Source organism: Streptomyces sp. NBC_00239 (assembly GCF_036194065.1).
Lineage (GTDB): Bacteria > Actinomycetota > Actinomycetes > Streptomycetales > Streptomycetaceae > Streptomyces.
Genome location: NZ_CP108095.1, coordinates 4,173,221 through 4,230,891, shown reverse-complemented (window position 1 = coordinate 4,230,891; position 57,671 = coordinate 4,173,221). Strand labels below are relative to the sequence as shown.

Sequence of the window (57,671 nt, the reverse complement as noted above, 5' to 3'; positions counted from 1 at the left end):
TAACGGCACACCGGCCCGAGCAGCGGACTGATCGTCCACTGGTACAGCTTGATCAAAGCGAGCAGCGGGTACTTCATCGAGCCGCGCCTCCCACCAGCAGCCGCTGCAGAGCGGCATCCAGGTCCCGGGCCAGCTGTTCATGGTCCGCGTCACCCGATCCGGGCAACGCGCGAACCACCACCAGGCTACCGGGGGGCAGAACGGAGAGCCGCTCGCGCATCAGGTGCCGCAGTCTGCGCTTCACCTGGTTGCGGACGACGGCTCCGCCCACTGCCTTGTTGACGACGAAACCCGCACGCGTCGGGGAAGCAGAGTCCCCCGGCTCGTGCGGGTCCGTTGCACCGCTGGTACGTAGGTGGACGACGAGGAGCGGGCGTCCAGCCCGACGCCCTCGTCGTACCGCGGTCGCGAAGTCCTCGCGCCGCCTCAGCCGATGTTCGGTAGGCAGCACGACGTCATGACCTGTGCGCGATTACGCGGACAGGGCGCTGCGACCCTTGGCACGACGGTTCGCGAGGATCGCGCGGCCGGCACGGGTACGCATACGCAGACGGAAACCGTGGGTCTTGGCGCGACGACGGTTGTTCGGCTGGAAGGTGCGCTTGCTCACTCGGGGGCTCCAGAGAATGAATCGTTGTGGCGGGACATCGCCTGGCTGTCACCGTGCGCCCACGAGAAACTCGCGTATCGCCCGAGTGGCACCGCTAAACGATCACTAATAGTGACCTTCGCCCATCGGTAGGCAGGCGGCAGCAGCCATCGACAACTCGACCTCGTTACGGTACGCGCGGCTACGCCATCCGGTCAAACCGAGCCGGATGCGCCCCACACTGTGCACAGCCTGTGGACAACAACTTGAACCGTAGCCGTCACGCTGACTACCTTGGCTTGACCCCGCATTTTTTTGTCCCGACCGTCCCAAAGAACCACACATTCGTGGGACCTGTGAGAGAGCGTGCCCTGTGGCTGACGTACCTGCCGATCTTGCCGCAGTGTGGCCACGGGTCCTCGACCAGCTGCTCGGAGACGGCACGCAAGGGATCGAACCCAAAGACCAGCAGTGGGTCGAGCGCTGCCAGCCGCTCGCCCTCGTCGCCGACACCGCCCTCCTCGCGGTTCCCAACGAATACGGCAAGCAGGTCCTCGAAGGCCGCCTCGCCCCACTGATCAGCGAAACCCTCAGCCGGGAATGCGGCCGGCCGATCCGGATCGCGATCACCGTCGACGACTCCGTCGGCGAACCCGCCCCGGCCCCGCCCACGCCCCAGCCCCGCTACGAAGAGCAGGACCGGCGCGAACAGGACCGGCAGCAGGACCGACGGGACCAAGACCGGCAGCAGGACCGCCGCGACCAGGACGGCCGCGAGCACGACCGGCGCGACCAGGACCGGCGCGACCAGGACCGCCGCGACGGCTACGAGAACTACGGGCAACGCCACGGCGACGACCAGCTCCCCACCGTCCGCCCCGCCTACCCCGACTACCAGCAGCAGCGCCCCGGCGCCTGGCCCCGGCCGCAGCAGCAGGACGAATACGGCTGGCAGCAGCCCCGCCTCGGCGGCTTCCCCGAACGCGACCCGTACTCCACGCCCCCGCAGCCCCAGCACGGCTACGACCAGCAGCCCCCGTACGAGCCGTACCCGTACGAACCCAAGCCGTACGAACAGCAGCGCCCCGACCGCTCCGAACAGCAGCCCGGCCGCCCCGGCGGCGGCGTCGGCCCCGCCGCGCCCCCGCCGGCCCCGTCCGGCTCCTCGTCCGGACCCGTCGAACCCACCGCCCGGCTCAACCCCAAATACCTCTTCGACACCTTCGTCATCGGCGCCTCCAACCGCTTCGCGCACGCCGCCGCGGTCGCCGTCGCCGAAGCACCCGCCAAGGCGTACAACCCGCTCTTCGTCTACGGAGAATCCGGACTCGGCAAGACCCACCTGCTGCACGCCATCGGGCACTACGCGCGGAGCCTCTACCCCGGCACCCGCGTCCGGTACGTGAGCTCCGAGGAGTTCACCAACGAGTTCATCAACTCCATCCGCGACGGCAAGGGCGACGCGTTCCGCAAGCGCTACCGCGAGATGGACATCCTGCTCGTCGACGACATCCAGTTCCTCGCGAGCAAGGAGTCGACGCAGGAGGAGTTCTTCCACACCTTCAACACGCTCCACAACGCGAACAAGCAGATCGTCCTCTCCTCCGACCGGCCGCCCAAGCAGCTCGTCACCCTCGAAGACCGCCTGCGCAACCGCTTCGAGTGGGGCCTCATCACCGACGTCCAGCCGCCCGAGCTGGAGACGCGCATCGCGATCCTGCGCAAGAAAGCCGTCCAGGAACAGCTCAACGCCCCGCCGGAGGTCCTCGAGTTCATCGCCTCCCGGATCTCGCGCAACATCCGCGAACTGGAAGGCGCGCTCATCCGCGTCACGGCCTTCGCCAGCCTCAACCGGCAGCCCGTGGACCTCGGACTCGCCGAAGACGTACTGAAGAACCTCATCCCCGGCGGCGAGGACGCCGCACCCGAGATCACCGCCGGCGCGATCATGGCCGCCACCGCCGACTACTTCGGGCTGACCGTCGACGACCTCTGCGGATCCTCCCGCAGCCGGGTCCTGGTGACGGCCCGGCAGATCGCCATGTACCTGTGCCGCGAACTCACCGACCTCTCACTCCCCAAGATCGGCGCCCAGTTCGGCGGCCGCGACCACACCACCGTGATGCACGCCGACCGCAAGATCCGTGCCCTCATGGCCGAACGACGCTCCATCTACAACCAGGTCACCGAGCTCACCAACCGCATCAAGAACGGCTGACACGGGCCCACCACGGGCCCCGCACGCGAACCGAAGGGGCGCTCCGGGAGACCTCCCGAGCGCCCCTTCGGCATAGCCCGGAGAGGGGACTTGGAAGCGCGATCGGAAGCCGCTCGGAGGCGACGGGGGACGGGGGCGCGGACGCATCCGAGGGGCATCCGGGGGCTTCTGCAGGGCTTCCGGAGGGCGTCCGGAGGGCTTCTGCCAGGCGTCCGGGGCGCGTCGGGAGGCCGACAAGCCGGTGGACATACGAGCAGTCCGTTCGATTAGTGAGGTGGTTACGCAAGTTACCCACAGATGTGGTGAGTTTTTGTCGTCCACACCCTGTGGGGTCAGCTCACTACCCACAATCCATCCACAGGCAAGCAGGGTGAGGGACCATCAGCGCAGGTCAGGAGGCTGTGAAAATGTGGGCGAAAGTAATCCACAGCCTGTGGACAAAAAATCTGTCCACAGGTCCGCCCACAATGTTGTCCACCGGTGGCCCACAGGGCAGGGCGGCTTGTGCACAGCTCGGGGTTCCTTCTCCACACCGTTGTCCACTGTTCGGCAACGAAACGGCCCCCGTCACCGCCCGGAGTGAAAGGCGTCACACCAACGTGGACGGTTGGGCTGTGGGCAAGCCGGGTAAAGCTGGGGACGGATCTGTGGAGTAAACGGCCCGTCCTGGGGACGGACTGTGCAGAACTTTTTGTTCTCCACAAGCAGGGCATGTTGTCCACCGGTGTCACCCACAGGGTCTGGGGACAAAAAAGCGGGGGTGACCTGCGGAAACCGGGTTATCCACCGTTTCCACAGGGCCTACTACTACCCCCATAGAGAGTTAGCTCGGAATCGGTTTTCAAGCAGGGCCTGTGCACAACTCGCTCCTCGGCCTCCCCGGCGACTCGGGCCCGACTTGACGGGCAGCAGCACCGACTGTCGGCGCCGTACGTCAGACTGGTCTCCGGCATCCAGCCGACGACGAAGGCCAGCAGGGCGAGCCAGCAACAGCAGGAGGCGGTTCCGGTGAAGATCCGGGTGGAACGCGACGTACTCGCGGAGGCGGTGGCGTGGGCGGCCCGTAGCCTTCCGGCCCGACCGCCGGTGCCCGTTCTCGCGGGCCTCCTCCTCAAGGCCGAGGAAGGCTCCCTGAGCCTGTCCGGCTTCGACTACGAGGTCTCGGCCCGGGTCTCCGTCGACGCGGACGTCGAGGAGGACGGCACCGTCCTGGTCTCCGGCCGCCTGCTCGCCGACATCTGCCGCGCCCTGCCCAACCGGCCGGTCGAGATTTCCACAGACGGTGTACGAGCGACCGTCGTCTGCGGCTCCTCCCGCTTCACCCTCCACACCCTGCCCGTGGAGGAGTACCCGGCACTGCCCCAGATGCCCACCGCCACCGGCACCGTCCCCGGTGAGGTCTTCGCCTCCGCCGCCGCCCAGGTGGCCATCGCCGCCGGCCGCGACGACACGCTGCCCGTGCTGACCGGTGTGCGCATCGAGATCGAAGGCGACCGCGTCACCCTGGCCTCCACCGACCGCTACCGCTTCGCGGTCCGCGAGTTCCTGTGGAAGCCGGAGAACCCCGAGGCCTCCGCCGTCGCCCTGGTGCCCGCCAAGACCCTGCTGGACACCGCCAAGTCCCTGACCAGCGGTGACACGGTCACCCTGGCGCTGTCCGGCTCCGGTGCCGGCGAAGGCCTCATCGGCTTCGAGGGCGCCGGCCGCCGCACCACCACCCGGCTGCTGGAGGGCGACCTCCCCAAGTACCGGACGCTGTTCCCCACGGAGTTCAACTCCATCGCCGTGATCGAGACCGCGCCGTTCGTCGAGGCCGTCAAGCGCGTCGCCCTCGTCGCCGAGCGGAACACCCCGGTGCGCCTCAGCTTCGAGCAGGGCGTGCTGATCCTGGAGGCCGGCTCCTCCGACGATGCACAGGCTGTGGAACGTGTGGACGCCAAGCTGGAGGGCGACGACATCTCGATCGCCTTCAACCCGACCTTCCTGCTCGACGGCCTGAGCGCCATCGACTCCCCGGTCGCCCAGCTCTCCTTCACCACCTCGACCAAGCCGGCGCTGCTCAGCGGCCGCCCCGCCGTCGACGCCGAAGCGGACGAGGCGTACAAGTACCTGATCATGCCGGTGCGGCTGTCCGGCTGACCGACGGTCCTCCGGCCCAGGTCCTCGCAGCTCAGGCCCGGTTCCGCGACGCGCGGGGCCGGGCCTTGCGACTCCTGTGGGGCCGGGCCCGCGCGCCCGGCGTAGGCTCGGAGCCGGGAGAAAGCCCGGGAATCCCCGGGAAAGTCGGCCTCAACGCTTAAGGAACCACCTGATGGAGCTCGGTCTCGTCGGTCTCGGCAAGATGGGCGGCAACATGCGCGAGCGCATCCGCCGCGCAGGCCACACCGTCATCGGATACGACCGCAACCCGGACCTCGCAGATGTCCACAGCCTGCGCGAACTTGTGGACGGTCTGCAGGGCCCGCGCGTCGTGTGGGTCATGGTGCCCGCCGGTGCGGCGACCCAGTCCACGATCGACGAGCTCGCCGAGCTGCTCTCCCCGGGCGACATCGTCGTCGACGGCGGAAACTCCCGCTGGACCGACGACGAGAAGCACGCCGCGGAGCTCGCCGCCAAGGGCATCGGCTTCGTCGACTGCGGCGTCTCCGGCGGCGTGTGGGGCCTCGAGAACGGCTACGCGCTCATGTACGGCGGCGAGAAGGACCACGTCGCGGCCGTCCAGCCGATCTTCGACGCGCTCAAGCCGGCCGGTGAGTTCGGTGCCGTGCACGCCGGCAAGGTCGGCGCCGGCCACTTCGCCAAGATGGTTCACAACGGCATCGAGTACGCCATGATGCAGGCCTACGCCGAGGGCTGGGAGCTGCTGGAGAAGGTGGACTCGGTCACCGACGTCCGCGAGGTGTTCCGGTCCTGGCAGGAGGGCACGGTCATCCGTTCCTGGCTGCTCGACCTGGCGGTCAACGCGCTGGACGAGGACGAGCACCTGGAGCAGCTCAAGGGCTTCGCGCAGGACTCGGGCGAGGGCCGCTGGACGGTCGAGGCGGCGATCGACAACGCGGTGCCGCTGCCCGCGATCACCGCGTCCCTGTTCGCGCGTTTCGCCTCGCGTCAGGACGACTCCCCGCAGATGAAGATGATCGCCGCGCTGCGCAACCAGTTCGGCGGCCACGCGGTCGAGAAGAAGTAACGACAGAGCAGCAGCCGGGGGAGGTCGGCGCACCATGCACGTTTCGCATTTGTCGCTGGCCGACTTCCGCTCGTACGCCCGGGCCGAGGTTCCGCTCGACCCGGGCGTCACGGCTTTCGTGGGGCCCAACGGGCAGGGCAAGACCAATCTCGTCGAGGCCATCGGCTATCTGGCCACCCTCGGCAGCCACCGGGTGTCCTCGGACGCGCCGCTCGTGCGGATGGGCGCCGAGCGGGCCGTGATCCGGGCCGCCGTCACCCAGGGCGAGCGGCAGCAGCTGGTGGAGCTGGAGCTGAATCCGGGGCGTGCGAACCGGGCCCGGATCAACCGGTCCTCGCAGGTCAGGCCGCGTGACGTGCTGGGGATCGTACGGACGGTGCTGTTCGCGCCCGAAGACCTGTCGCTGGTCAAGGGTGATCCCGGGGAGCGGCGGAGGTTCCTCGATGAGCTGATCACGGCGCGGTCGCCGCGGATGGCGGCGGTCCGGTCCGATTACGAGCGGGTCCTCAAGCAGCGCAACACGTTGCTGAAGTCCGCGGCGATGGCGCGGCGGCACGGCGGGCGGTCGATGGACCTGTCGACGCTGGACGTGTGGGACCAGCATCTGGCGCGGGCCGGGGCGGAGCTGCTGGCGCAGCGGCTGGATCTGATCGCGACGCTGCAGCCGCTGGCGGACAAGGCGTACGAGCAGCTGGCGCCCGGCGGTGGTCCGCTGGGGCTGGCGTACCGCAGTTCGGTGGGCGAGGCGGTCGACTCGGCTGTCCACAGCACGCGTGAGGAGCTGTGTACGGCGCTGACCCAGGCGCTGGGCGAGGCCCGGAAGCAGGAGATCGAGCGGGGTGTGACGCTGGTCGGTCCGCACCGTGACGAGCTGGTGCTGAGCCTGGGCGCGATGCCGGCGAAGGGGTACGCGAGTCACGGGGAGTCCTGGTCGTACGCGCTGGCGCTGCGGCTGGCGTCGTACGACCTGCTGCGGGCGGAGGGCAGCGAGCCGGTGCTGGTGCTGGACGACGTGTTCGCGGAGCTGGACGCGCGGCGTCGGGAGCGGCTGGCGGAGCTGGTGGCGCCGGGTGAGCAGGTGCTGGTGACGGCGGCGGTGGACGATGACGTTCCGGGTGTGCTGGTGGGTGCTCGGTACGCGGTTGCGGGCGGTGAGGTGACCCGGCTGTGAACGACAAGGACGCGCAGGGCGAGCCGCGGAAGGTTCCGGAGCCGTCGGGTGTGGATCTGGCCCGGCAGGCGCTCGCGGCGGCGAAGGAGGCGGCGCGGGCGCGGGGCGCGGCGGTGAACGACCGGAAGCGGGCGCGGCAGGGCGGGCTGCGGTCGGGTGCGCGGGCGGACGGCCGGGATCCGATGCGGCTGGGGGCGGCGCTGGAGCGGATGCGGACCGAGCACGGCTGGGAGCAGCCGATGGCGGTGGCCGGTGTGATGCAGCGGTGGGACGAGATCGTGGGTCCGGATGTGGCGGCGCATTGCCGGCCGGAGGCGTACGACGCGGATCCGGAGAAGCGGGAGCTGACGGTCCGGTGTGATTCGTCGGCGTGGATGGTGCAGCTCAGGCACCTGACTCCGCAGCTTGTGGCGCGGTTGAACGGGCAGCTGGGGCAGGGAACGGTGCGGTTCATCAAGGTGCTGCCGCCGGGTGGTGGGGGGCGTCGGTGGGGGCCGTTGAGGGCGCCGGGGAGTACGGGACCTGGGGATACGTACGGGTGATGGGTGCCGGCTGTGGGGTGTGGGAGGTGTGGTGTCCCGCACGGTCGCCGGAGGTTGACAGCTCGAAGGGCTGGATGCCCGTGTGAGCCTCTTTGGGCCCCTTCCCGGATATGGGGAGTCGGGCGACATGGGTTCAGGGCGGCACATGCGGACTCAGGTACCGGCAAACCCCCATTCATGTCCGTGGTACCGGTAGACTGGGGGAGAATCCCGTTCTTCTGCGGGATCCCGCTGAGAACGCTGACAACGCAGAACGACGCAGCCGCTCCTGCTTGCATGCCTGCTGGCCCGGAGTACGGCCTGTGCTGTGCCAGAAAGGGCGCTTCGTGGCCGATTCCGGCAACCCCAACGAGAACAAGTCCACAGCCGACGCGAGCGGCGAGGCCGCGGGGGCCTCGTACACGGGAAGCAACATCCAGGTCCTGGAGGGTCTGGACGCGGTCCGCAAGCGGCCCGGTATGTACATCGGCTCGACCGGTGAGCGTGGGCTCCACCACCTGGTCCAGGAGGTCGTCGACAACTCGGTCGACGAGGCGATGGCCGGGCACGCGGACACCATCGACGTGACGATCCTGGCGGACGGCGGCGTGCGCGTCGTCGACAACGGCCGCGGTATCCCCGTCGACATCGTGCCGTCCGAGGGGAAGCCGGCCGTGGAGGTCGTCCTCACGGTGCTGCACGCGGGCGGCAAGTTCGGCGGTGGCGGTTACGCCGTCTCCGGTGGTCTGCACGGTGTCGGTGTGTCCGTCGTGAACGCGCTGTCGACGCGGGTCGCGGTCGAGGTCAAGCGTGACGGCTACCGCTGGACGCAGGACTACAAGCTGGGTGTCCCGACGGCGGCTCTCGCGAAGAACGAGGAGACCGCTGATTCCGGTACGTCGGTGACGTTCTGGGCCGATCCCGATGTCTTCGAGACGACCGAGTACTCCTTCGAGACGCTGTCGCGGCGTTTCCAGGAGATGGCGTTCCTGAACAAGGGCCTGACGCTGTCGCTGACCGACGAGCGCGAGTCGGCGAAGGCGACGGTGGGTGCGGACTCCCCCGAGGAGGCCGAGGAGAACCAGGCGCGGACGGTGAAGTACCACTACGAGGGCGGCATCGTCGACTTCGTGACGTACTTGAACTCGCGCAAGGGTGAGCTGATCCACCCGACCGTCATCGACGTGGAGGCCGAGGACAAGGAGCGGATGCTCTCGGTCGAGATCGCGATGCAGTGGAATTCGCAGTACACGGAGGGTGTGTACTCCTTCGCGAACACGATCCACACGCATGAGGGCGGTACGCACGAGGAGGGCTTCCGTGCGGCGCTGACGGGTCTGGTGAACCGCTACGCGCGCGAGAAGAAGCTGCTGCGCGAGAAGGACGACAACCTTGCGGGCGAGGACATCCGCGAGGGTCTGACGGCGATCATCTCGATCAAGCTGGGTGAGCCGCAGTTCGAGGGTCAGACGAAGACCAAGCTGGGCAACACGGAGGCGAAGACCTTCGTGCAGAAGGTCGTGCACGAGCACCTGAACGACTGGTTCGACCGGAATCCGGTGGAGGCTTCGGACATCATCCGCAAGTCGATCCAGGCGGCGACGGCGCGTGTGGCGGCCCGCAAGGCGCGTGACCTGACGCGTCGCAAGGGTCTGCTGGAGTCGGCTTCGCTGCCGGGCAAGCTGTCGGACTGTCAGTCGAACGATCCGACGAAGTGCGAGATCTTCATCGTCGAGGGTGACTCGGCCGGTGGCAGTGCGAAGTCGGGCCGCAATCCGATGTACCAGGCGATCCTGCCGATCCGCGGCAAGATCCTGAACGTCGAGAAGGCGCGGATCGACAAGATCCTCCAGAACACCGAGGTCCAGGCGCTGATCAGTGCGTTCGGTACGGGTGTGCACGAGGACTTCGACATCGAGAAGCTCCGCTATCACAAGATCATTCTGATGGCGGACGCCGACGTCGACGGTCAGCACATCAACACGCTGCTGCTGACGTTCCTGTTCCGCTTCATGCGGCCGCTGGTCGAGGCGGGGCACGTGTACCTGTCGCGTCCGCCGCTGTACAAGATCAAGTGGGGTCGTGACGACTTCGAGTACGCGTACTCGGACCGGGAGCGCGACGCCCTGGTGGAGCTCGGCAAGCAGAACGGCAAGCGGATCAGGGAAGACTCGATCCAGCGCTTCAAGGGTCTGGGCGAGATGAACGCGGAGGAGCTGCGCGTCACGACGATGGACGTGGACCACCGCGTCCTCGGCCAGGTCACGCTGGACGACGCGGCGCAGGCCGACGACCTGTTCTCGGTGCTGATGGGTGAGGACGTCGAGGCCCGGCGCTCCTTCATCCAGCGCAACGCCAAGGACGTTCGCTTCCTCGACATCTGAGTCGGTCTCTGCTGACCGCCTGAAAGGATTTTTGACCAGCGATGGCCGACGAAACCACTCCCACCTCCGAGAACACCGAAGAGGACCAGCCTGTGCTGCGGATCGAGCCCGTCGGGCTCGAGACGGAGATGCAGCGCTCCTACCTCGACTACGCGATGTCCGTCATCGTGTCCCGCGCGCTGCCCGACGTACGGGACGGCCTCAAGCCGGTGCACCGTCGTGTGCTGTACGCGATGTACGACGGCGGCTACCGGCCCGAGAAGGGCTTCTACAAGTGTGCGCGCGTCGTCGGTGACGTCATGGGCACGTACCACCCGCACGGTGACACCTCGATCTACGACGCCCTGGTCCGCCTGGCGCAGCCGTGGTCGATGCGCATGCCGCTGGTGGACTCGAACGGCAACTTCGGCTCTCCGGGCAACGACCCGGCGGCCGCGATGCGCTACACCGAGTGCAAGCTGATGCCGCTGGCCATGGAGATGCTCCGGGACATCGACGAGGAGACCGTCGACTTCCAGGACAACTACGACGGCCGCAACCAGGAGCCGACGGTCCTGCCGGCGCGTTTCCCGAACCTGCTGGTCAACGGCAGTGCAGGTATCGCGGTCGGTATGGCCACCAACATTCCGCCGCACAACCTGCGCGAGGTCGCGGCCGGCGCGCAGTGGGCGCTGGAGCACCCGGAGGCCTCGCACGAGGAGCTCCAGGACGCGCTGATCGAGCGGATCAAGGGTCCTGACTTCCCGTCGGGTGCGCTGGTGGTGGGCCGCAAGGGCATCGAGGAGGCGTACCGGACCGGGCGCGGCTCCATCACGATGCGTGCGGTGGTGGAGGTCGAGGAGATCCAGAACCGCCAGTGCCTGGTGGTGACGGAGCTTCCGTACCAGACCAACCCGGACAACCTGGCGCAGAAGATCGCCGACCTGGTGAAGGACGGGAAGATCGGCGGGATCGCCGACGTCCGCGACGAGACCTCGTCGCGGACGGGTCAGCGTCTGGTGATCGTGCTGAAGCGCGATGCCGTCGCCAAGGTCGTGCTGAACAACCTGTACAAACACACGGATCTGCAGACGAACTTCGGCGCGAACATGCTGGCGCTGGTGGACGGTGTGCCGCGGACGCTGTCGATCGACGCGTTCATCCGGCACTGGGTGCAGCACCAGATCGAGGTCATCGTCCGGCGTACGAAGTTCCGCCTGCGCAAGGCGGAGGAGCGTGCGCACATCCTGCGCGGCCTGCTGAAGGCGCTGGATGCGATCGACGAGGTCATCGCGCTGATCCGGCGCAGCAACACGGTCGAGATCGCGCGTGAGGGCCTGATGGGCCTGCTGGAGATCGACGAGATCCAGGCGAACGCGATCCTGGAGATGCAGCTGCGGCGGCTGGCGGCGCTGGAGCGTCAGAAGATCGTCGCGGAGCACGACGAGCTCCAGGCGAAGATCAACGAGTACAACGCGATCCTGGCCTCGCCGGAGAAGCAGCGTTCGATCGTCAGCGAGGAGCTGGCGGCGATCGTCGAGAAGTTCGGCGACGACCGGCGTTCGAAGCTGGTGCCGTTCGACGGTGACATGTCCATCGAGGACCTGATCGCCGAAGAGGACATCGTCGTCACGATCACGCACGGCGGGTACGTCAAGCGGACCAAGACCGAGGACTACCGGTCGCAGAAGCGCGGCGGCAAGGGTGTGCGCGGCACGAAGCTGAAGCAGGACGACCTGGTCGACCACTTCTTCGTGTCGACCACCCACCACTGGCTGCTGTTCTTCACGAACAAGGGCCGGGTCTACCGGTCGAAGGCGTACGAGCTGCCGGATGCCGGCCGTGACGCGCGCGGGCAGCACGTGGCGAACCTGCTGGCGTTCCAGCCGGACGAGAAGATCGCCCAGATCCTCGCGATCCGCGACTACGACGCGGCGCCGTACCTGATCCTGGCCACGAAGGCCGGCCTGGTGAAGAAGACGGCGCTGAAGGACTACGATTCGCCGCGTTCGGGCGGTGTCATCGCGATCAACCTGCGGGAGACCGCGGACGGCGGTGACGACGAGCTGATCGGTGCGGAGCTGGTGTCCGCCGAGGACGACCTGCTGCTCATCAGCAAGAAGGCCCAGTCGATCCGCTTCACCGCGACGGACGACGCGCTGCGCCCGATGGGCCGTGCGACGTCCGGTGTGAAGGGCATGAGTTTCCGCGAGGGTGACGAACTGCTCTCCATGAGCGTCGTGCGCCCGGGTACGTTCGTCTTCACCGCGACCGACGGCGGCTACGCCAAGCGGACGCCGGTCGACGAGTACCGCATCCAGGGTCGTGGTGGCCTGGGCATCAAGGCCGCCAAGATCGTGGAGGACCGGGGTTCGCTCGTCGGCGCGCTGGTGGTCGACGAGAGCGACGAGATTCTCGCCATCACGCTCAGCGGTGGTGTGATTCGTACGCGAGTCAACGAAGTCAGGGAGACCGGCCGTGACACCATGGGCGTCCAGCTGATCAACCTGGGGAAGCGCGATGCCGTGGTAGGCATCGCTCGTAACGCCGAGGCCGGTCAGGACGCTGAAGAGGTCGACGAGACCGACGCAGTCGAAGGACTGGCCGCCGAGGCCGCCGAGGGCACCGAAGCCCCGGCCGGGGAGCACGAGGAGTAAAGCGTGACTGGAGCCACGGGCGCCGGGTCGGCCACCACCGGAGCGAACGGTGCCCGTGGCCCCGCCGCGGAGTCTCAGGGTGGGGCTGCCCCCGCCGAAGGCAGGGGGAGGACCGTGACGGACCCGCGAGGGCCGCAGGCGCAGCCGCAGGCCGCGCAGCCGTACCACCCGCCGCAGGCGTACGCGGCCTCGGGCACCGGCCCGGGGGCGTCGCCCGGCGGTGAGCGGGTGGCGCGTGCCGGGACGGCCCGTACGCAGCCGCGTACCCGCAAGGCGCGGCTGCGGGTGGCCAAGGCCGACCCGTGGTCGGTGATGAAGGTCAGCTTCCTGCTGTCGATCGCGTTGGGCGTGTGCACCATCGTGGCCTCGGTGGTGCTGTGGATGGTCATGGACGCGATGGGCGTGTTCTCGACGGTCGGCGGCACGATCAGCGAGGCCACGGGGTCGAACGAGAGCAATGGTTTTGATCTGCAGTCGTTCCTTTCGCTGCCGCGGGTCATCATCTTCACCTCGGTGATCGCAGTGATCGACGTGGTGCTGGCGACGGCTCTGGCCACGCTGGGCGCGTTCATCTACAACCTGTCCGCGGGCTTCGTGGGCGGTGTGGAGCTGACGCTGGCCGAGGACGAGTAGTCCTCGGACGGCCCGCTCGACCCCCTGTGACCTGCGATTTGGGAACTCCCGGGTGTGTGCGCTAATCTTCAGAGGTCAGCGCGCGAGCGCGGCGGGGCTATAGCTCAGTTGGTTAGAGCGCATCCCTGATAAGGATGAGGCCACAGGTTCAAATCCTGTTAGCCCCACAAGACGGCAACGGCCCGGCGGAGATTCTCCGCCGGGCCGTTGCCGTTGTGCGTCGGGGTCGTTCCCAGGTAACCAATCGATATCGGTCGGTGTGTATAGTCGGGCGCCAGAAGTCCCCTACGTCAACGAAAGACGAGGTCGCGCGGTGAAGAAGCTGCTCCTGGTCGCACTGGCCGCCATCGGCGGTCTCCTCGTGTACCGCCAGATCCAGGCGGACCGCGCCGAGCAGGACCTGTGGACGGAGGCAACCGACTCCGTGCCTTCTGGTTCCGGTGTGTGAGACCCCCGGCTGAGTTCATGAAGCCCCGGCTGCCGCTGCGGCCGGGGCTTTGTGCTGTTCTGGGGCAGTAAGTTCCGTTTTGCAAAGTTTAGGTTGCGCTGGCAAATTCGGGGTGGTGTGGGATGAGTCGGATCCGCGTGGTGGCGGTGGCGGGCGCGGCCCTGGGACTGCTCGGCGGGCTGCCGGCGCCGGCTTTCGCGGCGGACGCGTACCCGTACGTGACAGCGCCGGGCGCGCGGCAGGTCAGGGGCGCGGACAGCACGGCCACGGCGCCCGCGCTGGAGACCGGCGGGAGCTACGAGGACTCCGTCGCGCCCGGTGAGCGGTTCTACCGGATCAGCCTCGACGCCCGGTCGAGCGTGTACGCGGCCGCGGTGGCACGCCCCGGGCCGGGGACGGCCGTTGCGTACGGGGACGGCATCGACGTGGTGCTGATGACCGCCGGCGGCCGAGAGTGCGGGAGCGGCGACCGCGGGATCTTCGCCTCGGAACAGCCCCGCCCGATCACCGACGTTGCGGTGCGCCGCCTCCGGGAGGACGCCGACTGCCAGGATGCCGGGCTCTATTACGTGAAACTGGTCCGCACCTCCGGCAAGGATTCGGACCGGGAGCCGTGGCCGGTCGAGCTGACCGTGATGCGCGAGCCCGCACTCACCACCGGCACCGCGCCCGGACCGGCACCCAGCGGGTGGCCCTCCGCGGTCCCGGTGCTGCCGCCGGAGGCGGGGACGGTCCGCGCGGGCGGCACCGGCTTCAACGACGCGCGCGCCCTGCACACGGGCGCCTGGCGGGACGGCCTGCATCCGGGACAGACCCGCTTCTACCGCGTCCCGGTCGAATGGGGGCGGCAGTTGAGCGTGAGCGCGGAGCTGGCAAAGGCGCCCAGGACGACCAAGGAGCACGGGTACGCGGGCAGCGGGCTGTCCGTGAGCCTCTACAACCCGGCCCGGGCCCTGGTGGCCTCCGAGAGCGCCCCGTACGACGGGAAGCAGGCGATGGCGGCCCTCGGCCGGACCGCGCCGGTCGCGTACGACAACCGCTTCTCGACCGACGGGCGGGTGCGCGGGACGGGGTTCGCCGGCTGGTACTACCTGGCCGTCACGGTCGGTGCGAAGGTCGGTGAGTTCGTGGCCGACGCGGAGGCGCTGCCGCTCACCCTGCGGGTGCGGACCGAAGGCGGCCCGGCCACGGCTCCGCCGTACGCGGAGGACGCCGTCGCGGCGGGCTTCGGGGTGTCCGGCGCGGACCGTGCGGCGGCGGACGAGGGCCTCACGGCGGTGGAGGCCCGGGAGTCCGCCGACCGGCGCTCGGTGATGAGGACCGTGGCGGCGGGCGGCATCGGCACCGGCGCGGCGCTGCTGCTGGGACTGGGTGGATGGGCGCTGCTGGCGCGGCGCAGGGGCCCCGGGCCCGGCTGAGTGCAGCAACGGACTGTCGGGGGCGGGGGTCGAGCGCCCAAGGGGGACTCAGGGCCTTCTGAGCGGCCCAATGGGGGCCTGGGGGTCGGCTGAGCGCCCTGACAGGGGTCTGCGGGTCGCCTGAGCCCCCCACGGGCGTCTGCGGGTCGCTGAGCGCCCCGACGGGGGTGTCGGGGTCGCCGGCTGAGCGCCGGGCAGCGGCGTGTCAGGACTGGCTGAGTGCCCAGAACCCCACGGCGAAGCACACCAGGGCCAGCAGCAGAACCGGTACGGCCACCTTGGCCGGCGGGCCGGGCCGGGGAGCGGGCACGGCCTGCGGGAGCCGCTGAGGGGCCGTGTAGGGCCTTGTGGGCTCGGGCGGGGCGAGACGGAAGCTGCCGGTCTCCGCAACGGGCGCGTCCGGGGAGGGTGTCTGCGGGGGCAGCCCGTACTCGGGTGGCCCGTACGCCTTTGGCCCGTATGCCGTCGGGCCGTGGGTTGTGGGGCCGTGCGTCGTCGGGCCGTACAGGGGTGGCCCGTACAAGGGTGGCCCGTTCGAGGGTGACGGCGATGGTGACGGTGATGCGTATGGGGCCGGGACGGGCGGCGTGGCGGGGGCGGCCTCGGGCGGGGGTGATGTTTCACGTGAAACAGCGCCGAAGGCCGTCTGCGTGGGCACACCCGGTGCGTCCGCGGTCGGCGTGGCGGCGCCTGCGTACGGCCCGGAAGGCGGTTTCGCGGGCGCGGCGGGGTGCGGGAACTCAGGAGCGGCCGGAGCGGCCGGTGGCGGGGCGCCAAAGGCCGTGGGGGCGGCGGGGGCCGGGGCCGGGGCGGCGGGGGGTGTGGTGGCCGCCGGAGGGGGGCGCAGGGGGCCGTCGGGGCCGAAGCCGGGGGGTAGCGGACCCAGTTGGTCGAAGACCTCGACGGGTTCCTCGTCGGGTCCGGTGGGCGGCAGCAGTTCTACGGCCTCGGCGAGGGCCTTGCGGGCGCCGGTGGCCGTACGGAAGCGCTGTAGCGGGTCTGGCTGCAGGAGGCTCGCTATGACCTGCCAGAGCGGTTCGGGGACGCCCTGCGGGGCCGCCGGGGTGCCGTGGGCCAGGAAGTGTTCCACCAGGGCCTGGGAGTCGGGTTTCTGACCCTTCAGCAGGTACAGGGCGACCAGTCCGGCGGCGAACAGGTCGGCCGGGAAGTCGGGTTCTTCGCCGAGGAGTTGTTCGGGGGCGAAGTAGCCGGGGGTGCCGACGACGTAGTGGGTCTCGGTGAGCCGGGGCTCGCCCTTCCGCATGGAGATCCCGAAGTCGGACAGCCGCAGGTGCGGCCGCCCGGTTCCGGTGGCCTCCATGAGGATGTTGGCGGGCTTGATGTCCCGGTGGATCACGCCCTCCGCGTGCACCGCCGCCAGTCCGGACAGGAGCTGGTCCAGCAGCGAGCACACGAACCGTGGCGGCAGCGGCCCGTAGTCGCCGATGACATGGGCGAGGGAGCCGCCGCGCACCAGGTCCATGGTGAACAGGACCTTGTCGTCGTCCGCCGCCCAGCTGGCCGGGGCCAGCACGTGGGGGTGGTCGATGCGCAGCGCCTGTTCCCGCACGAACCGCAGCAGGGTGTGGGCGTCGCTCTGCTGGAGCACCTTGGCGGCGACGTAACGCCGGCGCCGGTGGTCCCAGGCCCGCCAGACTGCGCCGACGCCGCCCCGCCCGATCGGATCGGCCAGTTCGTACCGGCCCGCGAAGACCTCACCCATCGCGCTGCGCCCGCTCCCCGTCCGGTGTCAGCCCTGGTGCGCCTCGTAGTGCGACACCGCGTCGGCGGTGCGGCCGGCGCCGTACACCCGGAGGAACTCTGCCAGTTCCGGGTGGGTCGGGGCGAGGGTGTCGGCCGCATCGATGATGTCTCCGGCGGCCGAGACCGAGCGGAGCAGCGACTGGATCTCGCGGACCACGCGCTTGACGGTGGGTGCGCCGGAACTCGTGGTGGTCTGACCGGTGTTGCTGAGCACCGAGCCGCCCTGGGTCTTCTTGATCTCGTCCATGCGGTCGGTGGCCTCCGCTGCGCTCACGCTGCCGTCGGCGACCTGGCTCGCCAGTTCCTGGAGGGCCTGGACGCGCTGGACGACGGCCGGGTTGCCGATCTTGGCCCGCTGTCCGCTCATGAGTTGGGACAGCATGGGCGCCGACAGGCCGAGCACGGCAGCGAGGCGAGCCTGGTTCAAGCCGAGGTCATCTATGAGTCGGCGGAAGAGCGCGCCGAGCGGCTCCCCGTACCAACTCCGCTGAAGCTCTCTGGCTCTCGCCGTGGCCTCTTGCTGCACTGCGTCCACTACTACTCCCCTTCGCTGGTGCGAACCTCGCGAGCATCTTACGGAGCGTGGTCGCCCACCGGGAGTCCCTATCCTTTTGCGGTATCGGGGGGGTAACCCGGTACTCTGTTCTGCGGAAGTGGCCGCGCGGTTGTCCGTGCCGGTCGCCTTCGCTGCTCGGGGCCTTAGCTCAGCTGGTAGAGCGCTGCCTTTGCAAGGCAGATGTCAGGGGTTCGACTCCCCTAGGCTCCACCCTCGAAGACCCCTTCGACCTGCGGAAACGCGGTCGGAGGGGTCTTTTTTCACGCCTGCTCGGCGGGGATTCTCATGGGGTTCTCATGAAGGGTCCGGGCCGGGGGCGGGTGCGGCGGTGGTGAGGGCCGCGGTGAGGTCGCTGCCGCGGGCGACGAAGCCGAAGCAGTGCTGGACGTTGTAGAGGGTGGCTTGGAGGCAGAAGTCGGGCGAGGTGGTGCCGACGCCGTCTTCGAGGAGGACCGCGTCGTAGCCGAGGCAGGCGGCGTCGGTGAGGGTGGCCATGACGCACTGGTCGGCGTTGACCCCGGTGAACAGGAGGGTGTCGACGCGGAGGTTGCGCAGCACGGAGTCGAGCGGGGTGTCGAAGAAGCCGCTCATCCGGTGTTTGGCGATGTGCAGGTCGCCTTCGGCGGGGATGAGGCCGTCGACGACGGCGGCGCCCCAGCTGCCTTCTTCGAGGACGGGGGTGCGGGCGCCGGGCAGGTACGAGCCGATGCCCTGGCCGGTGCCGGCGAGGTCGTAGGCGTGGAGCACGTTGGGCGGGATGTTGGCCCGGTCGGGGCGGGCGCCCCAGTTCAGCCAGATGACGGGGACGCCGGCGGCGCGCAGCGGGGGCAGCAGGGCGGCGATGGACCGGGTGAGGCCGGCGGCGCCGGAGACGTCGAGGCCGATGGAGGCGAGCCAGCCGTCGGGGGAGCAGAAGTCGTTCTGCATGTCGATGACGAGGAGCGCGGTGCGGGCGAGGTCCAGGGTGAGGCGCTGGGGTGCGGCGGGGACGGTGACCGGGTGGCCGGGTGCGGCCGGGCGGCGCAGGTCGGCGTCGGTGGCGGAGGCGTGCCAGGTGTTGCGCGGGGTCGGGCCGAGGGGGGCGAGGCCGTGTGGGGTGGGGCCGAGGGGGGTGGGGGCGAGGTCACGCACCGGCTGCTCCGGGGCCGGGGGCGTCGGTGGAGGTGTCGTGGCCCGTGGGGGTGGTCGGCGCGTGGTTGTGGGTGTGAGGCTCGTCGAAGGCGGCGGCGTTGTCGGGTGAGTGGGTGACGGCGCACAGCAGGCGGACCTCGCCGCGCTGCCAGAGGGTGCCGACCTCGGCGAAGCCGGCCTTCTGGAGGGCTTCGAGGTGGACGGCGAAGGCGGCGGAGAGGTCGCTGTGGTTCTCGCCGTCGTAGCCGCGGCGGGTGCGTTCGGCGACGGCGGCGGCGAAGGCGGGTTCGGCCTGGACCTCCTGCCACCAGCCGTACCAGCTGTCGGCGGCGTCCGGGCGGGCGCGGCGGGCCCGTTCGCGGGTGAGGAGGGCGCGGTCGAGGCGGGAGAGGACGGGGGAGGCGGTGCGGTCGCGTTCGAGTTCGTCGCAGTTGACGAGGATGCCGCCGGGCCGGAGCAGGGTGGTGAGGCCGCCGTAGAGGGAGGCGAGGACGTCGGGGGCGAGCCAGTGCAGGGCGGTGGTGCTGAGGACGGCGTCGGGCTGCCGGTCGAGGCCGAGCGCGGCCGCCCAGTCGGGGTCGCGGAGGTCGACGTCGGCGAAGCGCAGGCCTTCGGTGCCGGCGTACGCGGCGCGGCCCAGTTCGATGAGGAGCGGGTCGGCGTCCACGGAGACGACGGTGGCGGCGGGGATGCGCCGCAGCAGGCGGACGCCGATGGAGCCGGGGCCGCAGCCGAGGTCGACGACCAGGGGGTCGGGGCGGCCGGCGGTCTCCTCGACGACGTCGACGAGGGCGGTGAACTGGGCCTCGCGTTCGGGCAGGAAGGTCTCCTGCTGGCGGTCCCAGCGGTCCACCCAGGCGCGGGCGGTGGCGGCGTAGCCGGATGCGGAAGTCATCGGTGGTTCCTCGTGTCCTCGGGTCGGGCGGGGCGATGTTTCACGTGAAACAGCGTTGAAAAGCAGCGTCGAGGTCCGTCTGGACGGTCGGGTCAGGCGGGTTCGACGTCGTAGAAGGAGGGGCCGTCGAGGTAGCGGATGGTGTTGGCGTCGCGCAGGACGGTCTCCTCGCTGTCGTGCATCAGGACCACGACCGCCGGGTAGCTGAGGTCGTCGACGGTGCGGGCGAGGGTGGCGCCGGGCCGGACGTACACCTTCAGTTCGGCGAAGCTCTCCAGGTGGCGGATCTCGTCGAGGCCGCGGTAGCCGCGCAGGGTCCCGGACAGCGGGGAGACCAGGCCGACGAACGCGCAGAAGCGGCCCGGGGGGACGGGGTCGGCGTGGCGGGCGAGGAAGCGCTCGGGCCGCAGGTAGGCCTCGGCGGTCCAGTCGAGCTGGGAGCTGCCGTGTGCCTGCTGGGCGTGCAGGGGCAGGTTGGCGCCGCAGATCCGGGCGCCGGCCTCGATGAGGCGGGGGCCGTCGGCGGTCAGTTTGATCTCGACGTGGGCGGGTCCGTGGGCGATGCCCAGGGCGTCGAGGACGCGGCCGGCGTAGGCGGTGAGTTCGTCTTGGACCGGGCCGGTGCGCTGCATCAGGTAGACGGTGTCGGAGAGGTCCTGGACGCCGTTGGCGGTGATGCGGGTGGTGCGCCAGATCTCGCAGACGCGGTGGACGCCGTCCCGGCTGACGGTGTTGACCATGTATTCGGTGCCGCGGAGGTATTCCTGGGCGACGGCGCCGTCGTTGAGCTGGGAGAAGACGTTCTCCCGGCCGGAGATGCGGTCGAAGGCGGCGGTGGATTCGTCGGGGGTGGCGCAGAAGTGGATGCCGTTGCCGGCGGCGCTGCGCAGGGGTTTGACGACGATGCGCCCGCCGTGTTCGCGGTGCCAGGCATCGAGTTCGGCGGCGGAGCGGGCGAGGAGCTGGCGGGCGGCGGGCACGCCGGCGGCTTTGACGGTTTCCACCATGACGTATTTGTCGCGGCGGGCGGAGCTCAGCGCGGTGCCGTTGGTGGGAAGGCCGAGGGATTCGCTGAGGGCGTCGGCGAGTTCGACGCCGATCTCGCCGCCGGCGACGACGGCGACGGGCCGGTGGGCGGCGACGGCGCGGGCGGTGGCGGCCAGGTCGCCGCGGTGGACGATGTTCTCGGCGTACGGGGAGAGGTCGAAGGCGCCGCGGTAGGCGGTGGGTACGTCTTCGGTGCTCTGCACCCGTACCAGGGTGGCGCCCTGCTTCTGGAATTCGTCGGCGAGGGTCTTCGACAGGCCGTACGTGTCGACGAGGGCGACGACCGGGGCGGCGGGGGTGGGTGTCGGGTGCGCTGCGGTCATGTCGGGTCGGCCTTTCCGGCGGGGTCGGGGAGCGGGGCGGTGGCGGCCGGGCGGGGCGGGGCCGGCCGGGGCAGGGCGAGGCGGGCGGTGAGGCCCACCAGGGCGGTGAAGGCGCCGATGGCCGCGAATCCGGCGGAGGGTCCGGCCCAGCCGGCGGCGAGGCCGGCCAGGGGGGCTCCCAGGGCGTTGCCGCCGGCGAGCGCGGAGCCGTAGAGGCCCATGGTCCGGCCGCGGGATTCCTCCGGTCCGGCCGTGCTGACGGCGGTGGCGGTCGCGGCGAAGGAGGAGGCGGAGAGGACGGCGGCGGGCAGGACGACGACGAGCAGCACCCGCCAGTCGGAGGTCAGTGCGAGGGGGGCGGTGACGAGGCCGAGGAGGCAGACCGGGGCCCAGGCGGGCACGGGGAAGGTCAGCGTGCCGAAGAGGAAGCCGCCGGCGACGGCGTACAGGCCGGTCGTGGCGATCAGGAGGCCCACCCAGGCCACGTCGCCTTCGGCGCGGAGCACGCCCAGCAGGGAGATCTCGAAGCCGGAGGACACCGTGCCGGCGGCGAAGGTGCAGGCCAGGAGGGCGAGCAGGGAGGCGCCGGGCCGCCCTGTGCGCGGCTCCGCGGGGCGGTCCGGCGGGCCGGCGGGGGCCGTGGGCGGGCGGGCCGGCACGTGCATAGCCAGGGCGAGCGTGCCGAGGACCAGGAGGCCGCCGAGGGCGCGGGTGGTGACGGCCGGGGACAGCTGGGTGGCGAGGACGGCGGCGGCTCCGGGGCCGACCAGGTAAGACAGCTGGCTGGTCATGGAGTCGAGGGCGAAACCGGCCTGCCGGTGTTCGGCGGGCACCCGGGCGGCGACCACCAGGCGGACCACGGTCGATCCGGGCACCAGCAGCAGCCCCGACAGGAGCGCCGCCCCGACCAGCGCCGGGTGCGGGAGCGCGGCGGCCGTCGCCCAGAACAGGCCCTGCGCGGTGGCGCTGACCAGCAGGACGGGCCGCATCCCGTACCGGTCCATGGCGCGGCCGAGGAAGGGCGAGCCGGTCATCGCGCCCAGCATCCAGGCCCCGGTGACCAGTCCGGCGGAGCCGAGGCCGCGGTCCAGGCCGAGCGTCACCTGGAGGGCCAGCACCACGGGGATCGCGATCACGGGGAGTTTCACGAACCAGCCGAGGGCGATGGTCCGGCGGAGCCCGGGGACCTTCAGGACCTGCCGGTACTGCTTCATCCGAGCATGTCCGCGTAGAGCCGCTGCTCCAGCCTGCGCAGGGTCGCGTAGTCCCGTTCCAGCCGGTCCCGGCTGTCGGCGACGAGGTAGAGGTTGCCGGGGCAGGTGGCGAGGTTGACGGTGCGCTCGAGGACGTCCACCGCGTCGAGGGTGGTGTCCATGCCGTGGAAGGAGGGCAGTCGGCGGATCGGGTCCAGGTCGGGGGCGCGGACCACCTTTCCCTCGAGGTGGCTGAGCAGGTAGACGTGCCGGGCGTGCCGGGCGGGGCTGGGGCGGGGCCGGGTGATGGCGTGCTCGAAGCCCTGCGGGTCGAGGTAGCCGAGCGGCAGCAGGGAGTTCTGGCTGCGGCCGGTCAGGGTGAGTGCCGCGGCGGGGTCGCAGGCGCCTTCGATGCGGGCGCCGGTCTCGATGAGGACCGGGCCGTCGGCGGTGGTCATGATCTCGCTGTGGGCGGTGCCGTTGTCGATGCCGAGGGCGGCGAGGACGTCCTGGAGGTAGGTGGCGAGGACGCCGTAGTCGGCCTCGTGCGGGTGGACGAGCTCGGAGTACGTGCAGACGGCGGTGGCGCCGACCATCTGCCGGTGCATCCGCCACACGTCGGTGACGTGGTGGCGGCCGCGGGAGCTGACGGAGTTGACGGTGAACTCGACGCCGCCGCCGTGTGCGATGTCCTGCTGGACCAGGAGTTCCTCGTTGAGGCGGCCGAAGAGGCTGACCGAGCCCTGGAGTTCGGCGAACGCGGCCTCCACCTGGGCGGCGGAGGAGCAGAACCGCACGCCTTCGGCGGAGGTGCCGGCCAGCGGTTTCACGACGACGTGGCCGTCGCTGCGGGTGGTGAACCAGTCGACGGCGGCGGCCGGGTCGGCGGTGCGCAGGTGGGGGATGGCGGCGAGGCCGTTGGCGGTGAGCAGTTCGGCCATGTGGAACTTGTCGCGGCGGCCGTGTGCCATCCGCGGGTCGAGGGCGGGTACGCCGGGGTAGTGCGGGGTGAGGCGGTCGGCGAGGTCCACTCCGGATTCGCCGCCGGGGACCAGGCAGGACACGTCGTACGGGCGCAGGCCGTGCAGCAGGGTGTCGAAGCCGTCCGCTTCGTTGAGGACCAGAAGGAAGTCCTGCGGGCGGAAGGAGGCTCTCCAGAACGCGGAGTCGCTTTCCTGGCTGAGGACGGCCACGCAGCGGTAGCCGAGCCCGTTGAACAGCTGCGCGAGCTTGGTGCCGGCGCGCAGCGGATCGATGATCACCACGACGGACCGGGGGACGGCGGTCATTGCGTTCCACTTCCTTGCCTGGGTGCGGTGCGGGTCGGTGCTGCCGCTTCTGGGGTGCGGGCGGTGCGGGCGGTGCGGGCGGTGCGGGGCGGTGCGGGGCGGGCCGGGACGGGGCCCGCCCCGCACCGGGTCAGGCGGCCGTGGTGCCGGTGGCGGTGGCCGGGTCGGCCGCGGCGGCGAGCTCCTGCCAGAAGTCGGCGAGCAGGTCGAGGTAGCCGGTGAAGCCGTACTCCAGGGCGGCCAGGTCCTCCTCCGTCGTGCACAGGGCCGCGGAGCTGGAGACGGCGTGCAGCTTGTGCTCCTTCTCGGCCGCGCCGATGTGCAGGTAGAAGAACTCGCAGTGCTCGTGGAAGTCCTCGAGGGCGAAGTGCCGCATGTAGTTGCGGGAGCCCTCGTAGAGGTAGACGAGCTGGGCGTAGGCGTGCCATTCCTGGGCGAGGAGGGCGCCGCAGCCGACCTTGACGTTCTCGTGGCCGAAGAGCTTGGCGCCTTCGTCGACGACCCGCTGGGTGGCGGGCAGCACGGTCGGGTCGATGTCGTCGAAGGCGACCTCGCGGCCCCGGATGCGGGAGAGCAGCACCGAGAAGAAGTTCTTGAGGAGGACGGTGTGGACCTTCTTCGGGTCGCCGTTGCCCATCTCGTCGTTGAGGTTCTCGACCGTCTCGGAGCGGGCGACCAGGTCGTCCGGGGACATCCGCAGGAAGACCAGTGCGAGCCGGTTGACGGTGGGTGCGACCTGGGCGAAGAAGTTCCGGGCGACGATCTCGACCTTCTCGGCGGGCAGCTCGGTGGAGCGCCACAGGTCGTAGAAGGCGTTGTTGAGCGCGGGGTGGCGGTAGACGGACTCGGCGAGCTCCAGGACCCGCTTCTCGTGGGCGCCGTTCTCGGTGGGGTGGGTCTCGGTCTCGGCGACGGACATGGCTCGTCCTTTCGGGGGCGGTGCGGTGGACAGGATCAGCGGGATGAGGTGGATCACCAGCGGCGGGTCTCGCCGAAGAATCCGGGGACGTCCAGGAGGCGTCCCAGTTCGCGGGCGCGGCGGTGGAGGCGGTGGCCCACGGCGAGGTCGAGCACGCCCAGGCCGAACGGTGAGAAGACCACCGGCCGGTCGGGTGTCAGGGTGACGCGGCCGCGCAGCACGTCGGCGAGGGTTCCGTCGATGAAGGACCGGTCGCCGCCGAGGAGCTGCTCGGCGAGGTGCGGCGAGGTGTTCGCCTTCAGGCAGTGCTCGACGTCGTCGACCACGTTGCGGGCGGTGAGCAGGAGCTCCGGGTGGAGGTCGCGCAGCGAGATGTTGAGCACGGTCTGGCCGGCCCGCAGGGTGTGTTCGGTGCCGATGTACGGGTGCAGGGCGGTGGTGGCGAGGACGACGAGGTCGGCGGTGAGGGCTTCGTCGAGGCTGCCGGTGCGGACGGCGTGGCCGGCCGTGCCGTGGCGTTCGGCGAGGTGGCCGGCGAGCGCCGCTGCGGAGTCCGCGTCGAGGTCGTGGCAGACCACGTCGGTCAGTTCGATGCCGGTGGCGGCCAGGTACCGGCAGACGGTACGGGCGATCACACCGGCGCCGACCACGCCGATGCGGGCGGGCGGGCGGTCGCGGAGTGCGGTGGCCGCCAGGGCGGCGGACGCGGCGGTGCGCGCGGCGCTGATGCCGGCCGATTCCAGGAGGGCGAAGGGGTAGCCGGTGCGGTGGTCGTTGAGGACGAGGACGGCGGAGGCGCGGGGCAGCCCTTCGCGGGTGTTCGCGGGGAAGCTGCTGATCCATTTGATGCCGGCTACGGCGTCGGCCGCGTCCGTGTCCGCGGGCTGTCCTGCCCGGTGTGCCGCGTGTGCCGTGGGGGTTTCCGGGCTGCCGAGGAAGGCCGGCAGGGCGATGATCCGCGCGTCGGGCTTGTCGGGGAAGCGCAGGAAGTAGCTGTCCGGGTTGACGGTGCGTCCCGCGTCGTGGGTCAGATAGGCGTCCTCGACCCAGGAGATGACCTCGCTCTCCCGTCCGTCGAGGAGTTCGACGATGTCCTTGCCGGCCAGTACGGAGAATTCGGGCATGTGAGGAGGGGCTCCGGTGGTTCGGTGGTGAGCGTGTCGGTCCCGTGCGTGTCGGTCCCGTGCGTGTGAGTCCCGTGCGTGTCGGGGCCGAGGGTGTCGGGGCCGAGGGTGTCGGCCACCCACGCGTCGTCGTAGAGGGTGCTGAGGTAGCGGTCGCCGAGGTCCGGTGCGATGACCAGGACCCGGCTGCCCGCCGGGATGTCCGGGGCGAGCGCGGTCACCGCGGCCAGGGCGGTGCCGGTGGACGCGCCCGGCAGCAGCCCGTACGTGCGGGCCACCCGGCGGCAGGTGCGGACGGTGTCCCGTTCGGCGACCAGGACCTTGGTGAAGGAGCCGTCGTCGGCGAAGAGTTCGGGGCGGCGGCTGGCGCCCAGGCCCGGCAGGAACCGGCGGCCGGGTTCGCCGCCGAAGATCACCGAGCCGTCCGCGTCCACGGCCACCACCCGGGTCGCCAGCCGCTTTTCGCGTACCGCCTGGAGGCAGCCCATGAAGGTGCCGGTGCTGCCGACGCCGATGAACAGCCAGTCCGGCACCCCGAATCCGTCCAGGACCTCCGCCATGGTGTGGCGTTGGTGGGCCCGGGCGTTGGCGGGGTTGCGGTACTGGTTGAGCCAGACCAGGCCCGGGGTGCTGCGCAGCCGGTCCTCGATCAGGTCGATGCGGGTCTGGAGGTAGCCGCCGCCCGCGTCCCGGCGGGTGACGACGACCACCTCGGCGCCCAGGGCCCGCATGTGGCGCAGGCTCTGTGCCGGCGTGTTCGGGTCGGTGACCAGGGTCAGCGGGTGGCCCGTGGCCGCGCAGAGGGTGGCCAGCGCGATGCCGAGGTTGCCGGAGGTCGACTCGATCAGGGCGGCGCCGGGCCCCAGCAGGCCCTCCTCCTCGGCGGCGGCCAGCATCTCGCGGGCCGTCTTGAGCTTGATGGAGCCCGCCGGGTTGAGGGCCTCCAGCTTCAGCGTGGTCCGCAGGTGCGGGACGAAGCCGGGCAGGGTCAGGAAGGCGTACGGGTCGCCGAGGTCGTGGACCCGGTCGGTCACGCCTGACCCTGGACGTGCGACAGGGCCTGGTCGAGGTCCTTGATGATCGCGGTGACGTCGTTGCTGTAGCCGAGGGCCAGGCGTACGGTGCCGCGCGGCACGCCGATGCTGACGAGCTCTTCCTCGGAGTACTCGAAGTACGTGAAGAAGGTGCTCTGCTCGACGAGGGTGTGCGGGGCGCCGAAGTTGGAGGCCATGAAGGGGACCTGGAGGCGGTCGACGACCGCGGCGGTCTGCTCCTCGGTCATCTTCAGCTCGAAGGTGATCACGCCGCCGAAGCCGTTGAGGTACTGCTGGGCGAGCTTGTGGTGCGGGTGGCTTTCGAGGCCGTTGTAGTAGACGCGGTCGACGGCGGGGTGGCCCTCCAGGTAGCGCGCGACCTCCAGGCCCATGGCGTTCACGCGGTCCATGCGCAGCTGGAGGGTGTAGAGGCTGCGGCGGAGCAGGAAGGCGGTGTTGCCGTCGGTGATGGGGCCGGTGGTGTCGCGGTACCAGCGCAGCTTCTCGATGAGTTCCTCGCGGCCGGAGGCGACGCCGCAGACGATGTCGCCGTGGCCGCTGAGGTACTTGGTGGCGCTGAAGAGCACCAGGTCGACGCCGTGCCGCAGGGCGTGGAAGTTCGGCGGCGGGGAGAAGGAGCTGTCGAGGGTGAGGAGGACGTCGGGGCCGGCGGCCTCGCGGACCCGGGCGACGTCGATCAGGTACATGTGCGGCGAGGAGGGCATCTCCAGGTGCACGAGTTTGATCTTCCCGCGGAGTGCCGCGATGTTCGCGACGAACGCGTCGGGGTCCCGGATCGAGAACTCGTGCACCTTCACGCCGAACTTCGGCAGGATGTGGTGGAAGACGTTGCGGACCTGCCGGTACGACTCGGAGGGCAGGACCACCTCGTCGCCGGCCTCCAGGAGCGTGAGGAACGCGGTGACGTGGGCGGCCATGCCGGAGGCGAAGAGCAGTGAGCTCTCGGCGCCGCTGAGTTCGCTGAGCTTGTTCTCGACCTCGATCCACGTGGGGTTCGAGTAGCGGCCGTACCGTCCGGCGGGCTCCGAGCGGTCGTGCAGGCCGGCCTTCACGTGATCGGCGTTGTTGAAGTAGTACGAGGCGCTCTGGTAGGTCGGCGCCTCGATGCTGTTGGTGTACGCGTCGGTGCTGCGGTGCTTGGTCATGCCGGCTCGGGCTCCTTCGTGGGTCGCGCGGGGCGGGAGGCAAGGGGTGCGGTCGTCGTCCGGGGCCGCCGTGGTCCGGGGCGCGGGGTGGCCGCTGTCGTCCGGGGCGGGGCGGTCGTCATCCGAGGTCGAGCGCCATGAGGTCCTCGACGGTCTCGCGGCGCACGATCACCCGCGCGCGGCCGTCGGCGACCGCGATGACGGGCGGCCGCGGGATCTGGTTGTAGGTGTGCGCGAGGCTGCGGCAGTACGCACCGGTGCCCGGTACGGCGACGAGGTCGCCGGCCCGCACGTCGGAGGGCAGGTGGTCGTCCTTGACGACGACGTCGCCCGCGTCGCAGTGCTTGCCGACGACCCTGACCAGGGTGGGCTCGGCGTCCGAGACGCGGCCGGCGAGCTGCACCGAGTAGGTGGCGTCGTACAGGGCGGTGCGCACGTTGTCGCTCATGCCGCCGTCGACGGCGACGTACGTGCGCAGGCCCTCGCGGACCTTGACGGTGCCGACCCGGTACAGGGTGACGCCGGAGGGGCCGGCGATCGCGCGGCCGGGTTCGATCGCGAGGCGCGGTACGTCGGTGCCGAGGGCGGCGCACTCCTCGGCGACGACGGTGCGCAGGATGTCGGCCATCCGGGCGGGCGGGGTGGGCTCGTCGTCGGCGGTGTAGGCGATGCCGAAGCCGCCGCCGAGGTCGATCTCGGGCAGGGCGATGCCCTCGGCGCCGAGCTTGGCGCGCAGGCCCAGGAGCCGGCGGGCGGCGGCCACGAACCCGTCGGTGGTGAGGATCTGGGAGCCGATGTGGCTGTGCAGGCCGCGCAGTTCCAGCAGGCCGCCGCGGGCCACCCGGCGGACGGCCTCCTCGGCCTCGCCGCTGACCAGGGAGAACCCGAACTTCTGGTCCTCGTGGGCGGTGGCGATGTGGGCGTGGGTGTCGGCGCGGACGCCGACGGTGACGCGCAGCAGGACCTTGGGGCGGGTGCCGGGGAACTGTGGAGCGAGCGCCTCCAGGCGGTCGAGCTCCTCGCGGGAGTCGACCACGATGCGGCCGACGCCGTAGGCGAGGGCGGCGGCCAGCTCGGCCTCCGACTTGTTGTTGCCGTGCATCAGGATGCGGTCGGCCGGGTAGTCCACGGCCTTCGCGTAGGCGAGTTCGCCCTCGGTGCAGACGTCCAGGCTGAGCCCGGCCTCTTCCGCGAGGCGGGCGCTCGTACGGGTGAGGAAGGCCTTTCCGGCGTAGTAGACGTCGAAATCGTGGAAGGCCGTCCGGAATTCGGAGCAGCGCATCCGGAAATCGGTTTCGTCGAAGAGGTAGGCGGGTGTGCCGAAACGCTCGGCGATTTCCGTGACGGGAACGCCGCCGATGTTCAGCACACCGGCGGGGTCCTGTGCGGCTGTCGTCGGCCATACCCGGGGGCGCAGCGCGCGGACGTCGGCCGGCGCGGGTGACGGGTGGATTTCTGCAACGGACACGGAATTCCCTTGGTGAGAAATGCTGACGGGGGTGTGGTCCGAGGACCGGAGCGGGCCGGGTGGCGGTCCCGGCGGCGCCGCGGGCGGGACGGCGGTGTTCGGCTGCCGGGTGTCAGATGTCGAGCAGCAGAATCGCGGCGAGCACGAACATGACGATTCCGCAGGAGACGTTGACGCGCCGGGTGAAGGTCTTGCTGTTGGCGAACCGCTTGCTCAGCGCGCCGCTGGCCACGCCCACGAGGGCGTCGGCGGCGAAGCCGATGCTCACGAAAATGGAACCGAGTACGAAGAGCTGGGCCGGGACGGGCCATCCCGAAGGCGAGGTGAACTGCGGCAGGAATGCCACGTAGAAAACAATCACCTTGGGGTTCGTGAGATTCACGATCATCGCCTTGTAGGCGATCTTCGCGTGTGACCGCCGGGACTTGTCCGCGTTCACCGACAGATCCGACTTGTCTCGGATGATGGAGACGCCGAGATAGATCAGATAGGCGATTCCGATGCCCTTGAAAATCATCAGGAGCCAGGGGTACTCGGACATGAGGAGAGCCACCCCGAGGGCGGCGAGCACCGCGTGCACGAACATGCCGCCGGCGACTCCGGCGGCTGCCGAGACGCCGCCCGTCCGGCCCTGTGACACCCCGTAGGACATCACGTACAGCATATCGGGGCCGGGGGTTATGCAAACAATTGTTGCGGCCAGCAGAAACGACAGGAAAAGAGTGCTCTGTATATCCATTGCTCTCTTGCTTTCGTAATGGCTGCTGAAGCCACCGCAACCCCCCGGAACGATGTTTCCACCCTGCCATCCCGCCCCTGTCCACGCGGCCGCGTGCAGGCATGCTTATATGCACGAGCTACATCAGGAGGGGTGAATAAAATGGACGAACGCGACATACCGGGTATTGATCTGCTCGCGCCGCTCAGTTCTTTGGAACTGGCCGTCTATACACGCGCGGTGGAGAGCTCCGGGTTGCGGGACATGGACGCTTTCACACTGGAGGGCATTCCGCAGGCCGAAGTGAAAAAAGCGGTGCGGAGCCTCGTGGAACGACGCCTGCTGCTCGCCGTCGGCACCCCGGAGGCGCACTACGTCGCCGCCTCCCCCGACGCCGCCTCCGACGAACTCGTCCACCCCGTCGCCCAGCAGGCCCGGCAGCTGCGCAGCGCCGCCGACCGGCTCCGCGACGAGCTCACCCCGGTATACGAGGGCGGCCTCGCCCGCAGGCTGCGCCGGCCCGCCGTCGAAGAGCTGCACAGCGTCTCCGCCGTACGCGACCAGCTGACCAGACTCGCAGCTCAGGCCACCTTCGAGGTCCTCACCTCGCAGCCCGGCGGAGCCCGCGACGAAGACGTGCTCCAGGAGGCCATGACCCGGACCGAGGAACTGCTGGGGCGCGGGGTGCGGATGCGCACGCTCTACCAGCACACCGCCCAGTTCAGCGCGACCACCACCTCGTACGTGGAGATCGTCAGCGAACTCGGGGCGGAGGTCCGCACCCTCGGGGACGGCTTCATGCGCATGATCGCCTTCGACCAGGAGGTCGTGGTGATCGAGCTGCGCGACAACCCGCTCGGCGCGCTGGTCATCCGCGAGCCGAATATCGTCGGTTTTCTCGTGGCGACCTTCGAGCGCATGTGGGGACAGGCCGAAGAATTTCCGACAAACCATGGGAGAGACCAGGCCATTTTCGCCTCGGACAAGGCGAAGGAGGATATTATCCGCCTGCTTCTCCTCGGCGAACAGGACAAGGTCATTGCCCGGCGCATGGGCATGACCGTGCGGACCTGCCAGCGGCACATCGCCAAGATCATGGAACGCATCGGAGCGAAGAGCCGCGTCCACGCCGGCTACCTCCTGCGCGAAATGGAGGGAAGTATCCCGTCGGCGGTCGTGGCCCCGGACAGCAGCGCGCCCGGGCAGCCCGACACCCGAGGGTGAAGGGCCGCCCGGGCGGCGCGAGCGCTCAGGCTCCGAACACCGGCCCGTCCGTACGGGCCAGCCGCCCGGCCGTCCGCGGCACGCGCAGGGCCTCGGCCGACACCGGGCCGTCCGCGGGCACCCCGAGCACGGCGGCCAGCCGGGCCGACCCCTCGGGCAGCAGCGGCGCGGCCCACGCCGACAGCGCGGCCGCCACGGCGAGCTGCCCCGCCAGCGCGGCCCGCCGCGGGGCGGCCGCCTGCGACCGGCCGAAGTCGGCCGACCGGCCGAAGTCGGCCGACCGGCCGAAGTCGGCCGACCGGCCGAAGTCGGCCGACCGGCCGAAGTCGGCCGACCGGCCGAAGTCGGCCGACCGGCCGAAGTCGGCCGACCGGCCGAAGTCGGCCGACCGGCCGAAGCCGGCCGACCGGCCGAAGCCGGCCGACCGGCCGAAGTCGGCCGCGGCCGTCACCATGTCGTCCAGGAGCACGACCGCCCGGCGCGGGTCGAACCCGGCCGCGCCGTACGCCCCGCGCAGCTCCGCCAGCAGGCCCAGCAGTCGCCCGCGCAGCCGCTCCCAGGCCGGACCGGCCGGCTCCTCCGCCGGAACCCGGCCCCCGCACTCCTCCCGGACGGCCGCGAACAGGCCCTCCAGCCAGCCGTTCCACAGCCCGTCCAGCCGCGCCCGGCCGACCGCCGGACCCGCTTCCCCGGCCGCCGCGTCCGGCCCGGGGCGGGACCCGGCGGCCGGACGGCGCCGCGCGCACACGGTGTAGCGCAGGGCGTCGCCGCTGCCGCCGTACAGCCCCCGCAAGGACGCCGCCGCTGCCGAGGCCGACGCCTCGTCCGGCCCGTGGTCGGGGAAGGGGCCCCGACGGCCGTCCGGGCCCGCCGGGTACAGCGCCCGGCGGGCTTCCGAGCGCAGGAACCGGCTCAGCACGTCACCGGCGACGTACGGCCCCGCGATCTCCTGGACCGCGAACTCGTCGACCGCGTTCTCGTCGACCGCGATCTCGTGGACCGGGGCCTCCCCGACACCGGGAGCACGCGTCATCGGGCGAGGTCCGCCAGCGAGGACCCGTTCACGGCGTCCGGAACCGGCTCCCCGGCGAAGGCCAGGCGCACCGATTCGGCCACCGACACGCCGGCCTTCTCCTGGGCCTCGCCGGTCGACGCGCCCAGGTGCGGGGTGACGACCACCGAGTCGAAGTCGAACAGCGGGGACTCCGTGGTGGGTTCGAACTCGAAGACGTCGATGCCCGCGCCGGCCACCCGCCCCTCCTTGAGGGCGAGCGCCAGGGCCGTCTCGTCCACGATCCCGCCGCGAGCCGCGTTGATGATCCGGACGGTGGGCTTCACCTTCCGCAGCGCCTCGTCGCCGATCAGCCCGACGGTGTCGGGCGTCCGCGGCAGGTGCACGGTGATGAAGTCGCTGCGGCCCAGCAGTTCGTCGAGCGGCACCAGTTCCACGCCCAGCTCGGCGGCCCGCTCGGGGCGCACGTACGGGTCGTACGCGATCAGGTGCAGGCCGAAACCGGCCAGCCGCTGCGCGACGAGGATGCCGATCCGGCCGAGGCCGACGATGCCCGCGGTCTTGCCGACGAGCTCGACCCCGGCGTACCGCGAGCGGGCCCATTCGCCGCCCTTGAGCGCCGCGTTGGCCGCGGCGACGTTGCGGGCCGAGGCGAGCAGCAGCGCGATGGCGAGCTCGGCGGCGCTGACGATGTTGGAGGTCGGCGCGTTCACCACCAGGACGCCGGCCGCGGTGGCCGCGCGGACGTCCACGTTGTCGAGGCCGACGCCGGCCCGCGCGACGATTTTCAACCGGTCGGCGGTGGCGAGAACTTCACCGTCCACCTTGGTGGCCGAGCGCACGAGAAGGGCATCCGCACCGACCACGGCCTTCAACAGCTCTTCGCGGTCGGCGCCGTCACAGTGTCGGATCGTGAATTCGGGCCCAAGGGCATTGAGGGTCGCCTCGCTCAGCTGCTCGGCGATAAGAACGACGGGTCGGCGGATTTGAGACATCCTGTGCGTACTCCTGGGTCGGAATCGGAGCGGTGGATCGGCCGGGCGACGGGATTCCGTGAGAAATTCACGAAAAATTGTTGTCAGCCCCAGCCGAGGTCCTTCTTCCCCGTGGCCGAGTGAGCCGCCGAGGCGCCCGAGGTGTCCACGGAACCCACGATTCCAGCACCAAGGAGCCCGGCAAACGCCCCGGTAAGGGTCATAGCGGACATGAGCGTGACAACGATTCGCTTCATTGCTGATCCCACTTCAATGGCGGTGCGGATAACGGCGATGCGGTACGGCGATGCGGTACGTCCGCGAGTGCGGAGAACCGCTCTTCGCGACTCCTCCATCATCGGACGCCGACCGGACGGACGGTGCCGCGGTCATGTGTCGCATTGTGGAGATGCGCATTTTGCCGGGTGAATGAACCGCGCAATGCGGACAGAAGTATAAAAGCGCCCCGAAATCCGGGGGTCCGCATTGTTTTCACAGTCGCCGTCCGGATGCCGGACAGAAAGAAAAGGTGGGTTCTTTCCGGCAGTGTGCCAGGAAGAACCCACCTGTGAAGCCTTTTCACCGCCGCTTTTCCGGCGGAAGCCGATCAGCCCGCGAGCCCGCCCCCGGCCCACGGGTCCGCCCCGAGCCGATCAGCCCGCGAACCCGCCCCCGGACGCCCCGGCCGCCGGGACCGCCGGCCCGCCCGGAGCCAGCCGGGCCACCGCGTCCACCACCGGCAGCTCCTCCCGCGCACCCGTACGCCGGTCCTTCAGCTCCACCACCCCCTCCCCCGCCCGCCGCCCGGCCACCACGATCCACGGCACCCCGATCAGCTCCGCGTCCGCGAACTTCACCCCCGGCGACACCCCCGCCCGCTCGTCCACCAGCACCCGCAGCCCCCGACCCGCCAGCGACCCCGCCACCTCCAGCGCCAGCTCCGTCTGCACCGCCTTGCCCGCCGCCACCACATGCACGTCCGCCGGCGCCACCGCCGCCGGCCAGCACAGCCCGCGCTCGTCCGCCGACTGCTCGGCCAGCGCCGCCACCAGCCGCGACACCCCGATCCCGTACGAACCCATCGTCACCCGCACCGGCTTCCCGTCCCGGCCCAGCACATCCAGCCGGAACGTGTCCGCGTACTTCCTCCCCAACTGGAAGATGTGACCCACCTCGATCGCCCGGTCCAACACCAGCGCACCCCCGCACGCCGGACACGGATCCCCCGCCTCGACCACCACCACGTCCAGGTACCGGTCCACCACGAAGTCCCGCCCGCACACCACGTTCCGCGCATGCGTGTCCACCCGGTTCGCCCCGGTGATCCACGCCGTACCCGGAGCCACCCGCGGATCCGCCAGGTAAGGCACCTTCCCCAGCCCCTGCGGCCCCACGTAACCGCGCACCAGATCCGGCCGGAGCGCGAAATCCTCCTCCGTCACCAACGCGACCACCGCCGGCGCCAACTGCTCCGCCAGCTTCCCCAGATCCACCTCGCGGTCCCCCGGCACCCCCACCGCGGTGATCTCCCCGTCCACCTTCACCAGCAGGTTCTTCAACGTCGCCGACGCCGGCACCCCCAAAGACGCGGCCAGCGCCCCGATCGTCGGAGTCGCCGGCGTCGCCACCTCCTCCAGCGCCGGCACCTCACCCGCCACCGGCACCAGCGGAAACGTCACCGCCTCCGTGTTCGCCGCGTACCCGCACCCCGGACAACCCGCGAACGTGTCCTCCCCCGCCGCCGCCGGCGCCAGGAACTCCTCCGACGCCGAACCGCCCATCGCCCCCGACACCGCCGCACAGATCCGGAAATCCAGCCCCAGCCGCGTGAAGATCCGCTCGTACGCCGCCCGGTGCAGCGCGTACGCCTCCGCCAGCCCCTCGTCCGTCACGTCGAAGGAGTACGAATCCTTCATCTGGAACTCCCGGCCCCGCAGCACCCCCGACCGCGGCCGCGCCTCGTCCCGGTACTTCGTCTGGATCTGGTACAAGATCACCGGCAGATCCTTGTACGACGTGCACTGGTCCTTCACCAGCAGCGTGAAGACCTCCTCGTGCGTCGGACCCAGCAGGTACTCCGCACCCTTGCGGTCCCGCAGCCGGAACAACAGGTCCCCGTACTCCGACCACCGCCCGGACGCCTCGTACGGCTCCTTCGCCAGCAGCGCCGGCAACAGCACCTCCTGGCCGCCGATCGCGTCCATCTCCTCGCGCACCACCCGCGACACGTTCTCCAGCACCCGCCGCCCCAACGGCAGCCAGCTCCACACCCCGGCCGAATTCCGCCGTACGTACCCCGCCCGCACCAACAGCCGGTGGCTCAGCGTCTCCGCATCCGCCGGATCCTCCCGCAGCGTCTTCACCATCAACCGGGACATGCGCTGGACCTGGAACATGCTCACTCCCGCGAGAAGGGTGCCGACCGCCATGAAAGCCCCCGGAACACCCCGGGCGCAATGCAGATTCCGGGCGAAACGACGGCACCCGAAGGGCCCGGACCCCACCGGGATCCGGGCCCTCCAAGGGTCCGCCATGTCTCGAATCGCCTACCGCCTCAGCGGTCGTCCTGCTCGCGCCCCGCCTCCGCATCCGCGTCGTCCAGGGCCCGCTCCGGCCCGCTCCCGTCCACCGCAGCAAGCGGCGGCCGATCCGCCACCTCCGTCGCCGCCGGCGGCTCCACCAGCCAATCCGGATTCGACTGCCGGTCCCACCACCTCCACGCCGCGAACGCCCCGGCCGTCAACAACCCGACCAGCGCCACACCCTTCAAGACCCGGCGCGTACGAGCCCGCCGCTCCTGCCTGCCGACCAGCCGCTGAATCTCCTTCGCCGCCACCTGACCGCGCAGCGCCACCAACGCCGCCGAAGACCGGGCGGCAGCCTCCTCGGCCACCGGCTGCGCAGCGGCCACCGCACTCTCGAACCGCGGCTGCACATAATCAGCCGCGTGCCGGCACGCACTGCGCGTACCACGCACCATCCGTACCGCGGTGTCGTCCACCTGCGCCGGCAACGCATCACGGGCCTGCACCAGCCGCGGCGCCACATGCGCCCCGTACTGGACACGGGCCTGCCGCGCCGCCTCCTGGGCCGCCCCCGACACCTTCGGGGCGAGCCTCGCATTCGCCTCGTGCGCATAATGCGCCGCCGCGTCTCTGGCAGTCTCCGCGTACGGCGCCACCGCCTCCGCTGCGTGCCGGACGCTCTCCTTCGCCGTGCTGGCAGCGGCGAGCACGCCTTCCGTGCGGGTCACGTGATCACTCCTCCTCGGTGGCGGACACAGTTCACCTTTCCACCCTTTGACGGATCATGCCTGCCATAACGCCTTCCGGCATGCGAGGGCAGGCATCCGGGTGTCCGCGTGTCTGCGTGTCCCAGGTGCGTCCATGCGAGGATCGAGCGACGTCAGCGAGGACCTCAGCGAGGACTAGGGAAGGCAGATTCGTGGCCGAGAAGCTTTACGCCACCCTCAAGACCAACCAAGGCGACATCGAGATCGAACTGCTGCCCAACCACGCACCCAAGACCGTCCGCAACTTCGTGGAACTCGCCACCGGCGCACGCGAATGGACCAACCCCGAAACCGGCGCCAAGTCCACCGACCGCCTCTACGACGGCACCCTCTTCCACCGCGTCATCAGCGGCTTCATGATCCAGGGCGGCGACCCCCTCAGCAACGGCACCGGCGGCCCCGGCTACCAGTTCCCCGACGAGTTCCACCCCGACCTCGCCTTCACCAAGCCCTACCTGCTCGCCATGGCCAACGCCGGACCCGGCACCAACGGCTCCCAGTTCTTCATCACCGTCGCCCCCACCGCCTGGCTCACCCGCCGCCACACCATCTTCGGCCAGATCACCGACAAGGCCTCCCAGGCCGTCGTCAGCGCCATCGCCGCCACCCCCACCAACCCGCGCACCGAGCGCCCCCTGGAAGACGTGGTCCTCCAGACGGTCGCCATCGAGAAGCGCTGACCCCCGCGGCGCCCATGGACACCGACCGCCTCCCCGGCTGCTACCGGCACCCCGACCGCCACACCGGCATCCACTGCACCCGCTGCGACCGGCCGATCTGCCCCGAGTGCATGATCGACGCCTCCGTCGGCTTCCAATGCCCCGACTGCGTCCGCACCGGCTCCGGCACCGGCCACCCCCCCACCGCCACCGAACCCCGCACCGTCGCCGGCGGCCCCGTCGCCACCGACCCCAGCCTCATCACCAAACTGCTCATCGGCCTCAACCTGGCCGTCTTCCTCGGCGTACGCGTCTACGGCGACGAATTCATGGTCCGGCTCGGCCTCGTCGGCCGCTACTTCGACCCCGCCAACGGCTGGGAAGGCGTCGCCGAAGGCCAGTGGTACCGCCTGCTGACCTCGATGTTCCTCCACGAGGAAATCGTCCACATCGGCTTCAACATGCTCAGCCTGTGGTTCCTCGGCCCCCCGCTCGAAGCCGCCCTGGGCCGCTCCCGCTTCCTGGCGCTCTACCTCGGCTCCGGACTCGCCGGCAGCGCCCTCGTCTACTGGCTCGAAGCACCCCAGCAGCTCACCCTCGGCGCCTCCGGCGCGATCTTCGGCCTCTTCGGCGCCACCGCCGTCCTCATGCGCCGGCTGCGCTACGACATGCGCCCCATGATCGCGCTGCTCGTCCTCAACCTCGTCCTCACCTTCGGCTGGGGCGGCATCTCCTGGCAGGCCCACATCGGCGGCCTCATCGGCGGCGCCGTCATCGGCTTCGGCATGGTCCACGCCCCCCGCGAACACCGCGCCCTGTGGCAATGGGGAAGCTGCGCACTGGTCCTCGCGGCCGTCGTCGCGACCGTCCTCCTGAGGACCGTCGCGCTCACCTGAGCGGCAAGTTGTCCACAGTCCGTGGTGGATCTTGTGCACGACGTGGGGACGCCGGGAACGACAAGGACCCAGGTAGATGCCGGTATCAATCACACCGGCGTCAACCTGGGTCCAAGTTATCCACAGATCTTCTGTCTTTTCCTCAGCTGTGGATAACACTGTGGATAACACTACGGAGAGCTTGACTTACTTCCACTGGGTGGATACGCCGAAGCCTCCGGCGATGAAGCCGAACCCGACCACGATGTTCCAGTTGCCGAGGGACTCGATCGGCAGCCGCGTGTCGGTGACGTAGAACATCACGATCCAGGCGAGACCGATCAGGAAGAGCGCCAGCATCACCGGGGCGACCCAGCTGCGGTTCGTCAGCTTGATCGTCTGGGCCTGCTTCGCGGCCGGCGGCGGCGTGTAGTCGGTCTTCTTGCGGATACGTGACTTCGGCACGAGGGTCTCTCCTGTCGATGCGCTGGGGACTCTGCCTCCCCCGGGCGTCCGTTAGCGTAGTGGGTCTTGAGGCGTTGAAGGAGAAGGGTACGTTGAGCAATTCCGACCACTCCCACCGGAGGCCGGTCCGGCTCCTGACCCTCGCCGTGTTCGCCCTTGCCGGGCTCATCTTCGTGACGAGCTTCAACACCTCCAAGGGTACGAACATCCGCACGGACGATTCGCTCCTCAAGCTGTCGGACCTGATCCACGAGCGCAGCCAGAAGAACGCCGGTCTGGAGGACAGCACCGGCGCCGTCCGCCGCGAGGTCGACGCCCTCGCCCAACGCGACAACGGCAGCACCCTCGCCGAGGACGCCCGGCTGAAGGCCCTGGAGAACGCCGCCGGCACCGCCCCGATCACCGGCTCCGCCGTCACCGTCACCCTCAACGACGCCCCGCCCGGTGCCAAGGCCCGCATCCCCAACGTGCCCGAACCGCAGCCCAACGACCTGGTCATCCACCAGCAGGACCTGCAGGCCGTCGTGAACGCGCTGTGGCAGGGCGGCGCCCGCGGCATCCGCGTCATGGACCAGCGGCTGATCTCCACCAGCGCGGTGCGCTGCGTCGGCAACACCCTGATCCTGCAGGGCCGCGTCTACTCCCCGCCGTACAAGGTGACGGCGGTCGGCGACACCGGCGACCTCAAGCAGGCCCTGGCCGACTCGCCCGCGATCCAGAACTACCAGCTGTACGTGAACGCGTACGGGCTGGGCTGGAAAGTGGACGACCACAAGCGGCTGACTCTCGACGGCTACTCGGGCACAGTGGACCTCCACCATGCGAAGCCAGTGGAGATCTCTTCCTGAGCTGCCGCGCCCGCGCTCCCGTCCGGGCCGGCGCCCGCGCCTGCGGCCGCGCTCGCGTCCCGAGCCGGCGGCGGTGCTGCGCCTGGCCGTGCGCGGCTTCAGCGAGCTGTGCCTGACCGCCGGGACCGTCATCCTCCTCTTTGTCGTGTACGTGCTGTTCTGGACGGGTGTGAAGGCCGACCGGGCCATGGACGGGGAGCTCGCGGGGCTGCGCGACCGGTGGGCGCAGGAGGCCGCGGCGGCGGGCCGGGGGCAGCGGGGCGCCCCGGCGGCCGGAGAGGCGCCCGAGCGGGCGCCGGGGGGCGCTGCCGGGGCTGCTGCGGTTGCCGCGCGGCCGGCGGGGCGGGCGTTCGCGGTGCTGTACGTGCCGCGCTTCGGTTCCGGCTGGCGCAAGCCGGTGCTGGAGGGCACCGCGACCGGGGTGCTGAAGAAGGGGCTGGGCCACTATCCGGGGACCGCGCAGCCCGGTGGCGTCGGCAATTTCGCGGTGGCCGGCCACCGGCGCACGTACGGCGACCCGTTCAAGGACTTCCCGCGGCTGCGTCCCGGGGACGCGGTGATCGTGAAGGACGCGGCGGCCACGTACACGTACACCGTGCGCAGGGGTCCGGTGCGGACGGTGCCCTCCGACGTGGCGGTGATCGACCCGGTTCCGGCGAAGTCCGGCTTCGGCGGGCCGGGCCGGTACCTGACGCTGACGACGTGCGATCCCGAGTGGGGGCACAGCCACCGTCTCATCGTGTGGGCGGAACTTTCGCAGACCCGGCCCGCGGGGCAGGCCAGCCCGTAGTCTGTTGCCCGATACGGAACGGAAGGGACGGCATGTACGGCTGGATCTGGCGGCACCTGCCGGGCAACGCGTGGATTCGCGCGCTGATCTCCCTCGTACTGGTCCTGGCCGTGGTGTTCGTGCTGTTCCAGTACGTCTTCCCGTGGGCCGAGCCGCTGCTTCCGTTCAATGATGTGACCGTCGACGAGGGATCGGGAGCCACCCGGTGAGCGCGCGCATTCTGGTCGTGGACAACTACGACAGCTTTGTTTTCAACCTGGTCCAGTACCTGTACCAGCTCGGCGCCGAGTGCGAGGTGCTGCGCAACGACGAGGTGGCGCTCGCGCACGCGCAGGACGGCTTCGACGGGGTGCTGCTGTCCCCGGGGCCGGGCACGCCCGAGGAGGCCGGGGTGTGCGTGGACATGGTCCGGCACTGCGCGGACACCGGGGTGCCGGTGTTCGGCGTGTGCCTGGGCATGCAGTCGATGGCGGTGGCGTACGGCGGCGTGGTCGGGCGGGCTCCGGAGCTGCTGCACGGCAAGACGTCGCCGGTGGTGCACGAGGGGCTGGGCGTGTTCGCCGGGCTGCCGTCGCCGTTCACCGCGACCCGGTACCACTCGCTGGCCGCCGAGCCGCAGACCCTGCCGGACGCGCTGGAGGTCACCGCGCGGACCGAGGACGGGATCATCATGGGGCTGCGGCACCGCGAGCACGATGTCGAGGGCGTGCAGTTCCACCCGGAGTCGGTGCTCACCGAGTGGGGTCACCGGATGCTCGCGAACTGGCTGGTGCGCTGCGGTGACGCGGGTGCCGTGGCGCGGTCGGCGGGCCTCGCGCCAGTGGTGGGCAAGGCCGTCGCGTGACGGCGGTCGCGCCGCACGCCCCCACCGGGGGGCGGGCCGCGCGGCGCCGGGCGGCCCAGGAGGCCGCCAAACGGGCGCGCAGGCGGGCCCGGGGCGGTCCGGTGGTCGTCGCGAGTCGTGCGGCCGGTGAACTGTTCATCACGGTGGGCGTGTTGATGCTGCTCTTCGTGACCTATCAGCTCTGGTACACGAACGTGCTCGCGCACCGGAAGGCGAACGAGGCCGCGGGCAGTCTGCAGCGGGACTGGGCGAACGACCGCGGGGGCCGGGCCGCGCCGCAGGCCTTCGAGCCGGGCCAGGGTTTCGCCGTCATGTACATCCCGAAGCTCGACGTGAAGGTGCCGATCGCCGAGGGCGTCGGCAAGGCGAAGGTCCTGGACCGGGGCATGGTCGGGCACTACGCGGAAGGCGCGCTGAAGACGGCGATGCCGGGTGACCGGACGGGGAACTTCGCGGTGGCGGGGCACCGCAACACGCACGGGGAGCCGTTCCGGTACATCAACCGGCTGCAGCCCGGTGATCCGGTGGTCGTGGAGACCCGGGACGCGTACTACACGTACGAGATGACCTCGATGCTGGCGCAGACGCCGCCGTCCAACGTCTCGGTGATCGAGCCGGTTCCGGTGGGGTCCGGTTTCACCGGTCCGGGCCGCTACCTGACGCTGACCACGTGCACGCCCGAGTTCACCAGCACCTACCGGATGGTGGTGTGGGGCAGGATGGTCGAGGAACGGCCGCGCGACGAGGGCGTGCCGGCCGCGCTGGCCGGCTAGCAGGCAGGGGACGGGAAGCAGTTGTCAGGCGCACCGAGACGCACGCGGGACCGGATCGCGGGCGTGCTGAGCTTCACCGGGGAGCTGCTGATCACGGCGGGGCTGGTGCTGGGCCTGTTCGTCGTCTACTCGCTGTGGTGGACGAACGTGCTGGCGGACCGGGCGGCGTCGGAGCGCGGCGACGCGGTCCGTGCGACGTGGAACAGCAGCCCGCCGGCGGCGGGGCCGGGCGCGCTGGACACGGGTGACGGGATCGGCTTCCTGCACGTGCCGGCGATGGGCGGCGGCGAGGTGCTGGTCAAGAAGGGCACGTCGGCGGAGGTCCTGAACGACGGGGTGGCCGGCTACTACACGCAGCCGCTGAAGTCGGCGCTGCCGTGGGACCGGCAGGGCAACTTCACGCTGGCCGCGCACCGGGACGGGCACGGGGCGAAGTTCCACAACATCCACAAGCTGCGGGCGGGCGATCCGGTCGTCTTCGAGACGCGGGACACGTGGTACGTCTACCGGGTCTTCGCGGAGCTGCGGCAGACGTCGAAGTACAACACCGAGGTGCTGGCCCCGGTCCCGAAGGAGTCGGGCCGCACGAAGGCGGGCCGCTACATCACGCTGACGACGTGCACGCCGGTCTACACGTCGAAGTACCGGTACATCGTGTGGGGCGAGCTGGTGCGGACGGAGAAGGTGGATGCGGCGCGCACGCCGCCGGTGGAGCTGCGCCGCTGACCGAGTGACTTGGTGGAGTCACTCAGTCAGCGATGGCTGTGGATAACTTGCGTGACTGGGCTCCTTGCAGGAGCTCAGCTGAAAGGGACAGCCTGTCCCTTTCAGCGCTAGCGCAGCACCTGGAGCTTGGTTCCGGCGCTCCAGGCCTCCAGGAGGCCCCTGTGGACGGCCGTGATGCCGGTCTCGGCGGCGATGGCCAACGCTTCGCGGGTGAAGCCGCACGTGGCCACGTAGAGGGCCACCTCGGCCCGGTGCAGGACCTTGGCCGAGCCGAGGAACTTCTGCATCTCACCGCTGAGGATGGAGCGGAAGGGCGCGAAGTTCTTGCACTGGACCGCGACCCGGCGGCCGTCGGCGGTGTAAGCCGTGATGTCCGACCCGCGGTCCCCGTGCCCGCCGTGGACCTCCACCTGCGTGCAGCCGTCGCGGCGCAGCAGGCCGGCGACGTGGTGTTCGAACTCCCGCCAGTTCATGGCGTCCATGCCGGCCATCACCCCGGCGTGCGGGCGCGGTAGCGCGGCGGTCCGGTAGACGCGCCGCTTGAGTGCCTCGACGTCCTCACGGAGAGAGGTCAGCTCGCTGCGGTGCTCGCTGATGGTCTCGAGGATGACGTTCAGCATCGGCACTACCTGGGTGCGCAGAGCGTCCTTGAAGGCCGGCCTGTGGATAAAGTTATCCACAGGCTGAGTCCTGGCTGTGTACTCGATGTCGAGCAGGTAGGTACGCACCTGACGTGCGACTTCGCTGTCCCGGAGCAGCATTCCGACGTTCAGAACTGCCCGCCGAGAGAAGATCGCGACGGACCGGGAGCGCGAGGGCATCTGACAGACCTCCTTAAAGGAGGTCAGTTCTGAACCTGACAAGACGTGGTAGCCGCTCCCTTCGAGTTCCTCTCGGTGATCAACGACCAACGACTCAACGGCCTTGATGCCCACCTGGTAGTACGCCGCCACCATCGCCGTTGTCACGTGAAGTCCGTCCGGCAGCAAGGTCAGGACCTTGACCCGGTCCAGAACCTCCGTGCGTTCGAGTACTCCCGTGCGGAGCGTCCTCGATTCGAGCAGGATTGTCTCGTTCACCTTGCCTGTTCTCCCTCCCCGGGCGGGGTTCGGACACCCCACCTCATCGGGATAACGAGTACCGACATATGAAGACACGTTCCGCTTATCCGTTATCCCCGTGTCGGGCCCGGGCACGAGAAAGGCCCGGTTCCCCCCGAGGGGGTAACCGGGCCTTCGTCAGCTGACGCGGTCAGTTGCCGCGGAGGCCGCCGATGAAGCCGCCGCCGCCCTGCTGGCCGCCTTGCTGGCCGCCCTGGTCGCCGCCTTGGCCCTGGGCCGTGCGGACGTTGACGGCGGAGCCGGCCGCGACCGGGGTGCCGGCGCCGGGCTCCGACAACAGGATCAGCGCGTTCTCGTCCTGGGGGCCGGAGACGACCGAGCCGAAGGCGAGGTTGTTCTGCTGGAGGATCTGCCGGGCCTCGGCGACCGTCTTGCCGAACAGCTGCGGTACCTGGACCTGCGCCGCCGCCTTCGCGATCTTCACGTTGACGGTGGAGTCCTTGGCGACCTCGACGTTGGGCGCGAGGCTCTGCTCGACGACCGTGCCGGGGGTGGCGGTGGAGTCGACCTCGGTGGTGCTGCCGAGCTGGAGGTCTTCGTCCTCCAGGGCCTTCTTCGCCTCGTCGACGGTCTTGCCCGACAGGTCGGGGACGGTCGACTTCTCGGCCTCCTTGGCGACCGTGAGGGTCACCGTGGAGCCCTTCTCGACGGAGGAGCTGCCGGGCGGGTTCTGCTTGAGGACGGTGCCGGCGGTGCGCTCGGACTCCTCGTTCTTGCGCTGGACGTCGAAGCCCTTGTCCTTGAGGGTCTTCTCGGCCTCGTCGAAGGAGACGTTGATGACGTCGGGTACGAAGACCTTCGGGGCGCCGGTGGAGACGACCACGTTGATGGTGTCGCCCTTGGTGACGTCGGCGCCGGCCGCGGGGTCCTGGCTGCAGACGCTGCCCTTGGGCTGGTTCTCGCAGGCTTCCTTCTTCGCCTCGACGACGGTCAGTCCGACGTTGCCGCCGTTCTTGACCGCCTGGGCGAAGACGGTGCCGACGAGGTCCGGCGCGGCGAAGGTGTCGCTGCCCGTCTTGCGGGTGAGGGTGGTGCCGATGAGGATGGCGCCGACGAGGACGAGGATGGCCGCTACGGCGAGCAGGACGGTGGAGGCCTTGCTCTTCTTCTGGCGGCGGGTCGAGCGGCCGCCGTCGTCGTAGCCGTGCGGGGGGTAGCCGCCGTCGCCGCCGGGCGGCATGGGCGGCATCATCGAGGTCTGGCCGGGGTCGGCGGTGCGCAGGGCGGTGGTGGGCTGGTCGTAGCCGCCGTGGCCGTAGCCGTGGTTCTGGTCGGGGTAGCCGTAGCCGCCGTATCCGGGGGCGCCGAGGGCGGCGGTGGCGGCGACGGGCTGGCCGTCGAGGCAGGCCTCGATGTCGGCGCGCATCTCGTCGGCGGACTGGTAGCGGTAGTCGGGGTCCTTGACCAGTGCCTTGAGGACGATGGCGTCCATCTCGGGGGTGATCTCGGGGTCGAAGTTGCTCGGCGGCTGGGGTTCTTCCCGTACGTGCTGGTAGGCGACGGCGACGGGGGAGTCGCCGACGAACGGGGGCCGGACGGTGAGCAGCTCGTAGAGGAGGCAGCCGGTGGAGTAGAGGTCGGAGCGTGCGTCGACCTGTTCGCCCTTGGCCTGCTCCGGGGAGAGGTACTGGGCGGTGCCGATGACGGCTGCGGTCTGGGTCATGGTCATGCCGGAGTCGCCCATGGCGCGGGCGATGCCGAAGTCCATGACCTTGACCTGGCCGGTGCGGGTGAGCATGACGTTGGCCGGCTTGATGTCGCGGTGGACGATGCCGGCGCGGTGGGAGTACTCGAGGGCCTGGAGGATGCCGCTGGTCATCTCCAGGATGCGTTCGGGCAGCAGTCGGCGGCCTGAGTGCAGGAGCTCGCGCAGGGTGGAGCCGTCGACGTACTCCATCACGATGTAGGGGATGGAGATGTTGTCGACGTAGTCTTCGCCGGTGTCGTAGACGGCGACGATCGCCGGGTGGTTGAGCGAGGCGGCGGACTGGGCCTCTCGGCGGAACCGGGCCTGGAAGGACGGGTCGCGGGCGAGGTCTGCCCGCAGCGTCTTCACGGCGACGGTGCGGCCGAGCCGGGTGTCGTGCGCGAGATAGACCTCGGCCATGCCACCACGGCCGAGCACCGAGCCCAGCTCGTACCGGCCGCCGAGGCGACGCGGCTCTTCCATAACGTTCCAGCCCTCTCCGTCAGTCCCGACCGCACCCGTGTGTGTGGTCCGGCGGTGTGCTGTTCGCGCAAAGGCTACCGGCCGTGTGTGTGTCTGCCGTCCGTGACCGCAGGCTGATATCGGACCGGTACCGTTCGCCACCGGGGTCCGGTGGCGTGAGGTGTGTCACCTTCGGTCGGCTCCGGTGCTACCCCTGGGCCTTGAGGACGGCTTCCATGACGTCCTTGGCGATGGGGGCGGCGAGGCCGCCGCCGCTGATGTCCTCGCGGGTGGCGCCGCTGTCCTCGATGACGACGGCGACGGCCACGGCGCCCTTGTCGGTCTTGGCGTAGGAGATGAACCAGGCGTAGGGGCGCTTCTTGTTCTTCTCGCCGTGTTGGGCGGTGCCGGTCTTGCCGCCGACGGTGGCGCCGTCGATCTGTGCTTTCGTGCCGGTGCCGTTCTCGACGACGTTGACCATCATGTCCTGGACCTTCTGCGCGTTCTCGGGGGAGAGCGGGCGGCTCATCTCCTCCGGGTCGGTGCGTTCCAGGACGTCGAGGTTGGGGGCGGTGAGCTGGTCGACCATGTACGGCTTCATGAGCTTGCCGTCGTTGGCGACGGCGGCGGCGACCATGGCCATCTGGAGGGGGGTGGCGGCGGTGTTGAACTGGCCGATGGCGGACTGGGCGTTGCCGTCGCGGCTCATGGTCTTGTCGTAGACGCTGGCGAAGGCGCGTACGGGGGTGTCGATCTCGGCGTCGTTGAAGCCGAACTTTTCGGCGGTTTCGACCATTTTGTCGCGGGTGACCTTGTCGCCCATGTTGGCGAAGACGCTGTTGCAGGACACTTCGAGCGCCTTGTTGAGGCTGGCGTTCTTGCAGCCGCCGTGCTGGTTGACCATCGGGGTGAGGGTGCCGGGGAGGATGTACGGCTCGGGGGTGTCGGTGGGGGCGTTGATGTCGGTGACGACGCCGTGTTCGAGGGCGGCGGTGGCGGTGACGACCTTGAAGGTGGAGCCGGGCGGGTAGGTCTCGCGCAGGGCGCGGTTGACCATTTCCTTGTTCTTGCTGTCCTTGAGGGTGACCCAGGCCTTCTCGTCGCTCTTGGAGTTGCCGGCGAAGGAGGAGGGGTCGTAGGACGGGGCGCTGGCGAGGGCGAGGATGGCGCCGGTGCGGGGGTCGAGTGCGACGACGGCGCCCTTGTTGCTGGCGAGGCCCTTGAAGGCGGCTTTCTGGGCGGCGGGCATCAGGGTGGTGACGACGTTGCCGCCCTGCTTCTTGTCGCCGGTGAACATGCCGATGGTGCGGTCGAAGAAGAGCCGGTCGTCGTTGCCGGTGAGGATCTTGTCTTCGAGCTTTTCGAGCTGGGTGGAGCCGAAGGCCTGGGAGGCGAAGCCGGTGACCGGTGCCCACATGGGGCCGTCGATGTAGGTGCGCTTGTACTTGTAGTCGCTGCCGTCGGTCACGGCGGAGCCGGTGATGGGCTTGCCGCCGTTGACGATGATGTTGCCCCGCTCCTGGGCGTACTGGGCGATGGCGACCCGGCGGTTCTCCTTGCGGGTGCTGAGTTCTTCGGCCTGGACGTACTGCAGCCAGTTGGTGCGTACGAGGAGGGCGAGGACGAGCAGCCCGCAGAAGATCGCGATGCGGCGCAGCGGCTTGTTCATGAGGGTCGGACCACCTGGGTCATCTCGGCGTCGGGGGACGGGGCGGGGGCCGGTGCGGGTCGGCGCGCGGTGTCGCTGATGCGGATGAGGATGCCGATGAGGGCCCAGTTGGCGATGACCGAGGAGCCGCCGGAGGCGAGGAAGGGCATGGTCATGCCGGTGAGGGGGATGAGGCCCATGACGCCGCCGGCGACGACGAAGATCTGGATGGCGAAGGCGCCGGAGAGGCCGATGGCGAAGAGCTTGCCGAAGGGGTCGCGGGCGGCGAGTGCGGTGCGGGCGCCGCGTTCGATGATCAGGCCGTAGAGGAGGAGGAAGGCCATGACGCCGGCGAGGCCGAGTTCTTCGCCGACGGTGGAGAAGATGAAGTCGGAGTTGGCGGCGAAGAGGATGAGGTCGGAGTGGCCTTGGCCGAGGCCGGTGCCGAGGACGCCGCCGGAGCCGAAGGACATGAGGGACTGGCCCACCTGTTCGCAGGCGCCGGAGGTGGTGTAGCAGGCGAAGGGGTCGAGCCAGGCGTTGACGCGGGCTTCGACGTGGCCGGAGAAGCCGGCGACGACGACGGCGCCGCCGACGGACATGAGGAGGCCGATGACGATCCAGCTGGTGCGTTCGGTGGCGACGTACAGCATGATCACGAACATGCCGAAGAACAGCAGTGAGGTGCCGAGGTCGTTCTCGAAGACGAGGATGAGCAGGCTCATCGCCCAGATCATGAGGATGGGGCCGAGGTCGCGGCCGCGGGGCAGGTAGAGGCCCATGAAGCGGCGGCTGGCGAGGGCGAGGGCGTCGCGTTTGACCATGAGGTAGCCGGCGAAGAAGACGGCGATGACGATCTTCGCGAATTCGCCGGGCTGGATGGAGAAGCCGGCGACGCTGATCCAGATCTTGGCGCCGAAGACGTCGGCTCCCAGGCCGGGGACGACGGGGAGGATCAGGAGGACCAGGGCGGCGGCCATGGAGATGTACGTGAACCGCTGGAGGGTGCGGTGGTCCTTGAGGAGGAGCAGGACGCCGACGAAGAGGGCGATGCCGACCGCGGTGTAGAAGAGCTGGTTGGGCGCCGAGGGTGAGAAGGCGCCGAACTGGCGTTTGGCGAGGTTCTGCAGGCGTTCGGACTGGTCGAGGCGCCAGATCAGGACGAGGCCGAGGCCGTTGAGCAGGGTGGCCAGGGGCAGCAGCAGCGGGTCGGCGTACTTGGCGTAGCGGCGTACGACGAGGTGGGCGAGGCCTGCGAGGAGGCCGAGGCCGAGTCCGTAGGCGAGCATGCCGGGGGGCAGCTTGCCGTGGACGGCGAGGCCCACGTTGGCGTAGGCGAAGATCGGGATGACCACGGCGAAGGCGAGCAGCAGGAGCTCGGTGTTGCGCCGGCTCGGCAGCTCGATGGCGCCGATGGTGGTCGTGTTGGTGACAACGCTCATGGTGTGGCGGGCCCCCTGTGCCCGCTTACTGCTCCAGCTATTACTGCTCGTCGCACAGGCGGACCAGCTTCTGCTCTTCGGCGCTGAGGCTGGGTCCGGGTGTGGGTGTCGGGTTGGTGCGGGTGGTGGTGCCGGCGTCGGGTGCGGGCTTCGCGGTGGCTTCTGCCTTGCGGCGCTGCTCGTCCTTCTGGCAGGCGGAGGCCTGGGTGGCCAGTTCCTTGATCTTCTCGACCGCCTCGTCGCGGCTGCCTTCGCTGATCGTGTCCTTGACCAGTTTCTGCTTGAACGACGGCAGGTACTTGAGTTCGATCTCGGGGTGGTCCTGGTCGACCTTGGAGAGGCTGATCCAGGCCAGGTCCTGGCTGATGCCCTGGTAGAGCGCGACGTGTTCGTCCTTGACGCCGACGTAGTACTGGGTCTGGGTCCAGCGCCAGCCGCCGTAGAGGCCGCCGCCGATCACGCCGGCGACGAGGAGCAGGAGGAGGGACCGCTTGAGCCACTTGCGCCCTTTGCGGGGGGCGAATTCGTCGTCTTCGTCGTCGTAGTCGTCGAAGCCGTCGTGGTCGCCGAAGCTGCCGTACGTGCCTTCGGGTGCGGCGCCGTAGCCGGGGGTTTCGCCGCTTCCGGGCGGGCCGAAGCCGCCGGCGGGCGGGGCCTGGTGGCGGCGGCCGAGGCCGGAGGCGCGGCCGGCGGGGGTCTGCATGGCGCCGCCGTCGAACAGCTGGTGCTGGTTCTCGGCGACCGCGCCGACGACGACCGGGGTGTCGGTGTACTGGGCGGCGAGGGTGTCGCCGCTGTCGGTGTCGAGGACGTCGGCGACGATGCAGGTGATGTTGTCGGGGCCGCCGCCGCGCAGGGCGAGCTGGATGAGCGCCTGCACGGTTTCGTGGGGGCCGTGGTAGCCGGCGAGGGTTTCTTCGAGGGTCTGGTGGGAGACCACGCCGGAGAGCCCGTCGGAGCAGATCAGGTAGCGGTCGCCGGCGCGGACCTCGCGGATGGAGAGGTCGGGTTCGACGTGGTCGCCGCTGCCGAGGGCGCGCATCAGCAGCGAGCGCTGCGGGTGCGTGGTGGCTTCTTCCTCGGTGATCCGGCCTTCGTCGACGAGGCGCTGGACCCAGGTGTGGTCCTGGGTGATCTGGGTGAGGACGCCGTCGCGGAGCAGGTAGGCGCGGGAGTCGCCGACGTGGACGAGTCCCAGGCGCTGGCCGGTCCACAGCAGGGCGGTGAGCGTGGTGCCCATGCCTTCGAGCTGGGGGTCCTCCTCGACCATGACGCGCAGTTGGTCGTTGGCCCGCTGGACGGCGGTGCCGAGGGAGGTGAGCAGGTCGGAGCCGGGCACGTCGTCGTCGAGCTGGACGAGGGTGGAGATCACCTCGGAGCTGGCGACCTCGCCGGCGGCCTGGCCGCCCATGCCGTCGGCGATCGCGAGGAGGCGGGGTCCGGCGTAACCGGAATCCTCGTTCCCCTCGCGGATCATGCCTTTGTGCGATCCGGCGGCGAACCGCAGGGACAGACTCATGTGCACCTGCCCAGTCGACGATGCCTCCGGGTACAACCGGTCTCGAGCCACACTGCCCACCCTCCGGTCGGGAGCGCGCTCGGGTCCGCTGTGGGGACCGCCGCGGCTCGCTCGCTCCGCTCGCTCATTCTCGTACTACTTCCGCAGCTCGATGACGGTCTTGCCGATGCGGATCGGGGCGCCCAGCGGAATGGGTGTCGCTACGGTCAGCCGGGCCCGGTCGAGGTAGGTGCCGTTGGTCGAACCCAGGTCCTCGACGATCCAGTTGCCGTCGCGGTCGGGGTAGATCCTGGCATGGCGGCTGGAGGCGTAGTCGTCGTCCAGCACGATGGTGGAGTCGTGGGCGCGGCCCAGGGTGATGGTCTGCCCCTGGAGGGCGACCGTCGTGCCCGTGAGGGTGCCCTCGGAGACGACCAGCTTGGTGGGCGCCCCACGGCGCTGGCGCTGCTGCGGGGGTGCGGCCTGTCGGCCTCCCTGCGGCTGCTGTGCGCGGGTGTCGCCCCCGCCGCGGCGTGACGAACCGCGCTGGGTCACCCGCGTGCCGAACAGGTCGCTCCTGATGACCTGGACGGCCACGATGACGAACAGCCACAGTACGGCCAGGAAACCCAGCCGCATGACCGTCAGGGTCAGCTCTGACATTGCCCCCGCTTCACCCTTCGGCTTGCCGGTAAATGATGGTCGTGCTGCCCACGACGATCCGCGAGCCGTCGCGGAGCGTAGCGCGGGTGGTGTGCTGCCCGTCCACCACGATGCCGTTGGTGGACCCGAGATCCTGGATCGTCGAGGGCGTTCCGGTCCGGATCTCACAGTGCCGGCGGGATACGCCGGGGTCGTCGATCCGCACGTCGGCTTCGGTGCTGCGGCCCAGCACCAGCGTCGGGCGGGAGATCTGGTGGCGGGTGCCGTTGATCTCGATCCAGCGGCGCAGTCGGTCGCCGCCGCCGGGCGCGGGCGTCGGGCCGGTGGGGCCCGGTCGCCGCTGCGGGCCGCCCGGGGGCGGGCCGGCAGGCATGGGGGGGACGGCGGCCGGCGGGTAGCCGTAGCCGCCGGGGCGCTGGGCGCCCTGGGTGCCGTGGCCGGGGTGCTGCTGTTCCGGCTGCGGCTGGGAGGTGGAGGAGGCCAGGGTGCGGCTGCGCACGCGGTAGAGGCCGGTGTCGAGGTCGTCGGCCTTTTCCAGCTGCACCTTGATGGGTCCCATGAAGGTGTAGCGCTGCTGCTTGGCGTAGTCGCGGACGAGGCCGGCGAGCTCGTCGCCGAGCTGGCCGGAGTACGGGCTGAGCCGCTCGTAGTCGCCGGCGCTGAGTTCCACGATGAAGTCGTTGGGGACGACGGTGCGCTCGCGGTTCCAGATGGTCGCGTTGTTGTCGCACTCGCGCTGGAGTGCTCCTGCGATCTCGACCGGCTGGACCTCGGACTTGAACACCTTGGCGAAGGTGCCGTTCACCAGACCTTCAAGTCGCTGCTCGAACCTCTTCAGGACTCCCATGGGGCACCTCCTCCGTCGTTGTCGCCCTGGTACTGCTTACTGATCGTATCCACGCGTGGGGAAATCGGCTGGTTCCCCTTATCTGTCCGGCGGACGAGTGTTGCCCCTCACAAGGGATCGTAGAGGCGGCTCCCGGACAGTGTCCCGCACCTGGCGGGGACAGCGGGAGGGGAGGGGCGGGCGGCGGTGGCCGGTGCGGTGTCGCGGGCGGTGCCGGGGGGCGGGGAAAGCGATGTGATTCCACCCCGTCCGACGTGCTAATGTTCCGATGTCGCCAGGGGAACGGCCCGCAAGGGAAGCCCCCCGGTAGCTACTCGGGCGAGTGGCGGAACGGCAGACGCGCTGGCTTCAGGTGCCAGTGTCCTTCGGGACGTGGGGGTTCAAATCCCCCCTCGCCCACAGCAAGCGGAAGCCCCGCGGATCACAGATCCGCGGGGCTTCTTCGTGTGCGCGGACGGCGGCGACTTTCGTCGCGCGGGGCGCGACGAAAGAGAGCGGACACCGAGGTGGCCGGTGCCTAGGGTCGGGGCGTGGACGTGAAGGAGAAGCTGGGCCGGGGCTGGAGCTGGCTGAAGGGCCCGGATCCGTGGCCCCGGCGCCGGGTGGCGGCGGAGTTCGTGCTCGCCGGGATGCTGGCGCTGATGGGTGCGGGCATCGCGGATCTCGCGGGGGATCCGGACTGGAAGGTGGCGCTCACCGGGGTCGGTGTGGCGTTCCTCTCGTTGTTGCGGCGGCGGATGCCGGCCGGGGTGCTCGTGGTGTCGTGCGCGCTGGGCGGCTGGCTGGCCGGGATGGCGCTGGTGACGATCCTGGCGGGCTGGACGGCGGGGCGGCGGATCGTCGGGGTGGGGCGGGCGATCGTCGCGTTCACGCTGGCGTTCGTGCTGAGCGTCGGGGTGTCGGTGGCCGTCGAGGGGCAGCCGCTGAGGCTCCTCCAGATGATCTTCTTCGCGACGTTGATCTTCCTGGCGACGACGGTGGTGCCGGGTCTGGCCAGCCGGTACTGGAACCAGCGGCGGACGCTGCTGCACGCCATGCAGGACCGCAACGCCCAGCTGCTGCGGGAGCGGGAGATGGTGGCGGGGCAGGCGCGGCTGCGGGAGCGGCAGCGGATCGCGCAGGACATGCACGACAGCCTCGGTCACCAGCTGGCGCTGATCGCGGTGCACACCGGCGCCCTGGAGGTGGATCCCGCGCTGACCGAACGCCAGCGGGAGGCCGTGGGGGTGCTGCGGCAGGCGTCGGTGGCGGCGATGCACGAGCTGCGGGAGGTCGTCGGGATCCTGCGGGACGGGGTGGAGGCGCCGGACGCGGGGGACGACGCGCAGCCCGCGGCGCGCGGGGTGGCGGGCATCGAGGGGGTCGTGGAGGCGGCACGGGCGGCGGGCACCGAGGTGCGGCTGACGGTTTCGGGGCCGGTGCGGGCGCTGGCCGCGGCGTGCGACCACGCGGCGTACCGGATCGTGCAGGAGGCGCTGACCAATGCGTACAAGCACGCGCCGGGTGCGGCGATCGCGGTGGAGCTGCGGTACGAGGACGATTCGCTGGTCGTGGAGATCGCGAACGGGCCGGCGGCCGGGCCGGGGGCCGGTGAGGTGGTCAGCGGCGGGCAGGGGCTGACGGGGCTGCGGGAGCGGGCCCGGCTGGTCGGCGGGATGGTGCACGCGGGGGCATCGCCGGACGGCGGGTTCCGGGTCGCGGGTGTGCTCCCGTACGGGGCGGAGCAGGCGGGGCCGGTGGTGGCGCCGGTGGACGCGGCCGACGACTTCGGGCAGCAGGCGCAGCCGGTGCCGTTGCGGGGGCCGGGGGTGCCCGGGGACGGGAGTCCGGTGGACTGGGCGGCCGTGGACCGGGAGCTGGCGGGCCGGGCCGGGCGCAGCAGGCTGCGGGGGGTCGCGCTGGGGTGTGGGATCGCGGCGTTGGCGGGGGTGCTGCTGCTGATCGCGGGCGGGGTGCTGTTGTACATGGTGGTGGGGACGGCGCGGGAGGCGACGATCGGGCGGCCGCAGTACGACGGGGTGAAGGTCGGGGATTCGGAGCGGAGCGTGCGGGCGCGGCTGCCGGAGGGCAGTGATCTGCTGACGTCGGGGCTGGACGGTTCGGGGCCGTTGGCGCCGGAGGGGTCCGACTGTCTGGTGCTGTTGTCGGAGGAGACGTCGGAGGATCTGAAGGAGGAGCAGGTTTTCCGCTTCTGCTTCAAGGGCGGCAAGCTGATCGAGAAGACGTCGTACGAGGTGGACAGGTAGGAGGAGCGCGTGGTGAGCGGTGTGGTGCGGGTGGTCATCGCCGACGACGAGCCGCTGATCCGTGCGGGGATCCGGATGATCCTGACGTCGGACCCGGGCATCGAGGTGGTCGCGGAGGCGCCGAACGGCCGGGAGGCGGTGGAGTGCGCGCGGGCGCACGCGCCGGACGTGGTGCTGCTGGACATCCAGATGCCGGTGATGGACGGGCTGACGGCGCTGGGTGAGCTGCGGCGGGCGGCGCCGGGGGTGCGGGCGTTGATCCTGACGACGTTCGGGGAGAAGGACAACGTGCTGCGGGCCCTGGCGGAGGGCGGTGCGGGGTTCCTGTTGAAGGACTCGGCGCCGGCGGAGCTGATCGGGGCGGTGCGGGCGGCCGCGGCGGGGGACGCGTACCTGTCGCCGGCGGCGACCCGGCACGTGGTGGATCAGCTGGCGGCGGGTGCGGACCGGGCGGGGCGGGGCCGGCAGGGGGTTTCGGCGGCCGAGGCGCGGGAGCGGGTGGCGGAGCTGAACGAGCGGGAGTTGGGGGTGCTGGCGCTGCTGGGCGAGGGGTTGTCGAACGCGGATGCGGGGCGGCGGCTGCACATGAGCGAGGCGACGGTGAAGACGTACGTGAGCCGGATCCTGGCGAAGCTGGGGTGCGACAACCGGGTGCAGGCGGCGCTGCTGGCCAGGGACGCGGGCCTGTAGCGCCGCCTGCGGGTGCCCACCGCCGCGGGCGGCGGTGGGCGGCGGCGGTCCGGTGTCAGGCGGGGGTCAGCTGGTGGGGAAGTCGTCGGCGGTGCGGACGCGGTCGCGGATCCACACGCCGGCCTCCTTCAGGCGGCTGGTGCCGGTGTAGGGGCCGCCGGCGTTACAGGTGCCCGTCTTGAAGACGGCGCCGGAGCGTTCGTCGTCGGAGTAGTTCCAGTTGACCCAGGAGATCTTCTTGGCGGCCATCAGGTCCAGGTACTTCTGGCTCTGGCTGAAGTTGTTGGCGCCTTCGCCCTCGTAGTTCTGGGTGCCGAACTCGGTGACGAAGACCGGGATGCGGTCGGCGGCGCGGGACAGCGCTTCCAGGTACTCGGTGCCGTGCGAGGCGGCGTAGAAGTGGAACGTGTACATGATGTTGGTGGCGCGGACGGGGTTGTTGACGACCTCGGCCTCGGTGCCGTCCTCGGAGAGGCCGAACGAGGACCAGGCGCGGGTGCCGACGATGATCGGCGCGTTGCCGTCGATGGTGCGGACGACGGGGATGGTCTTCTCCGCGTAGGACTTGATGGAGGCCCAGGAGACGCCGCTGGGTTCGTTGGCGATCTCGTAGAGGATGTTGTTCTTGTCCTTGTGGCGGTTGGCGATCTCGGTGAGGAAGGTCTTGGCGAGGCTGAAGCTGTAGTTCGGGTCGCCGGGGTCGAGCATGTGCCAGTCGACGATCACGTAGAGGCCGCGCTTGGAGGCCTCGTCGATGAACTTGTGGGCGAGGTCGGTGAATTTGCGCGGGTTGGTTTCGTAGCCGTCTTCCTGGACGTAGGTCGATATCCGCAGGACGTCGGCCTTCCAGTCCTTGGCGAGGGCGTCGAGGGAGGCGCCGGTGACGCACTGGCTGTACCACTGGGTGCCGTGGGTGCTCATGCCGCGCAGCTGGACGGGCTTGCCGTACTGGTTGCAGAGCTTGGTGCCGCAGACGGTGAGCTGGCCGTTGACGGCGACGGGGGTGTCGCCGACGGGCGGGACCGTGCCGTCGGCGGTGACCGCGAGGTGGTCGGCGTTGGGGCCGCCGTTCGCGGTGGTGGCGGTGGCGCGGACGGTGTTGGCGCCGGCCTTGAGGGCCGCGGTGACGGAGACGGTGGACCAGGTCGTCCAGGCGCCGGTGGGGGCGAAGGAGACGGCCGGGGCGATGACGGTGCCGTTGACGGTGATGCTCATGGGGCGGTCGGCGGTGCTGCCGTTGGCGAACCGCAGGGTGAGGGTCGCGTTGCCGGCCTGGGCGGCGTTGACCGTCCATTCGACGTGACTGCCGGTGGTGTTGTCGTAGTTGACGAACCCGGTGCCGGTGAAGCCGGTGTGGTTGGACTCGACGAGGCCCTTCGAGACGGTGGCGGTCTCGGCCTCGTAGGTGGTGGCGGCCGCGGGCGCGGCCTGCGGTGCGGGGGCGGCCTGCGGTGCGGGGGCCGCGGCGGCCGGGAGGGCCGCGGAGGCGAGGGCGGGGGAGGCGAGGCCGGTGAGGAGTGCGGCGGCCAGGGCGGCGACGTGCGAACGGGCTCTCATGAGGGGTCTCCTGGAGCTGCGCTGGGATAGGAAAGTTTCCTAACTGTCATGGGATATCAGTGACTTCCGTGAAACTGCAAGGGTCGGTACGGTCGTCCGATTGTCGATCTGTGCACCGAGTACGGGTGCGCGGCGGGGACCGGGACCACCGAGAACGAGGTTTGACCATGAGTGAGCGCATTCCCGAGGTGGCCGGCTTCGCGCCGCGGACCGTGCAGGGCGCCCCGCGCGCCGAGGGCCGTGCGCTGCGGACCGGGGTCCCGCGGGCGGCGCACGCGACGCTCACGCCGAGGCCGGGACGGCCGGACGCGGTCCGCGCGGTCGAAGAGTCGAACGCCGGACGGGTCGCGGAGCTGACGCCGATACGGGTGGGGCGGATGACCGCGAACCCGTTCGCGTTCCTGCGCGGCGCGGCCGGGCTGATGGCGCACGACCTGGTGGGCACGCCGGTCACCGGGGTCGGCGCGCAGCTGTGCGGGGACGCGCACGCGGCGAACTTCGGTCTGTACGGCGATGCGCGCGGGCGCCTGGTGATCGACCTGAACGACTTCGACGAGACCGTGTTCGGGCCGTGGGAGTGGGACGTGAAGCGGCTGGCGGCCTCGCTGGTGCTGGCCGGGCGGGTGGCCGGGGCGTCCGAGGAGGTGTGCCGGGAGGCGGCGCAGGACGCGGTGGGCGCCTACCGGCGCACGATGCGGCTGCTGGCGAAGCTGCCGGTGATGGACGCGTGGAACGCCATCGCGGACGAGGAGCTGGTGTCGCACACCGATGTGCGGGACCTGATGGGGCTGCTGGAGAAGGTCGCGGAGAAGGCGCGCAACAACACCAGCGCGCGGTTCGCGGCGAAGTCCACGCACGACGTGCCGGGCGGCGGGCGGCGGTTCGTGGACGCGCTGCCGGTACTGCGGCGGGTCGGGGACGAGGAGGCGGCCGCGGTGGCGGCCTCGCTGGGCCCGTACCTGGGCACGCTGCAGCCGGACCGGCTGCCGCTGCTGGCCCGGTACGCGATCCACGACGTGGCGTTCCGGGTGGTCGGCACGGGCAGCGTGGGCACCCGCTCGTACGTGGTGCTGCTGCTGGACCACCGGGGTGAGCCGCTGGTGCTCCAGGTGAAGGAGGCGCGGCCGTCGGTGCTGCTGCCGCACCTGCCGGAGGTGGGCTTCGAGGCGGCGCCGGAGGAGCACGAGGGGCGCCGGGTGGTGTCCGGGCAGAAGCGGATGCAGGTGGTCTCGGACATCCTGCTGGGCTGGACGACGGTGCAGGGGCGGCCCTTCCAGGTGCGGCAGTTCCGCAACCGCAAGGGCAGCGTGGACCCGGCGGCGCTGAGCCCGAGCCAGCTCGACGACTACGCCCGGCTGACGGGAGCGCTGCTGGCGCGGGCGCACGCGCACAGCGCGGACCCGCGGGTGATCGCGGGGTACGCCGGCAAGAGCGAGGAGCTGGACGAGGCGGTGGCGGCGTTCGCGGTGGCGTACGCGGACCGCACGGAGGCCGAC

At 70.4% G+C, this 57,671-nt stretch carries 49 protein-coding genes, 3 tRNA genes and 2 pseudogenes (2 of these 54 running past the window's edge); 25 read left to right on the top strand and 29 right to left on the bottom strand.

The features are described 5' to 3' along the window. The 3 genes in view from yidD to rpmH are tightly spaced (at most 21 nt apart) and all read right to left on the bottom strand, a layout consistent with a single transcriptional unit that may run on beyond the window. Positions 1-77: the 5' portion of a membrane protein insertion efficiency factor YidD gene (gene yidD / locus OG764_RS18665; RefSeq protein ID WP_443055977.1), read on the bottom strand. It extends 205 nt beyond the left edge of the window; only the first 77 of its 282 coding nucleotides appear in the window; the start codon lies at positions 75-77; the stop codon falls past the left edge of the window. Next, a complete protein-coding gene (gene rnpA, locus OG764_RS18660) occupies positions 74-451 on the bottom strand; it encodes a ribonuclease P protein component (RefSeq protein ID WP_328969559.1) in 378 nt (125 codons plus the stop codon). The genes yidD and rnpA overlap by 4 nt, the downstream gene beginning before the upstream one ends. A gap of 21 nt (positions 452-472) precedes the next feature. Then, complete coding sequence (gene rpmH, locus OG764_RS18655) at positions 473-610, bottom strand: 50S ribosomal protein L34 (protein ID WP_030457638.1); 138 nt, start codon at positions 608-610, stop codon at positions 473-475. Positions 611-962: 352 nt separating this feature from the next. On the opposite strand from rpmH, the gene dnaA reads away from it, so the two are divergent. The 11 genes from dnaA (at position 963) to OG764_RS18600 (ending at position 15,205) form a co-directional block, all read left to right on the top strand. Next, entirely contained in the window at positions 963-2,807 is a 1,845-nt protein-coding gene (gene dnaA / locus OG764_RS18650) for a chromosomal replication initiator protein DnaA (RefSeq protein ID WP_328969558.1), read from the top strand. Between the two features lie 1,008 nt (positions 2,808-3,815). Beyond that, a complete protein-coding gene (gene dnaN / locus OG764_RS18645) occupies positions 3,816-4,946 on the top strand; it encodes a DNA polymerase III subunit beta (protein WP_328969557.1) in 1,131 nt (376 codons plus the stop codon). A gap of 76 nt (positions 4,947-5,022) precedes the next feature. Next, positions 5,023-5,994 carry a phosphogluconate dehydrogenase (NAD(+)-dependent, decarboxylating) gene (gnd, locus tag OG764_RS18640; protein WP_328969556.1) on the top strand — a complete coding sequence of 324 codons (972 nt, stop codon included), beginning with the start codon at positions 5,023-5,025 and terminating at the stop codon, positions 5,992-5,994. 34 nt (positions 5,995-6,028) lie between these two features. Then, the gene (recF, locus tag OG764_RS18635; RefSeq protein WP_328969555.1) at positions 6,029-7,165 is read left to right on the top strand and encodes a DNA replication/repair protein RecF; all 1,137 of its coding nucleotides are present in this window, start codon (positions 6,029-6,031) and stop codon (positions 7,163-7,165) included. Beyond that, positions 7,162-7,707, top strand: coding sequence for a DUF721 domain-containing protein (locus tag OG764_RS18630; protein ID WP_328969554.1), 546 nt, complete (start codon positions 7,162-7,164; stop codon positions 7,705-7,707). Before recF ends, OG764_RS18630 begins: the two co-directional genes overlap by 4 nt. Positions 7,708-8,009: 302 nt before the next feature. Continuing rightward, positions 8,010-10,070, top strand: a complete 2,061-nt coding sequence (gyrB, locus tag OG764_RS18625) for a DNA topoisomerase (ATP-hydrolyzing) subunit B (RefSeq protein ID WP_328969553.1) — start codon at positions 8,010-8,012, stop codon at positions 10,068-10,070. 41 nt (positions 10,071-10,111) lie between these two features. Continuing rightward, the gene (gene gyrA, locus OG764_RS18620; protein WP_328969552.1) at positions 10,112-12,706 is read left to right on the top strand and encodes a DNA gyrase subunit A; all 2,595 of its coding nucleotides are present in this window, start codon (positions 10,112-10,114) and stop codon (positions 12,704-12,706) included. A 3-nt stretch (positions 12,707-12,709) separates the two neighbouring features. Continuing rightward, a complete protein-coding gene (locus tag OG764_RS18615) occupies positions 12,710-13,339 on the top strand; it encodes a DUF3566 domain-containing protein (RefSeq protein ID WP_328969551.1) in 630 nt (209 codons plus the stop codon). 93 nt (positions 13,340-13,432) lie between these two features. Next, positions 13,433-13,506: transfer RNA gene (locus OG764_RS18610), tRNA-Ile, on the top strand. Positions 13,507-13,652: 146 nt separating this feature from the next. Next, positions 13,653-13,787 (top strand): DLW-39 family protein, encoded by a 135-nt coding sequence (locus OG764_RS18605; protein ID WP_208809277.1) that lies wholly within the window; start codon positions 13,653-13,655, stop codon positions 13,785-13,787. Positions 13,788-13,909: 122 nt separating this feature from the next. Continuing rightward, positions 13,910-15,205 carry a hypothetical protein gene (locus tag OG764_RS18600; RefSeq protein WP_328969550.1) on the top strand — a complete coding sequence of 432 codons (1,296 nt, stop codon included), beginning with the start codon at positions 13,910-13,912 and terminating at the stop codon, positions 15,203-15,205. 205 nt (positions 15,206-15,410) lie between these two features. Here OG764_RS18600 and OG764_RS18595 read toward each other — a convergent pair whose 3' ends face one another. Both OG764_RS18595 and OG764_RS18590 read right to left on the bottom strand, forming a co-directional pair. Further along, positions 15,411-16,928: a serine/threonine-protein kinase gene (locus OG764_RS18595; RefSeq protein WP_328969549.1), complete on the bottom strand. Its 1,518-nt coding sequence runs from the start codon at positions 16,926-16,928 to the stop codon at positions 15,411-15,413. A 27-nt stretch (positions 16,929-16,955) separates the two neighbouring features. Continuing rightward, complete coding sequence (locus OG764_RS18590; RefSeq protein ID WP_328969548.1) at positions 16,956-17,504, bottom strand: helix-turn-helix domain-containing protein; 549 nt, start codon at positions 17,502-17,504, stop codon at positions 16,956-16,958. Between the two features lie 158 nt (positions 17,505-17,662). Between OG764_RS18590 and OG764_RS18585 the strand changes: the two genes are divergently transcribed. Further along, a tRNA-Ala gene (locus OG764_RS18585) sits at positions 17,663-17,735 on the top strand. A gap of 84 nt (positions 17,736-17,819) precedes the next feature. On the opposite strand, the gene OG764_RS18580 is transcribed toward OG764_RS18585, so the two are convergent. The 11 genes from OG764_RS18580 to OG764_RS18530 all read right to left on the bottom strand — a co-directional run bounded on the left by OG764_RS18580 (position 17,820) and on the right by OG764_RS18530 (position 29,853). Then, positions 17,820-18,656 (bottom strand): cysteine hydrolase family protein, encoded by an 837-nt coding sequence (locus OG764_RS18580; RefSeq protein WP_328969547.1) that lies wholly within the window; start codon positions 18,654-18,656, stop codon positions 17,820-17,822. Next, complete coding sequence (locus OG764_RS18575; protein WP_328969546.1) at positions 18,649-19,551, bottom strand: class I SAM-dependent methyltransferase; 903 nt, start codon at positions 19,549-19,551, stop codon at positions 18,649-18,651. The genes OG764_RS18580 and OG764_RS18575 overlap by 8 nt, the downstream gene beginning before the upstream one ends. A 92-nt stretch (positions 19,552-19,643) precedes the next feature. Then, entirely contained in the window at positions 19,644-20,921 is a 1,278-nt protein-coding gene (locus tag OG764_RS18570; RefSeq protein ID WP_328969545.1) for an ATP-grasp domain-containing protein, read from the bottom strand. Further along, the gene (locus tag OG764_RS18565; RefSeq protein WP_328969544.1) at positions 20,918-22,135 is read right to left on the bottom strand and encodes an MFS transporter; all 1,218 of its coding nucleotides are present in this window, start codon (positions 22,133-22,135) and stop codon (positions 20,918-20,920) included. Before OG764_RS18565 ends, OG764_RS18570 begins: the two co-directional genes overlap by 4 nt. Continuing rightward, positions 22,132-23,403, bottom strand: a complete 1,272-nt coding sequence (locus OG764_RS18560) for an ATP-grasp domain-containing protein (protein ID WP_328969543.1) — start codon at positions 23,401-23,403, stop codon at positions 22,132-22,134. The genes OG764_RS18565 and OG764_RS18560 overlap by 4 nt, the downstream gene beginning before the upstream one ends. A gap of 130 nt (positions 23,404-23,533) precedes the next feature. Beyond that, entirely contained in the window at positions 23,534-24,322 is a 789-nt protein-coding gene (locus OG764_RS18555; protein ID WP_328969542.1) for an iron-containing redox enzyme family protein, read from the bottom strand. Between the two features lie 53 nt (positions 24,323-24,375). Continuing rightward, the gene (sbnB, locus tag OG764_RS18550; protein ID WP_328969541.1) at positions 24,376-25,446 is read right to left on the bottom strand and encodes a 2,3-diaminopropionate biosynthesis protein SbnB; all 1,071 of its coding nucleotides are present in this window, start codon (positions 25,444-25,446) and stop codon (positions 24,376-24,378) included. Further along, on the bottom strand, positions 25,350-26,480 hold the full coding sequence (gene sbnA / locus OG764_RS18545; RefSeq protein WP_328969540.1) for a 2,3-diaminopropionate biosynthesis protein SbnA: 1,131 nt from the start codon (positions 26,478-26,480) through the stop codon (positions 25,350-25,352). Before sbnA ends, sbnB begins: the two co-directional genes overlap by 97 nt. After that, the gene (locus OG764_RS18540; protein ID WP_328969539.1) at positions 26,477-27,646 is read right to left on the bottom strand and encodes an aminotransferase class I/II-fold pyridoxal phosphate-dependent enzyme; all 1,170 of its coding nucleotides are present in this window, start codon (positions 27,644-27,646) and stop codon (positions 26,477-26,479) included. Before OG764_RS18540 ends, sbnA begins: the two co-directional genes overlap by 4 nt. Positions 27,647-27,764: 118 nt before the next feature. Continuing rightward, positions 27,765-29,114: a diaminopimelate decarboxylase gene (lysA, locus tag OG764_RS18535; RefSeq protein WP_328969538.1), complete on the bottom strand. Its 1,350-nt coding sequence runs from the start codon at positions 29,112-29,114 to the stop codon at positions 27,765-27,767. 112 nt (positions 29,115-29,226) lie between these two features. Further along, on the bottom strand, positions 29,227-29,853 hold the full coding sequence (locus tag OG764_RS18530; RefSeq protein ID WP_328969537.1) for a LysE family translocator: 627 nt from the start codon (positions 29,851-29,853) through the stop codon (positions 29,227-29,229). Positions 29,854-30,096: 243 nt separating this feature from the next. Here OG764_RS18530 and OG764_RS18525 point away from each other — a divergent pair, with 243 nt between their 5' ends. Beyond that, positions 30,097-31,056, top strand: a complete 960-nt coding sequence (locus OG764_RS18525; RefSeq protein ID WP_328969536.1) for a LuxR C-terminal-related transcriptional regulator — start codon at positions 30,097-30,099, stop codon at positions 31,054-31,056. A gap of 25 nt (positions 31,057-31,081) precedes the next feature. On the opposite strand, the gene OG764_RS18520 is transcribed toward OG764_RS18525, so the two are convergent. The 4 genes and pseudogenes from OG764_RS18520 to OG764_RS18505 form a co-directional block, all read right to left on the bottom strand. Next, positions 31,082-32,089 (bottom strand): hypothetical protein, encoded by a 1,008-nt coding sequence (locus OG764_RS18520; protein WP_328969535.1) that lies wholly within the window; start codon positions 32,087-32,089, stop codon positions 31,082-31,084. Positions 32,090-32,115: 26 nt separating this feature from the next. Beyond that, positions 32,116-33,063: pseudogene (locus OG764_RS18515) on the bottom strand (NAD(P)-dependent oxidoreductase); the annotation flags it as partial. 632 nt (positions 33,064-33,695) lie between these two features. Continuing rightward, a complete protein-coding gene (locus tag OG764_RS18510) occupies positions 33,696-35,438 on the bottom strand; it encodes a proline--tRNA ligase (protein ID WP_328969534.1) in 1,743 nt (580 codons plus the stop codon). Between the two features lie 158 nt (positions 35,439-35,596). Then, positions 35,597-36,295, bottom strand: coding sequence for a DUF5324 family protein (locus tag OG764_RS18505; protein WP_328969533.1), 699 nt, complete (start codon positions 36,293-36,295; stop codon positions 35,597-35,599). Between the two features lie 191 nt (positions 36,296-36,486). Here OG764_RS18505 and OG764_RS18500 point away from each other — a divergent pair, with 191 nt between their 5' ends. Further along, the gene (locus OG764_RS18500; protein WP_328969532.1) at positions 36,487-37,014 is read left to right on the top strand and encodes a peptidylprolyl isomerase; all 528 of its coding nucleotides are present in this window, start codon (positions 36,487-36,489) and stop codon (positions 37,012-37,014) included. A gap of 14 nt (positions 37,015-37,028) precedes the next feature. Beyond that, complete coding sequence (locus OG764_RS18495) at positions 37,029-37,889, top strand: rhomboid family intramembrane serine protease (RefSeq protein ID WP_328969531.1); 861 nt, start codon at positions 37,029-37,031, stop codon at positions 37,887-37,889. Positions 37,890-38,075: 186 nt separating this feature from the next. Here OG764_RS18495 and crgA read toward each other — a convergent pair whose 3' ends face one another. Then, a complete protein-coding gene (crgA, locus tag OG764_RS18490; RefSeq protein ID WP_328969530.1) occupies positions 38,076-38,333 on the bottom strand; it encodes a cell division protein CrgA in 258 nt (85 codons plus the stop codon). A 92-nt stretch (positions 38,334-38,425) separates the two neighbouring features. On the opposite strand from crgA, the gene OG764_RS18485 reads away from it, so the two are divergent. The 6 genes and pseudogenes from OG764_RS18485 to OG764_RS18460 all read left to right on the top strand — a co-directional run bounded on the left by OG764_RS18485 (position 38,426) and on the right by OG764_RS18460 (position 42,314). Next, on the top strand, positions 38,426-39,181 hold the full coding sequence (locus tag OG764_RS18485) for a DUF881 domain-containing protein (RefSeq protein WP_328969529.1): 756 nt from the start codon (positions 38,426-38,428) through the stop codon (positions 39,179-39,181). Positions 39,182-39,254: 73 nt separating this feature from the next. Further along, positions 39,255-39,971 carry a class E sortase gene (locus tag OG764_RS18480; RefSeq protein WP_328969528.1) on the top strand — a complete coding sequence of 239 codons (717 nt, stop codon included), beginning with the start codon at positions 39,255-39,257 and terminating at the stop codon, positions 39,969-39,971. Between the two features lie 32 nt (positions 39,972-40,003). Beyond that, a complete protein-coding gene (locus OG764_RS18475) occupies positions 40,004-40,180 on the top strand; it encodes a hypothetical protein (RefSeq protein ID WP_328969527.1) in 177 nt (58 codons plus the stop codon). Further along, on the top strand, positions 40,177-40,815 hold the full coding sequence (locus tag OG764_RS18470; protein WP_328969526.1) for an aminodeoxychorismate/anthranilate synthase component II: 639 nt from the start codon (positions 40,177-40,179) through the stop codon (positions 40,813-40,815). Before OG764_RS18475 ends, OG764_RS18470 begins: the two co-directional genes overlap by 4 nt. After that, positions 40,785-41,588 (top strand): annotated as a pseudogene (locus OG764_RS18465) (class E sortase); the annotation flags it as partial. The gene OG764_RS18470 and the pseudogene OG764_RS18465, both read left to right, overlap by 31 nt. 63 nt (positions 41,589-41,651) lie before the next feature. After that, the gene (locus OG764_RS18460; RefSeq protein ID WP_443055975.1) at positions 41,652-42,314 is read left to right on the top strand and encodes a class E sortase; all 663 of its coding nucleotides are present in this window, start codon (positions 41,652-41,654) and stop codon (positions 42,312-42,314) included. A 107-nt stretch (positions 42,315-42,421) separates the two neighbouring features. On the opposite strand, the gene OG764_RS18455 is transcribed toward OG764_RS18460, so the two are convergent. The 7 genes from OG764_RS18455 to OG764_RS18425 form a co-directional block, all read right to left on the bottom strand. After that, positions 42,422-43,393, bottom strand: a complete 972-nt coding sequence (locus OG764_RS18455; protein ID WP_328969525.1) for a restriction endonuclease — start codon at positions 43,391-43,393, stop codon at positions 42,422-42,424. A gap of 172 nt (positions 43,394-43,565) precedes the next feature. Beyond that, positions 43,566-45,605: a Stk1 family PASTA domain-containing Ser/Thr kinase gene (gene pknB / locus OG764_RS18450; protein WP_328969524.1), complete on the bottom strand. Its 2,040-nt coding sequence runs from the start codon at positions 45,603-45,605 to the stop codon at positions 43,566-43,568. A gap of 187 nt (positions 45,606-45,792) precedes the next feature. Continuing rightward, positions 45,793-47,253 (bottom strand): peptidoglycan D,D-transpeptidase FtsI family protein, encoded by a 1,461-nt coding sequence (locus tag OG764_RS18445; RefSeq protein ID WP_328969523.1) that lies wholly within the window; start codon positions 47,251-47,253, stop codon positions 45,793-45,795. After that, the gene (locus OG764_RS18440; protein WP_328969522.1) at positions 47,250-48,674 is read right to left on the bottom strand and encodes an FtsW/RodA/SpoVE family cell cycle protein; all 1,425 of its coding nucleotides are present in this window, start codon (positions 48,672-48,674) and stop codon (positions 47,250-47,252) included. The genes OG764_RS18445 and OG764_RS18440 overlap by 4 nt, the downstream gene beginning before the upstream one ends. Before the next feature lie 40 nt (positions 48,675-48,714). Further along, entirely contained in the window at positions 48,715-50,193 is a 1,479-nt protein-coding gene (locus OG764_RS18435) for a PP2C family protein-serine/threonine phosphatase (RefSeq protein WP_328969521.1), read from the bottom strand. A gap of 135 nt (positions 50,194-50,328) precedes the next feature. Then, entirely contained in the window at positions 50,329-50,835 is a 507-nt protein-coding gene (locus OG764_RS18430; RefSeq protein WP_328969520.1) for an FHA domain-containing protein FhaB/FipA, read from the bottom strand. A 10-nt stretch (positions 50,836-50,845) separates the two neighbouring features. Continuing rightward, positions 50,846-51,682, bottom strand: coding sequence for a DUF3662 and FHA domain-containing protein (locus OG764_RS18425; protein ID WP_328969519.1), 837 nt, complete (start codon positions 51,680-51,682; stop codon positions 50,846-50,848). Positions 51,683-51,998: 316 nt separating this feature from the next. On the opposite strand from OG764_RS18425, the gene OG764_RS18420 reads away from it, so the two are divergent. The 3 genes from OG764_RS18420 to OG764_RS18410 all read left to right on the top strand — a co-directional run bounded on the left by OG764_RS18420 (position 51,999) and on the right by OG764_RS18410 (position 54,618). Continuing rightward, a tRNA-Leu gene (locus OG764_RS18420) sits at positions 51,999-52,081 on the top strand. Positions 52,082-52,212: 131 nt separating this feature from the next. Continuing rightward, the gene (locus tag OG764_RS18415) at positions 52,213-53,928 is read left to right on the top strand and encodes a sensor histidine kinase (protein WP_328969518.1); all 1,716 of its coding nucleotides are present in this window, start codon (positions 52,213-52,215) and stop codon (positions 53,926-53,928) included. A 21-nt stretch (positions 53,929-53,949) separates the two neighbouring features. Continuing rightward, positions 53,950-54,618, top strand: coding sequence for a response regulator transcription factor (locus tag OG764_RS18410; protein WP_328973061.1), 669 nt, complete (start codon positions 53,950-53,952; stop codon positions 54,616-54,618). A gap of 66 nt (positions 54,619-54,684) precedes the next feature. Here OG764_RS18410 and OG764_RS18405 read toward each other — a convergent pair whose 3' ends face one another. Further along, positions 54,685-56,175, bottom strand: a complete 1,491-nt coding sequence (locus tag OG764_RS18405) for a cellulase family glycosylhydrolase (RefSeq protein ID WP_328969517.1) — start codon at positions 56,173-56,175, stop codon at positions 54,685-54,687. Positions 56,176-56,342: 167 nt separating this feature from the next. Between OG764_RS18405 and OG764_RS18400 the strand changes: the two genes are divergently transcribed. Beyond that, positions 56,343-57,671, top strand: partial view of a DUF2252 domain-containing protein gene (locus tag OG764_RS18400; RefSeq protein WP_328969516.1) — the 5' portion only. Its footprint extends 60 nt past the window's final position; only the first 1,329 of its 1,389 coding nucleotides appear in the window; it begins with the start codon at positions 56,343-56,345; its stop codon lies off the right edge, out of view.

Bases quoted from the DNA above. Each gene is read 5' to 3' on its own strand.
- recF (WP_328969555.1), top strand. From the start codon at position 6,029: ATGCACGTTTCGCATTTGTCGCTGGCCGACTTCCGCTCGTACGCCCGG.
- gyrA (WP_328969552.1), top strand. From the start codon at position 10,112: ATGGCCGACGAAACCACTCCCACCTCCGAGAACACCGAAGAGGACCAG.
- OG764_RS18600 (WP_328969550.1), top strand. From the start codon at position 13,910: ATGAGTCGGATCCGCGTGGTGGCGGTGGCGGGCGCGGCCCTGGGACTG.
- OG764_RS18595 (WP_328969549.1), bottom strand. From the start codon at position 16,928: ATGGGTGAGGTCTTCGCGGGCCGGTACGAACTGGCCGATCCGATCGGG.
- OG764_RS18575 (WP_328969546.1), bottom strand. From the start codon at position 19,551: ATGACTTCCGCATCCGGCTACGCCGCCACCGCCCGCGCCTGGGTGGAC.
- OG764_RS18570 (WP_328969545.1), bottom strand. From the start codon at position 20,921: ATGACCGCAGCGCACCCGACACCCACCCCCGCCGCCCCGGTCGTCGCC.
- OG764_RS18565 (WP_328969544.1), bottom strand. From the start codon at position 22,135: ATGAAGCAGTACCGGCAGGTCCTGAAGGTCCCCGGGCTCCGCCGGACC.
- OG764_RS18560 (WP_328969543.1), bottom strand. From the start codon at position 23,403: ATGACCGCCGTCCCCCGGTCCGTCGTGGTGATCATCGATCCGCTGCGC.
- OG764_RS18555 (WP_328969542.1), bottom strand. From the start codon at position 24,322: ATGTCCGTCGCCGAGACCGAGACCCACCCCACCGAGAACGGCGCCCAC.
- sbnB (WP_328969541.1), bottom strand. From the start codon at position 25,446: ATGCCCGAATTCTCCGTACTGGCCGGCAAGGACATCGTCGAACTCCTC.
- OG764_RS18540 (WP_328969539.1), bottom strand. From the start codon at position 27,646: ATGACCAAGCACCGCAGCACCGACGCGTACACCAACAGCATCGAGGCG.
- OG764_RS18530 (WP_328969537.1), bottom strand. From the start codon at position 29,853: ATGGATATACAGAGCACTCTTTTCCTGTCGTTTCTGCTGGCCGCAACA.
- OG764_RS18525 (WP_328969536.1), top strand. From the start codon at position 30,097: ATGGACGCTTTCACACTGGAGGGCATTCCGCAGGCCGAAGTGAAAAAA.
- OG764_RS18520 (WP_328969535.1), bottom strand. From the start codon at position 32,089: ATGACGCGTGCTCCCGGTGTCGGGGAGGCCCCGGTCCACGAGATCGCG.
- OG764_RS18510 (WP_328969534.1), bottom strand. From the start codon at position 35,438: ATGTTCCAGGTCCAGCGCATGTCCCGGTTGATGGTGAAGACGCTGCGG.
- OG764_RS18495 (WP_328969531.1), top strand. From the start codon at position 37,029: ATGGACACCGACCGCCTCCCCGGCTGCTACCGGCACCCCGACCGCCAC.
- OG764_RS18475 (WP_328969527.1), top strand. From the start codon at position 40,004: ATGTACGGCTGGATCTGGCGGCACCTGCCGGGCAACGCGTGGATTCGC.
- pknB (WP_328969524.1), bottom strand. From the start codon at position 45,605: ATGGAAGAGCCGCGTCGCCTCGGCGGCCGGTACGAGCTGGGCTCGGTG.
- OG764_RS18445 (WP_328969523.1), bottom strand. From the start codon at position 47,253: ATGAACAAGCCGCTGCGCCGCATCGCGATCTTCTGCGGGCTGCTCGTC.
- OG764_RS18440 (WP_328969522.1), bottom strand. From the start codon at position 48,674: ATGAGCGTTGTCACCAACACGACCACCATCGGCGCCATCGAGCTGCCG.
- OG764_RS18435 (WP_328969521.1), bottom strand. From the start codon at position 50,193: ATGAGTCTGTCCCTGCGGTTCGCCGCCGGATCGCACAAAGGCATGATC.
- OG764_RS18430 (WP_328969520.1), bottom strand. From the start codon at position 50,835: ATGTCAGAGCTGACCCTGACGGTCATGCGGCTGGGTTTCCTGGCCGTA.
- OG764_RS18425 (WP_328969519.1), bottom strand. From the start codon at position 51,682: ATGGGAGTCCTGAAGAGGTTCGAGCAGCGACTTGAAGGTCTGGTGAAC.
- OG764_RS18405 (WP_328969517.1), bottom strand. From the start codon at position 56,175: ATGAGAGCCCGTTCGCACGTCGCCGCCCTGGCCGCCGCACTCCTCACC.